This window comes from Brachybacterium phenoliresistens (assembly GCF_039530785.1).
In the GTDB taxonomy this organism is placed as follows: Bacteria; Actinomycetota; Actinomycetes; order Actinomycetales; family Dermabacteraceae; genus Brachybacterium; species Brachybacterium phenoliresistens.
In genome coordinates, this window is sequence record NZ_BAAAOW010000003.1 from 277,394 (window position 1) to 332,055 (window position 54,662).

General features: G+C 74.1%; 54 protein-coding genes (1 of these 54 cut by a window edge). 18 read left to right on the forward strand and 36 right to left on the reverse strand.

Annotation, left to right across the window (positions count from 1 at the left end; all coding sequences use genetic code 11):
• A protein-coding gene (sucC, locus tag ABD234_RS08865; protein ID WP_038371269.1) for an ADP-forming succinate--CoA ligase subunit beta crosses the window boundary here: on the reverse strand, positions 1-338 show its start. 832 nt of this gene lie to the left of the window's left edge; only the first 338 of its 1,170 coding nucleotides appear in the window; it begins with the start codon at positions 336-338; its stop codon lies off the left edge, out of view.
• 210 nt (positions 339-548) lie between these two features.
• On the opposite strand from sucC, the gene ABD234_RS08870 reads away from it, so the two are divergent.
• The 3 genes from ABD234_RS08870 to ABD234_RS08880 are packed head-to-tail and all read left to right on the forward strand — an operon-like array spanning position 549 to position 1,748.
• Positions 549-812 (forward strand): hypothetical protein, encoded by a 264-nt coding sequence (locus ABD234_RS08870; RefSeq protein WP_038371268.1) that lies wholly within the window; start codon positions 549-551, stop codon positions 810-812.
• Positions 813-835: 23 nt separating this feature from the next.
• Positions 836-1,330, forward strand: a complete 495-nt coding sequence (locus tag ABD234_RS08875; protein ID WP_051486595.1) for a hypothetical protein — start codon at positions 836-838, stop codon at positions 1,328-1,330.
• On the forward strand, positions 1,323-1,748 hold the full coding sequence (locus tag ABD234_RS08880) for a VOC family protein (RefSeq protein WP_038371266.1): 426 nt from the start codon (positions 1,323-1,325) through the stop codon (positions 1,746-1,748). Before ABD234_RS08875 ends, ABD234_RS08880 begins: the two co-directional genes overlap by 8 nt.
• Here the strand turns inward: ABD234_RS08880 and ABD234_RS08885 are convergent.
• Complete coding sequence (locus ABD234_RS08885; RefSeq protein WP_038371264.1) at positions 1,735-4,557, reverse strand: UvrD-helicase domain-containing protein; 2,823 nt, start codon at positions 4,555-4,557, stop codon at positions 1,735-1,737. The two genes, ABD234_RS08880 and ABD234_RS08885, sit on opposite strands and share 14 nt — an antisense overlap.
• 136 nt (positions 4,558-4,693) lie before the next feature.
• Positions 4,694-5,038 (reverse strand): hypothetical protein, encoded by a 345-nt coding sequence (locus tag ABD234_RS08890; RefSeq protein ID WP_038371261.1) that lies wholly within the window; start codon positions 5,036-5,038, stop codon positions 4,694-4,696.
• A gap of 69 nt (positions 5,039-5,107) precedes the next feature.
• Between ABD234_RS08890 and ABD234_RS08895 the strand changes: the two genes are divergently transcribed.
• Positions 5,108-6,211, forward strand: coding sequence for a lysylphosphatidylglycerol synthase domain-containing protein (locus ABD234_RS08895; protein ID WP_344355344.1), 1,104 nt, complete (start codon positions 5,108-5,110; stop codon positions 6,209-6,211).
• Here the strand turns inward: ABD234_RS08895 and ABD234_RS08900 are convergent.
• From ABD234_RS08900 to ABD234_RS08910, 3 genes are read right to left on the reverse strand one after another with little or no spacing between them, the layout of a single operon-like run.
• Positions 6,193-6,645 (reverse strand): hypothetical protein, encoded by a 453-nt coding sequence (locus tag ABD234_RS08900; protein WP_344355346.1) that lies wholly within the window; start codon positions 6,643-6,645, stop codon positions 6,193-6,195. The two genes, ABD234_RS08895 and ABD234_RS08900, sit on opposite strands and share 19 nt — an antisense overlap.
• A gap of 58 nt (positions 6,646-6,703) precedes the next feature.
• Complete coding sequence (locus tag ABD234_RS08905) at positions 6,704-7,747, reverse strand: alpha/beta hydrolase (protein WP_344355349.1); 1,044 nt, start codon at positions 7,745-7,747, stop codon at positions 6,704-6,706.
• A gap of 10 nt (positions 7,748-7,757) precedes the next feature.
• Entirely contained in the window at positions 7,758-7,982 is a 225-nt protein-coding gene (locus ABD234_RS08910) for a BldC family transcriptional regulator (RefSeq protein WP_051486592.1), read from the reverse strand.
• A gap of 272 nt (positions 7,983-8,254) precedes the next feature.
• Between ABD234_RS08910 and ABD234_RS08915 the strand changes: the two genes are divergently transcribed.
• Positions 8,255-8,452, forward strand: a complete 198-nt coding sequence (locus ABD234_RS08915; RefSeq protein ID WP_038371258.1) for a DUF3073 domain-containing protein — start codon at positions 8,255-8,257, stop codon at positions 8,450-8,452.
• 126 nt (positions 8,453-8,578) lie between these two features.
• Here the strand turns inward: ABD234_RS08915 and purM are convergent, their stop codons facing one another.
• The 7 genes from purM to ABD234_RS08950 all read right to left on the reverse strand — a co-directional run bounded on the left by purM (position 8,579) and on the right by ABD234_RS08950 (position 15,002).
• Positions 8,579-9,724 (reverse strand): phosphoribosylformylglycinamidine cyclo-ligase, encoded by a 1,146-nt coding sequence (gene purM, locus ABD234_RS08920; protein WP_038371256.1) that lies wholly within the window; start codon positions 9,722-9,724, stop codon positions 8,579-8,581.
• Entirely contained in the window at positions 9,721-11,247 is a 1,527-nt protein-coding gene (purF, locus tag ABD234_RS08925) for an amidophosphoribosyltransferase (RefSeq protein WP_051486591.1), read from the reverse strand. Before purF ends, purM begins: the two co-directional genes overlap by 4 nt.
• Positions 11,248-11,329: 82 nt before the next feature.
• A complete protein-coding gene (locus ABD234_RS08930) occupies positions 11,330-11,848 on the reverse strand; it encodes a hypothetical protein (RefSeq protein WP_051486590.1) in 519 nt (172 codons plus the stop codon).
• Positions 11,845-12,630: a copper homeostasis protein CutC gene (locus ABD234_RS08935; RefSeq protein ID WP_038371255.1), complete on the reverse strand. Its 786-nt coding sequence runs from the start codon at positions 12,628-12,630 to the stop codon at positions 11,845-11,847. The genes ABD234_RS08930 and ABD234_RS08935 overlap by 4 nt, the downstream gene beginning before the upstream one ends.
• The gene (locus ABD234_RS08940; protein WP_051486589.1) at positions 12,627-13,094 is read right to left on the reverse strand and encodes a sterol carrier family protein; all 468 of its coding nucleotides are present in this window, start codon (positions 13,092-13,094) and stop codon (positions 12,627-12,629) included. Before ABD234_RS08940 ends, ABD234_RS08935 begins: the two co-directional genes overlap by 4 nt.
• 2 nt (positions 13,095-13,096) lie before the next feature.
• Positions 13,097-14,392: an adenylosuccinate synthase gene (locus ABD234_RS08945; protein WP_038371254.1), complete on the reverse strand. Its 1,296-nt coding sequence runs from the start codon at positions 14,390-14,392 to the stop codon at positions 13,097-13,099.
• 181 nt (positions 14,393-14,573) lie between these two features.
• Complete coding sequence (locus ABD234_RS08950; protein ID WP_038371253.1) at positions 14,574-15,002, reverse strand: DUF3151 domain-containing protein; 429 nt, start codon at positions 15,000-15,002, stop codon at positions 14,574-14,576.
• Between the two features lie 64 nt (positions 15,003-15,066).
• On the opposite strand from ABD234_RS08950, the gene ABD234_RS08955 reads away from it, so the two are divergent.
• The 3 genes from ABD234_RS08955 (at position 15,067) to ABD234_RS08965 (ending at position 18,398) form a co-directional block, all read left to right on the forward strand.
• A complete protein-coding gene (locus ABD234_RS08955; RefSeq protein ID WP_038371251.1) occupies positions 15,067-16,986 on the forward strand; it encodes a phosphotransferase in 1,920 nt (639 codons plus the stop codon).
• A gap of 24 nt (positions 16,987-17,010) precedes the next feature.
• A complete protein-coding gene (gene dtd / locus ABD234_RS08960; RefSeq protein ID WP_038371250.1) occupies positions 17,011-17,442 on the forward strand; it encodes a D-aminoacyl-tRNA deacylase in 432 nt (143 codons plus the stop codon).
• 212 nt (positions 17,443-17,654) lie between these two features.
• Positions 17,655-18,398, forward strand: a complete 744-nt coding sequence (locus tag ABD234_RS08965; RefSeq protein ID WP_038371248.1) for a phosphoglyceromutase — start codon at positions 17,655-17,657, stop codon at positions 18,396-18,398.
• A gap of 144 nt (positions 18,399-18,542) precedes the next feature.
• Here ABD234_RS08965 and ABD234_RS08970 read toward each other — a convergent pair whose 3' ends face one another.
• The 3 genes from ABD234_RS08970 to ABD234_RS08980 all read right to left on the reverse strand — a co-directional run bounded on the left by ABD234_RS08970 (position 18,543) and on the right by ABD234_RS08980 (position 21,970).
• Entirely contained in the window at positions 18,543-19,016 is a 474-nt protein-coding gene (locus ABD234_RS08970) for a DUF6653 family protein (protein ID WP_198025364.1), read from the reverse strand.
• Positions 19,017-19,018: 2 nt separating this feature from the next.
• Positions 19,019-20,650, reverse strand: a complete 1,632-nt coding sequence (locus tag ABD234_RS08975) for a helicase HerA-like domain-containing protein (RefSeq protein WP_051486588.1) — start codon at positions 20,648-20,650, stop codon at positions 19,019-19,021.
• Positions 20,651-20,851: 201 nt separating this feature from the next.
• On the reverse strand, positions 20,852-21,970 hold the full coding sequence (locus tag ABD234_RS08980; protein WP_051486587.1) for a LacI family DNA-binding transcriptional regulator: 1,119 nt from the start codon (positions 21,968-21,970) through the stop codon (positions 20,852-20,854).
• Positions 21,971-22,147: 177 nt separating this feature from the next.
• Between ABD234_RS08980 and ABD234_RS08985 the strand changes: the two genes are divergently transcribed.
• Genes ABD234_RS08985 through ABD234_RS09000 form a run of 4 tightly spaced genes read left to right on the forward strand, consistent with a single transcriptional unit; the run spans position 22,148 to position 26,387 of the window.
• A complete protein-coding gene (locus ABD234_RS08985) occupies positions 22,148-23,368 on the forward strand; it encodes a Gfo/Idh/MocA family protein (protein ID WP_084148306.1) in 1,221 nt (406 codons plus the stop codon).
• Complete coding sequence (locus ABD234_RS08990) at positions 23,365-24,150, forward strand: cupin domain-containing protein (RefSeq protein WP_038371246.1); 786 nt, start codon at positions 23,365-23,367, stop codon at positions 24,148-24,150. Before ABD234_RS08985 ends, ABD234_RS08990 begins: the two co-directional genes overlap by 4 nt.
• On the forward strand, positions 24,147-25,298 hold the full coding sequence (locus ABD234_RS08995; RefSeq protein WP_084148305.1) for a Gfo/Idh/MocA family protein: 1,152 nt from the start codon (positions 24,147-24,149) through the stop codon (positions 25,296-25,298). The genes ABD234_RS08990 and ABD234_RS08995 overlap by 4 nt, the downstream gene beginning before the upstream one ends.
• A gap of 9 nt (positions 25,299-25,307) precedes the next feature.
• Positions 25,308-26,387 (forward strand): acyltransferase domain-containing protein, encoded by a 1,080-nt coding sequence (locus ABD234_RS09000; RefSeq protein ID WP_038371244.1) that lies wholly within the window; start codon positions 25,308-25,310, stop codon positions 26,385-26,387.
• A 76-nt stretch (positions 26,388-26,463) separates the two neighbouring features.
• Here ABD234_RS09000 and ABD234_RS09005 read toward each other — a convergent pair whose 3' ends face one another.
• Positions 26,464-27,090: a TetR/AcrR family transcriptional regulator gene (locus ABD234_RS09005; RefSeq protein ID WP_051486586.1), complete on the reverse strand. Its 627-nt coding sequence runs from the start codon at positions 27,088-27,090 to the stop codon at positions 26,464-26,466.
• 166 nt (positions 27,091-27,256) lie between these two features.
• Between ABD234_RS09005 and ABD234_RS09010 the strand changes: the two genes are divergently transcribed.
• The 3 genes from ABD234_RS09010 (at position 27,257) to ABD234_RS09020 (ending at position 31,464) form a co-directional block, all read left to right on the forward strand.
• Positions 27,257-29,053 (forward strand): MDR family MFS transporter, encoded by a 1,797-nt coding sequence (locus tag ABD234_RS09010; protein ID WP_084148304.1) that lies wholly within the window; start codon positions 27,257-27,259, stop codon positions 29,051-29,053.
• Positions 29,054-29,211: 158 nt separating this feature from the next.
• Positions 29,212-30,306 carry a GNAT family N-acetyltransferase gene (locus tag ABD234_RS09015; protein WP_344355380.1) on the forward strand — a complete coding sequence of 365 codons (1,095 nt, stop codon included), beginning with the start codon at positions 29,212-29,214 and terminating at the stop codon, positions 30,304-30,306.
• 420 nt (positions 30,307-30,726) lie between these two features.
• Positions 30,727-31,464: an SDR family NAD(P)-dependent oxidoreductase gene (locus ABD234_RS09020; RefSeq protein WP_038371241.1), complete on the forward strand. Its 738-nt coding sequence runs from the start codon at positions 30,727-30,729 to the stop codon at positions 31,462-31,464.
• A 193-nt stretch (positions 31,465-31,657) separates the two neighbouring features.
• Here the strand turns inward: ABD234_RS09020 and guaA are convergent, their stop codons facing one another.
• The 3 genes from guaA to ABD234_RS09035 form a co-directional block, all read right to left on the reverse strand.
• Positions 31,658-33,268 carry a glutamine-hydrolyzing GMP synthase gene (guaA, locus tag ABD234_RS09025; protein ID WP_051486585.1) on the reverse strand — a complete coding sequence of 537 codons (1,611 nt, stop codon included), beginning with the start codon at positions 33,266-33,268 and terminating at the stop codon, positions 31,658-31,660.
• 412 nt (positions 33,269-33,680) lie between these two features.
• Positions 33,681-34,094 carry a DUF3817 domain-containing protein gene (locus tag ABD234_RS09030; RefSeq protein WP_038371237.1) on the reverse strand — a complete coding sequence of 138 codons (414 nt, stop codon included), beginning with the start codon at positions 34,092-34,094 and terminating at the stop codon, positions 33,681-33,683.
• The gene (locus ABD234_RS09035; RefSeq protein ID WP_051486616.1) at positions 34,063-35,007 is read right to left on the reverse strand and encodes an SURF1 family protein; all 945 of its coding nucleotides are present in this window, start codon (positions 35,005-35,007) and stop codon (positions 34,063-34,065) included. Before ABD234_RS09035 ends, ABD234_RS09030 begins: the two co-directional genes overlap by 32 nt.
• 202 nt (positions 35,008-35,209) lie before the next feature.
• Between ABD234_RS09035 and pta the strand changes: the two genes are divergently transcribed.
• Genes pta through ABD234_RS09050 form a run of 3 tightly spaced genes read left to right on the forward strand, consistent with a single transcriptional unit; the run spans position 35,210 to position 39,400 of the window.
• Positions 35,210-37,297, forward strand: coding sequence for a phosphate acetyltransferase (gene pta, locus ABD234_RS09040; RefSeq protein WP_232226213.1), 2,088 nt, complete (start codon positions 35,210-35,212; stop codon positions 37,295-37,297).
• A gap of 51 nt (positions 37,298-37,348) precedes the next feature.
• Positions 37,349-38,587 (forward strand): acetate kinase, encoded by a 1,239-nt coding sequence (locus ABD234_RS09045; protein ID WP_038371235.1) that lies wholly within the window; start codon positions 37,349-37,351, stop codon positions 38,585-38,587.
• Between the two features lie 51 nt (positions 38,588-38,638).
• Complete coding sequence (locus ABD234_RS09050) at positions 38,639-39,400, forward strand: hypothetical protein (protein WP_051486584.1); 762 nt, start codon at positions 38,639-38,641, stop codon at positions 39,398-39,400.
• Between the two features lie 12 nt (positions 39,401-39,412).
• Here the strand turns inward: ABD234_RS09050 and ABD234_RS09055 are convergent, their stop codons facing one another.
• The 16 genes from ABD234_RS09055 to ABD234_RS09130 form a co-directional block, all read right to left on the reverse strand.
• Positions 39,413-40,051, reverse strand: a complete 639-nt coding sequence (locus tag ABD234_RS09055) for a biliverdin-producing heme oxygenase (RefSeq protein WP_038371234.1) — start codon at positions 40,049-40,051, stop codon at positions 39,413-39,415.
• A gap of 117 nt (positions 40,052-40,168) precedes the next feature.
• Complete coding sequence (locus tag ABD234_RS09060) at positions 40,169-40,795, reverse strand: hypothetical protein (protein WP_038371233.1); 627 nt, start codon at positions 40,793-40,795, stop codon at positions 40,169-40,171.
• Entirely contained in the window at positions 40,792-41,844 is a 1,053-nt protein-coding gene (locus ABD234_RS09065) for a hypothetical protein (protein ID WP_038371231.1), read from the reverse strand. Before ABD234_RS09065 ends, ABD234_RS09060 begins: the two co-directional genes overlap by 4 nt.
• Positions 41,845-41,851: 7 nt before the next feature.
• The gene (locus tag ABD234_RS09070; RefSeq protein ID WP_198025363.1) at positions 41,852-42,961 is read right to left on the reverse strand and encodes a GuaB3 family IMP dehydrogenase-related protein; all 1,110 of its coding nucleotides are present in this window, start codon (positions 42,959-42,961) and stop codon (positions 41,852-41,854) included.
• A 7-nt stretch (positions 42,962-42,968) separates the two neighbouring features.
• Complete coding sequence (locus tag ABD234_RS09075; RefSeq protein WP_038371228.1) at positions 42,969-43,715, reverse strand: exonuclease domain-containing protein; 747 nt, start codon at positions 43,713-43,715, stop codon at positions 42,969-42,971.
• A 254-nt stretch (positions 43,716-43,969) separates the two neighbouring features.
• Positions 43,970-45,472 carry an IMP dehydrogenase gene (gene guaB, locus ABD234_RS09080; RefSeq protein WP_038371227.1) on the reverse strand — a complete coding sequence of 501 codons (1,503 nt, stop codon included), beginning with the start codon at positions 45,470-45,472 and terminating at the stop codon, positions 43,970-43,972.
• A 162-nt stretch (positions 45,473-45,634) separates the two neighbouring features.
• Complete coding sequence (locus ABD234_RS09085) at positions 45,635-46,414, reverse strand: hypothetical protein (RefSeq protein WP_084148302.1); 780 nt, start codon at positions 46,412-46,414, stop codon at positions 45,635-45,637.
• A 7-nt stretch (positions 46,415-46,421) separates the two neighbouring features.
• Complete coding sequence (locus ABD234_RS09090) at positions 46,422-47,540, reverse strand: pseudouridine synthase (RefSeq protein WP_232226212.1); 1,119 nt, start codon at positions 47,538-47,540, stop codon at positions 46,422-46,424.
• On the reverse strand, positions 47,537-48,232 hold the full coding sequence (locus tag ABD234_RS09095; RefSeq protein WP_038371225.1) for a hypothetical protein: 696 nt from the start codon (positions 48,230-48,232) through the stop codon (positions 47,537-47,539). Before ABD234_RS09095 ends, ABD234_RS09090 begins: the two co-directional genes overlap by 4 nt.
• Positions 48,233-48,407: 175 nt before the next feature.
• On the reverse strand, positions 48,408-49,994 hold the full coding sequence (gene groL / locus ABD234_RS09100; protein WP_038371223.1) for a chaperonin GroEL: 1,587 nt from the start codon (positions 49,992-49,994) through the stop codon (positions 48,408-48,410).
• Positions 49,995-49,998: 4 nt separating this feature from the next.
• The gene (groES, locus tag ABD234_RS09105) at positions 49,999-50,295 is read right to left on the reverse strand and encodes a co-chaperone GroES (protein WP_038371222.1); all 297 of its coding nucleotides are present in this window, start codon (positions 50,293-50,295) and stop codon (positions 49,999-50,001) included.
• Positions 50,296-50,472: 177 nt separating this feature from the next.
• A complete protein-coding gene (locus ABD234_RS09110) occupies positions 50,473-51,363 on the reverse strand; it encodes a metallophosphoesterase (protein ID WP_038371221.1) in 891 nt (296 codons plus the stop codon).
• 262 nt (positions 51,364-51,625) lie between these two features.
• Complete coding sequence (locus ABD234_RS09115; RefSeq protein ID WP_344355392.1) at positions 51,626-52,228, reverse strand: molybdenum cofactor biosynthesis protein MoaE; 603 nt, start codon at positions 52,226-52,228, stop codon at positions 51,626-51,628.
• The gene (locus ABD234_RS09120; protein WP_084148300.1) at positions 52,225-52,770 is read right to left on the reverse strand and encodes a MogA/MoaB family molybdenum cofactor biosynthesis protein; all 546 of its coding nucleotides are present in this window, start codon (positions 52,768-52,770) and stop codon (positions 52,225-52,227) included. Before ABD234_RS09120 ends, ABD234_RS09115 begins: the two co-directional genes overlap by 4 nt.
• Positions 52,767-53,291, reverse strand: coding sequence for a cyclic pyranopterin monophosphate synthase MoaC (moaC, locus tag ABD234_RS09125; RefSeq protein WP_051486583.1), 525 nt, complete (start codon positions 53,289-53,291; stop codon positions 52,767-52,769). Before moaC ends, ABD234_RS09120 begins: the two co-directional genes overlap by 4 nt.
• A complete protein-coding gene (locus tag ABD234_RS09130) occupies positions 53,288-54,535 on the reverse strand; it encodes a molybdopterin molybdotransferase MoeA (RefSeq protein WP_038371220.1) in 1,248 nt (415 codons plus the stop codon). The genes moaC and ABD234_RS09130 overlap by 4 nt, the downstream gene beginning before the upstream one ends.
• Between the last annotated feature and the right edge of the window lie 127 nt (positions 54,536-54,662).

Below are 54,662 nucleotides of genomic sequence, written 5' to 3' on the forward strand. Positions count from 1 at the left end.
TTGCGGTTCGCCCGGTCCAGCAGCAGCGAGAAGTAGTACTCCTCGGCGATGTCGGCACCGGCCGCGATCATCACGCGGTGCACGGTGTGCCCCTTGATGTCCATGCCGAGGATCTCGGCGGCCTTCGCCTCCGCCTCCTCGGGGGACTTGGCGATCTTCACGCCGCCGGCCTTGCCGCGGCCGCCGGTCTTCACCTGGGCCTTGACCACCACGACGGGGGTGCCCAGCTGCTGCGCCGCAGCCTTGGCAGTTGCAGGATCCTCCGCGACGACTCCTCCGAGCACGGGCACTCCGTGCTTCTCGAAGAGATCACGGGCCTGGTATTCGAACAGGTCCACGGGATTCTCGTCCTCTCGCTGTCGACAGCGGACGGCGGGCCGTCATCGGCCGGGGAGCCGTCCCTGGGAACATCTCCACCTTAGTCGCGGCCGGCCGATGGTACGGACACGGCGGTGTGATCCGGCACCCCGTTCACCCTGTGGTCGTCTCGCGGGCACGGTCTCGTCGCCCGTCGGGCCCCGCCCAGCGGACCCGGCTACCATGCCGGGGTGCCCCGACAACCCCGCAGCTTCGTCCAGCGCATCCGCGACCAGCTCGGTGCCAGCCTTGTGATGCTGCTCGTGCTGTTCATCCTGCTGCGCGTCGTCGGCGTCCGCTCCACCGTGGCGAGCTTCGTGCTCTCCCTGGTGATCACGGTCGGCCTGAACGTGGCGCTGTCCTACTACCACGAGCACCGGGCGTCCCGTCCCTCGCCTCCGCCGCGCGGCGGGGGCGACATCCGCTGGCGCGACGACGATGACCCCCGACGCTGAGCGACGCCCTCGAGGAGGAGAGCATGGCTGACTGGAGGACCTACGCGAAGGCCGCCCGGAACACGGCGCGCAAGCAGGCCCCGGACCTCGCCCGGCAGGCGCAGGAGTCCACCCGGCGCAGCTCGCAGCGCGCCGGCGCCTATGCGCGGGCCGCGGGGAAGGCGCTGGACGAGGGCACCCGGGATTCGCGGCGCCGCGCCCGCCGGGATGCGGCCGCCTACGCCACCGTCGCCGGGCGCAGGATCCGCGAGGCGAACCTCGGGCGCCGGCTGCTCGCGGCGTTCCGCGACGCGGTGCTCATGGGTCTGTCGATCCTCATCATCTGGTTCGTCGTCACCCGCACCGGCGTGCAGATCCCGATCCAGGTCGTGCTGGTGCTGGTCCTGGGGATCATGGCGCTGCGCTTCGGCTGGGTGCTGCTGGAGTCCCTGCGCTCCGAGGACGAGGACCCGGACGACGAGGACCCGGACGGGGACGACCTGGACGGGGACGACGCCCCGCGGCGCCGCGATGTCTGAGCAGCCGCCGGCCGGGCTGCATCACCTGGAGCTGTGGACCCATGACCTCGGACCGGCCGAGGCGTCCTTCGGATGGCTGCTGACCCGCCTGGGCTGGACCGCCGAACGGGTCGAGGGCTGGGACCGGGGGCGGATCTGGCGGCATGCCTCGGGCCCCTACATCGTGCTGGAGCAGTCCGGGGACGGCCGCGGCACGCGGCACGACCGCCTCTCCCCCGGCCTGAACCATCTGGCGCTGACCTGCCCCGACGGCGAAGCCCTGGACGCCCTGCGCGACCAGGCCCCCGCGCACGGCTGGACCGAGCTGTTCGCGGACGCCTACCCGCACGCCGGCGGAGCGGACCACACCGCCTGGTACGCCGAGAACGCGGAGGGCTTCGAGGTCGAGGTCGTCGCCCCGCCGCTCAGAGCTTCGTGATCGGGGCGTAGCGCAGCAGCAGGCGCTTGCGCCCGTGCGGGGCCTTGAACTCCACCTCGACCTGCGTCTTCTCGTCCAGCCCCGAGACCTCGGTGACCGTGCCCATGCCGAAGGAGTCGTGGGTGACCCGGTCCCCCACGGCGAGGGAGGGCAGCTTGGCCGTGGGCGTCGGGGTGCGGCCCGAGCCGAAGGACGGGCGGCTGACGTCGCGCCGCCCGCCGCCCACGCCGACCCCGGTGACGGAGGGTCCGCGGCGCCCGCCGCCGTAGCCGCCCGAGCCGCCGTACCCGCCGGAGCTGCCGTAGCCGCCCGAGCCGGAGAACCCGGCGCCCGAGAGGGTCGAGCCGGCGCGCGCCACGTCCAGGGTCTCCTCGGGGATCTCGTCGAGGAAGCGGCTGCCCGGGAAGAACTGCGGGGCGCCCCAGGTCGCGCGCATCTGGGCGCGGGTGATGTACAGCTTCTCGCGGGCGCGCGTGATGCCGACGTAGGCGAGGCGGCGCTCCTCCTCGAGCTGCTCGGGGTCGGTGAGGGTGCGCTGGTGCGGGAAGGTGCCGTCCTCCAGGCCGGTGAGGAAGACGACGGGGAACTCGAGGCCCTTGGCGGTGTGCAGCGTCATCAGGGTGACGAACTGGTCCTCCTGGCCCGGGAGCTGGTCCGCGTCCGCGACGAGGGAGACCTTCTCCAGGAACTGGTCGATGAGGGTCGCCTCCGGGTCGTCCCCGGCGAGCAGGGCCGCATCGGGCGCGACGTCCTCGCCGGGAGCCGCATCCGCCCCGGCGCCGGGCGCCGCATCGGCGCCGGCGGCGCCCTCGGGCCCGGCGGTCGCGTCCTCGCCCTCGAGGTCCTCGAACTCGCTGCCGGCGGCGGCGACGGCCTCCATCTGCGCCTCGAACTCGGCGGCGACGCTGACCAGCTCGGCGAGGTTCTCCAGCCGGGACTCGTCCTGCGGGTCGTCGCTCTTCTGCAGCTCCTCGTAGTAGCCGGACTTCTGCAGGATCGCCTCGAGCACCTCGGCCGGCCCCTCGCCCCGCTCGAGCAGCTCGCCGAGCTCCTCGAGCATGGCCACGAACCGGCGCACGGCGCTGAGGGAGCGGGTCGCGATGCCCGGGGCCTCCTCCGCGCGGCGCAGAGCCTCCGCGAACCCGATCCGCTCCTGCTCGGCCAGCAGGGCGATCGCGGCCTCCGCCCGGTCGCCGATGCCGCGCTTGGGGACGTTGAGGATACGGCGCAGGTTGATCTCGTCGGCCGGGTTGGTGAGGACGCGCAGGTAGGCGATGGCGTCCTTGATCTCGCGGCGCTCGTAGAAGCGGGTCCCGCCGATGACCCGGTAGGGCAGGCCGACGCGGATCAGCTGGTCCTCGAGCGCGCGGGACTGGGCGTTGGCGCGGTAGAAGATCGCCACGTCGGAGGCCTTGCGGCCGGCATCGACGAGGGCGTCGATCTGGCGGCCGATGTACCGCGCCTCGCTCTGCTCGTCGTCCGCGACGTACAGCGTGATCTTCTCGCCGGCGCCGTGGTCGGTCCACAGGTTCTTCTTGCGCCGCCCCTGGTTCTCCTCGATGACGGCGTTGGCCGCGGTGAGGATGTTCTGCGTGGAGCGGTAGTTCTGCTCGAGCACGATGGTGCGGGCCGAGGGGAAGTCCTCCTCGAACTCGACGATGTTGCGGATCGTCGCGCCCCGGAAGGCGTAGATCGACTGGTCGGAGTCGCCCACGACGGTGAGGTCGGCGTGCGGGTCGTCCCCCACCAGCTCGCGCACCAGGGCGTACTGCGCGGGGTTGGTGTCCTGGTACTCGTCGACCATCACGTGGCGGAAGCGGCGGCGGTAGCCCTCGCGGATCGCGGGGTTCTCGCGCAGGAGGTTCACGGTGAGGCCGATGATGTCGTCGAAGTCGACGGCGTTGGCCTGGCGCAGGCGCTCGGTGTACGCGGTGTACACCTGGGCGATCGAGCGGTCCCAGGGGTTCTTGGACGCCTCGGCCTGATCGGCCCAGTCGATCGGGTCGACGAGGTCGTTCTTCAGGGTGGAGATGCGGCTGGCGATGCCCCGCGGCGGGTTCTTCTTGACGTCGAGGCCGAAATCCTTGGCGATGTTCGTGATCAGCCGCAGGGAGTCCGCGGAGTCGTAGATCGTGAAGGAGCTCTTCAGGCCGGCGGCCTGGGCGTCGCGGCGCAGGATCCGCACGCAGGCGGAGTGGAAGGTCGACACCCACATGCTGCGCGCGACGGGGCCCACCAGCTCGGCCACGCGCTCCTTCATCTCGGCGGCGGCCTTGTTGGTGAAGGTGATCGCGAGGATCTCCCCGGGCAGGGACTGCCCCGAGCGCAGCAGGTGCGCGATGCGACGGGTGAGAACGCGGGTCTTGCCCGAGCCGGCGCCGGCGACGATGAGCAGCGGGCTGCCGCGGTGCTCGACGGCCTCGCGCTGCGGCGGGTTCAGGCCCTCGACCAGCTCGGCGAGGCCGGCCCCGACCTCCTCCGGCGCGGCCCAGGGACGACGCGCAGCGCCCGCGGGGCCGTGCGGCCCCGGGCCCGTCGCGCCGTGCGCCGGGGCCCACTGCGGGTCCCGGTCCTCCGGCGGCGGCGGGACGTCCTCCGGATCCGGCGGGGCCTGGTCGTCGTCCGGCGGGGGCGGGAGCTCGTCCTCGCGCGGCGGGGCGTCGGCGTCCCTCGGCGGGGCGTCCTCGTACGGCGGGGCGGCATCGGGCGCCGCGGGGGCGTCGGCGTCCGACGCGCTCGCGGGAACCGCCCGCACCCCTTCCAGGCGTCGGAAGGCATCGGGCAGCGAGAAATCGTCGAACAGAGTCATGGCTCCCCCAGGATAGGCGCGCGCCCGGACGCACGAGCGCCCCGCGCCGTCGCTGTGGACGACCGGCGCGGGGCGGCGGGGGGCCGGGGCCGCTGGTCCTGGGGGCGCCGCGGGCCCGGCCGGGCCCGCGGGCGGCTCAGGCGCCGATGTGGAACACGGCGATGATCACGTTGATCACGATCCCGGCGGGGATCGCGAACCACACGGCGGCCGGGGTCTGCGGCCCCTGGCGCCGCGCCACGAAGGCGCTGATCGCCACGATCAGGGCGAACACGAGCTTGAGGGTGTACCAGAGGTGGCCGCCGCCCCCGGTCGCCATGCCGATCGCCATCAGCACGACGCCGAACGCGAGCGCACCGGCGGCGGCATGGAACATGCCGGGGTTCGGCTCCTTGGTGCGCGCGGCGGCGACCCAGGTGCCCAGCGCGACGGCCCAGCAGAGGAGGTGGAGGACGACGAGGATCCCGATAAGAGCTGACATGGTGTCAGCATACTCGGGGGCCGCCGCTCCGGCCCGGACGTCGCTCCCCCGCGTGCGAGAATCACAGCCATGGCCGAACTCGACCTCCCCGAGGACCTCGTCGCGGATCTCGAGCGTCGGCCGCGGGCAGGCCGGCGCCGCGTGATCACCGCCGCGGCCTCCGCCGTCCTCCTGGTCCTCGTCCTGGCCCTGGGGCTCCCCTGGCTCGCCGGCGCCTCCTGGCCGCAGATCCTCGCCGAGCTCGGGCGCCTGCCCGCCGGGGTGATCGCGGCCGCGATCGGCCTGGGGCTGCTGGCCCTGGTCCTGGAGACCCTGTCGCTGCGCGCCGTGGTCCCCGGCAGCCGCACCGCCCGCCTGCTCCCGGCGTACGCGGCGACCTCCGCGATGAGCATCGCGATCCCGGGCGGCGCCCTGCTGGGGACCGGCATGCTGGGCTGGCTGCTGCGGCGGGGCGGGCTGGGCGTGAGCACGATCGTCCTCGGACTGCTCGCCTTCTCCCTCGGCGACCTCGCCGTCACCGCCTTGCTGGTCCCCGGGGCGGGGCTGGTCGCCTACGTCGTGGCGGGCGCACAGCTGGACCTGCCGGGGACCTGGGCGGCCGCGCTGGTCGCCGCGGCCGGAGGCGTCCTGTCCCTCGCCGCGGTCGCCGTCGTCCTCTCGCGGCCGCTGGTGGCGGCCGTGGCCGAGCGCCTGTCCCCGCTGGTGCCCGCGGCCGCCGCGGCCGTGGACGTGCGCGACGCGCTGCTGGTGCTGCTGCGCCGCCGCGGCGCGGCGCTGCTGGCGGGCCAGATCGGCGCGCGCCTGGCGCACCTGCTCGTGCTGCTGCTGGCGCTGCGGGCCGTGGACGCGGATCTCTCCGTCGCTGCGGCGGTCGCGGTCTTCGCGCTGGGCCGGGTGGTGGCGATGGTGCCGCTGACCCCGGGCGGCGCCGGGGTGACCGAAGCGGTCGGCGCCGCCTCGCTGATCGCGCTGGGGGTCCCGGGGGCCGATGCGGCCGCGGCGGCCCTGGTGCTCATGGTCTCCACGGTGATCGTCCCGGTCGCGGCCGGAGCCCTGGCCGCAGCAGCCGGCGCCCTGCGGTCGGGCGGGCCGGGCTCGCAGGGGCCGCGCCCGGAGGGGCCTGGCAGGCAGGGGCCGCGCTCGGAGGGGCCGGCTCAGTCCTCGTCCTCGTAGCCCGGTGTGGCCGCGCCGAGGGTCTCGGAGGGGTGCGGCGGGACCGCCCGGCCGCGCGGGCTCAAGGGGTAGCCGCCGATGCTCGCCCCGAGGTCGTGCCCGCGGAAGGCGATCACCTGGCGCACCTGCTCGACCTGCTCGCGGGCCCGGTCGCCGCGCCCCAGGAAGCCCGCCCCCGCATAGCCGCCCATCCGGCGGCCGCTGGCACGCTCCGCGGCGGCGGCCTCCGCCTCGAGGCGGTCGTGGTCGGCGCGCAGCGCGCGGACCAGGGCGCCGATGCCCGGGTAGACCTCCTCGACCCAGGTCTCGTGCACCACTCCGCCCTCGAGGGCGGACATCCCCCGGGCCAGGCGCAGGCGCAGCAGGGTCAGCCGGTCCGCGGCGCGGCGGTGCGCCGCGGCGAGCCGGTGCAGGTCATCGGGCGCTGCGGCCACGGTCCACCTCCCCGTCGATGCGCGGCGGGAGCACCTGGCCCCGACGCGGCGTGCACGCTCACGGGCGTCCCGGCGGGACGTCCCGAGTCATCGTAGGACCGATGTCCGGGAGTTCCCTCAGCCAGTCCTCGACGCTCTCCAGGGCCCGCCTGCGCACCGCCGGGGCGGAGAGGAAGACGTCGTGGCGCGCCCCGTCGACGGGCTCGATGCGCACCGACGGCCCCAGCTGGCGGGCGGCCGCAGCGATGGTCCGCACGTTCAGCACGATGTCGGCCTCGGCCATGTCGGAGCGGAAGCGCAGCCCGAACACCGAGCGGGACGAGTGGAGCACGAGGGTGGGGACGGCGAGGGGCCCGCCGCGGCGCAGTCGCGCCTGCCCCTCGAGCACGGCGCTCAGCGTGCAGGCCGGGAAGTCGTGGCCGCCCGGCGGCTTCCAGCGCAGCGAGTAGGGCGTCTCGCCGCCGAACAGGGCATGGGTGGTGCGGGTGTAGTGCGTCGATCCGCGGGGCAGCACCCGTGCCGTCGGCGCCCGTTGCGCCAGGGCGCGCAGCGCGGGGCGGATCGCCTCCCGGGCGGCGGCGCCGGCGTGGAACTCCAGCCACGGGGAGTTCAGCACCAGCGCGCGCACCGTCCCCGGGCGGCGCTGCGCCCACAGCGCGGCCGTGAGGCCGCCGGTGGAGTGGGCGAGCAGGACCGGGGGACGGTCCCGGCCGATCAGGTCCAGCATCGCCGCGATCTCGGCGTCGTACTCGGACAGGTCCCGCACCGCGGTGGGGGTCTGCCCGGGCAGGAGGCTGCGCCCGTGCTTGCGCAGGTCCACTCCCCACACGTCGAAGCCTCGTGCATACAGATGCAGCATGAGGCGGCGGTCCAGCACGTAGTCGGACCAGCCGTGGATCAGCAGCACCGGGATGCGACGGCGCTGCGCGGCCTGCGCCGCGCCGCGCGAGGCGGCAGGTCCGGGCAGGCAGCGCACCGCCACCGCCCGCAGCGGGCCCTCCTCGTCCTCGCCGAGGTCCAGCGTCCGGCAGCGGAAGCCCGCGCCCAGGACGTCCCGGCGCCACCCGGCATCGCTCGTCCTGCGACGGGCGGCGCGCGTCACGGAGAGGGGCTCAGAGGCTCTCTGCCTGCAGGTTCTCCTGCAGGAGCTTCTCCACCTCGTCGCGGCGGTAGCGTCGATGACCGCCGAGGGTGCGCAGCGAGGACAGCTTCCCGGACTGGGCCCAGCGGGTCACCGTCTTGGGATCGACGCGGAAGAGCTTCGCGACCTCGGCCGGCGTCATGAGACTGCCGATCGACGCCGTCGCAACATCGTGGTTCTCCGCGGATGCAGCCATCGGGGGTGTCCCCTCCTCGTTCTCGGGGCGCGGCCACGCCCGCCCATCGTCACAGTCATGTCGTGAACAGCAAGCCTACGCCCTCGGATACCGCTTTCGGAGCTCTCGTCGCCTCGACGCCCCTCCCTGTCCGGCATCGGCGCCGACGTGAGCGCGACCTCACGCCGTTCGGGTTACCGCCCCACGGCGCGTTCGTTGTAAGGTTGGGTTCCGAAATCACTGCCATCTTCCGGGCCGCCTCGCCCGCACCCGACGCACAGGGGGTCAGATCCATGGGTCGTGGCCGACAGAAAGCCAAGCAGACTAAGGTGGCTCGGGACCTCAAGTACTACAGCCCGCCCACCGACCTCACCGCGCTCCAGCGCGAGCTGCAGTCGAAGGCCTCCGCGAACGAGGAGCAGGGCGACTGGGACGACGAGGGGACCGACGAGTGGGCGGATGATTCGCCCGCATCGGCGCGGCGACGCTGACGCCCCCACCCCGCGGGCTCCGCACCATCCGGAGCCCGGGAACCGCGGAACCGACCGCGGCATCGAGCACAGCATGACGAAGGCGGCCCCCCGGGGCCGCCTTCGTCGTGTGCGCGGCGGGTCCGATCACGCGCCCCAGCCCGGATGCGTGCCGGTCATGAGGACGGCGCCCCCGTCCACGCCCTTGGTCCCGGAGACGAGGACGTCGGAGGTGCTGGGACGCGGGGCCGCCAGCGCATCCTGCGGATGGATCCGTCCGATCGCCCGCGAGGGCAGGCCCGCGGACTCGAGCTGCGCGAGGACGGCATCGGCCGCATCGGCGGAGACCACGGCCACCATGCCCAGGCCCATGTTCAGGGTCGCCTCGAGATCGGCCAGCGGGACCGAGCCCCAGGTCGAGACGCGCTCGAAGATGGCTCCCGGCGTCCAGGTGGCGCGGTCCACGGCCGCGCCCAGCCCCGCGGGGACCACGCGGGCCAGGTTCGCGGCGAGCCCGCCGCCGGTGACATGGCAGAGGGCGTGCACGCCCTCCCCCGCCGGCGATTCCAGCAGGTCCAGCAGGTCGCGGGTGTAGATGCGGGTGGGCTCGAGGGCCTCCTCGCCGAGGGTGCGCCCGAGCTCCTCCACATGCGTGTCCCAGCCCAGGCCCGCCGCGTCGATCACGGCGCGCACGAGCGAGTAGCCGTTGGAGTGCAGGCCCGAGGAGTCCATCCCGATGATCACGTCGCCGGCCTCGACCCGCTCCGGCCCCAGGACCTTGGAGGCCTCCACCACGCCCACGGCCGCACCGGCCACGTCGTAGTCCTCGGGGGCCATCAGGCCGGGGTGCTCCGCGGTCTCCCCGCCGACCAGGGCGCAGCCGGCCAGGCGGCAGCCCTCGGCGATGCCGCGGACGATGTCGGCGATGCGCTCGGGCACGACCTTCCCGCAGGCGATGTAGTCGGTCATGGCCAGCGGCTTCGCGCCGAGCACGACGATGTCGTCGACGACCATCGCCACCAGGTCCTGGCCGATGGTGTCGTGGATGTCCAGGGCGCGCGCGATCGCGATCTTGGTGCCGACGCCGTCGGTGCTCGAGGCGAGCAGCGGACGCTCGTAGTCCTTGAGGGCGGAGACGTCCAGCAGGCCGGCGAAGGCGCCGACCCCGCCGAGGACCTCGGGGCCGTGGGTGGCGGCGACCGCCTCCTTCATGAGCTCGACGGCCTTGTCCCCGGCGTGGGTATCGACCCCGGCGGCGGCGTAGGTGATCGGCTGGGGGGACGCTGCGCTCACGCGGGGACCTCGTTCTTCTCGGGGGAGGCGGGATGCGGGCCGGCGCCCGGTGCGCCGGCCTTCTTCTGCTCGAGCACGCTCTTGCCGAGCGCGCGGGGATCGGGGAGCGGCACCGGATACTGCCCGGTGAAGCAGGCCGAGCACAGCTCGCCCGCCGGCTGCTCGGTGGACTCGACCATCCCGTCGAAGGAGATGTAGCCCAGCGAGTCCGCGCCGATGGAGCGGGCGATCTCGTCGGTGTCCAGGCCGTTGGCGATGAGCTCGGCCCGGCTGGCGAAGTCGATGCCGTAGTAGCAGGGCCAGCGCACCGGCGGGGAGGAGATGCGCACATGCACCTCGGCGGCCCCGGCCTCGCGCAGCATGCGCACCACGGCGCGCTGCGTGTTGCCGCGGACGATCGAGTCGTCGATGACCACCAGGCGCTTGCCGGCGATGATCTCCTTGAGCGGGTTCAGCTTCAGCCGGATGCCCAGCTGGCGGATGGTCTGGCTGGGCTGGATGAAGGTGCGCCCGACGTAGGCGTTCTTCACCATGCCCTGGCCGTAGGGGATGCCGGACTCCTGGGCGTAGCCGATGGCGGCAGGGGTGCCGGACTCCGGGGTCGGGATCACGAGATCCGCCTCGACGGGATGCTCGCGCGCCAGCTGGCGCCCCATCTCCACCCGGGAGGCGTTCACGCTGCGACCGGCGATGCGCGTGTCCGGCCGGGCGAGGTACACGTACTCGAACACGCAGCCCTTGGGGCGCGGCTCGAGGACCTGGCTGCTGCGCAGGCCCTGCTCGTCGATGACGATGAGCTCGCCGGGGGCGACCTCGCGCACGAAGCTGGCGCCGCAGATGTCCAGCGCCGCGGTCTCCGAGGCGACCACCCAGCCGCGGTCCAGGCGGCCCAGGACCAGCGGACGGATGCCCTGGGGGTCGCGCGCCGCGTACAGGGTCGTCTCGTCCATGATCGTGAAGCAGTAGGCGCCGCGCAGATGCGGCATGAGATCGGCGATCGCCCGGGCGAGGTCTCCCTCGACGTCCAGCAGCGCCGTCACCAGGGCGGTGTCCGTCGTGTTGCCGCGGGCGATCTCGCCCTTGGGGGCGCGGGCGCCGCCGCGGCGGGCCTCGAGCATGTCCACGAGCTCGCGGGTGTTGACGAGGTTGCCGTTGTGGGCGAGGGCGACGGTGCCCTCCGGGCGGGGGCCCAGCGTCGGCTGGGCGTTGGACCAGATGGACCCGCCGGTCGTCGAGTAGCGGGCGTGGCCGATGGCGATGTGACCCTGCAGGGTGCTCAGGGAGGTCTCGTCGAAGACCTGGGAGACCAGGCCCATGTCCTTGTACACGAGGATCTGCTCGCCGTCGCTGGTGGCGATCCCCGCGGACTCCTGCCCGCGGTGCTGCAGGGCGTACAGGCCGTAGTAGGTCAGCTTGGCGACGTCCTCCCCCGGGGCGAAGACGCCGAAGACGCCGCACGAGTCCTGGGGGCCCTTCTCGCCGGGGAGCAGGTCATGGGTGAGTCGTCCGTCGCCGCGTGCCACCGAATCATCATGCCACAGCCCCGATGCCCCCGAACCGTCGGGGTCACGCACCGCACAGCCCTGCGGGCTGCGGGGCGAGCGCTCAGCGGCGCCGGTCGGTGCGGCGGTGGCGGAGGGCGTCGACCAGGGCGGCGAGCGCGGCCAGCGGCAGCCCGAAGAACACGGCGCCGGTCACGGCGAAGTACACCATCCCGGCGAGGTAGCGGACCTCGACGACATAGGCCACGACGGCCCCGGCCAGGGCCGCCAGCAGCATGCAGCCCAGGACCCAGAACCCCAGGCTCGGCATGCGCCGCCGCCGGACCAGGATGACGGTGCCCTCCGGGGTGGAGGAGTCCTCGGCATCGGCGGCGTCAGCCGCGGGGCCGTCCTCCTCCGCGGACTCCGCGCCGCGAGGGCCGTCGGCCTCGGGGGCGTCGGCCGCAGGGGCATCGGCCTCGGCGGCATCGGCCTCTGGGGCGTCGACCGCGGGGCCGTCGGCCGCGGGGGCCTCGCCCGGAGCATCGGCCGGGACCGGGTGGTCCGGGGACTCGGCGGCGTCGGGAGCGGGCGCCGGGGTGCTCCCGGGCTGCGGGGAGGCGGGGTCGCTCGGGTGGGTCACAGTGCTCCTGCTGCGTCTACGGCCGCCTGGGCGATGGCGGCGTCGGTACGGGTGGGGGCGGCGGCATCCGGGGTGCGGCTGCGGGCCGAGGTGTGCACGGCGTCCACGCGGGCCCGCCGGGCGAGGTCGGGGATGTCGACGGGGCGCACCCCGCCGCCGGCCATGATCTCCACGATGCCCTCGCCGGCCTGCACCATGCGGGCGAGGTCCTCGGCGCCGTCGAGCGCACGGGCCGCGCCCCCGGAGGTGAGCACGCGGTGGAAGCCCAGCCGCAGCGCGGTGCGCACGGCCTCGGCGCGCTCCTCGGCCCCGGGCAGGGCGTCCACGGCGCGGTGGAGGGTGAGGTCCAGGCCGCGCAGGGAGCGGGAGGCGGCGCCGAGGGCGGCGTCCCGGATCTGCTCGAGGGCGGGCACGTCGAGCGCGCCCTCGGCGGTGAGCACGCCGATCACGACGCCGTCGCAGCCGGCCTCGACCATCGCCGCCGCCTGCTGCCCCATGCGCCGCACGGCCTCGCCGTCGGCGACGAACTCCTCGGGACGGCCCAGGAAGTCCCCGGTGCTGGCCTCGGGGCGCACCAGGGCGTGGACGCGGAAGTGCGGCTTCGCCTCGCGCTCGGCGACCAGCGCCGCGGCACGGGCGACGGCCTCGGCGGCGAGCTCGGGCCGCGGGGTGACGCCGCCGTGGTCGAGGTCCTCGGCCAGCTCGATGCGGTCCGCTCCCGCGCGGGCGGCGATCTCGAGGCCCGCGAGGTCCTCCACGGTGATCTCGACGGCCAGGCTCATCGGCCCTCCTCCAGGGGTGCGGTCCGCTCGGCGGCGGCAGAGGCGTCGGGCCCGGGCGCTGCGGCGCGGGCCGCGGCGACCAGCCGCCGGGGCCCGGGCAGCGGCAGCAGGGCCGAGATGTCGCTGCGCTCCCCGCTGGCGTGCAGGGCGCCGCGGGCGACGGCCTCGGCGAAGGTCAGGTCCCCGGCGGCCAGGGCCAGCCAGGTCAGCGGGTCGGTCTCCACGACCGCCGGCGGCGTGCCGCGGGTATGCCGGGTGCCGGCGATCGCCTGCACGGCGGCATAGGGCGGCACGCGCAGCTCGACGGCGCCGCCGGGGTTCTCCTCGGCGAGCAGCTCGAGGGTGTGGCGGACGGCGGGGGCGAGCACGCGCCGACCGCCCGCCGCGGCGGCGTCGGGGTCGCGCGCCCACAGCTCGAGGGCGGCGCGGCCCTGCTCGGGATCGGTGCGCCGGGCGGGGGACACGGTCAGGCGGACTGCGGGAGCAGGTCGTGCACGGCGACGGTGGCCTCGCGGTCCGGTCCCACGCCGATCGCGCTGATGCGGCAGCCGGCGAGCTCCTCGAGCCGCGCGACGTAGCGCCGCGCGTTCTCGGGCAGGTCCTCCAGGGTGCGGCAGGAGGAGATGTCCTCCGTCCAGCCCGGCAGCGTCTCGAGCACCGGCACGGCGTGGTGGAACTCCGTCTGGGTCATCGGCATCTCGCGGTGGATCACGCCGTCGACGTCGTACGCGGTGCAGATCGGCACCTCGTCCAGGCCCGTGAGCACGTCCAGCTTGGTCAGCACGATGTCGGTGAAGCCGTTGATCCGCACGGCGTGGCGGATCATCAGCGCGTCGTACCAGCCGCAGCGGCGCGGGCGGCCCGTGTTCACGCCGACCTCGTGGCCGGTGGTCTGCAGGAACTCGCCCCACTTGTCGAACAGCTCGGTCGGGAACGGGCCGGCGCCCACGCGGGTGGTGTACGCCTTGACGATCCCGATCACCCGGTCGATGCGGGTGGGGCCGATGCCCGTGCCCGTGCAGGCGCCGCCCGCCGTCGGGTTGGAGCTGGTCACGAAGGGGTAGGTGCCGTGGTCGACGTCGAGGTAGGTGGCCTGGCCGCCCTCCATGAGCACGACCTCGTCGCGGTCCAGGGCGGCGTTGAGCAGCTCCGTGGTGTCCACGACCATCGGCCGCAGCCGCTCGGCGTAGGCGAGCAGGGTCTGCGTGATCTCCTCGACCTCGACGCCGCGGCGGTTGTACAGCTTGACCAGCAGCTCGTTCTTCTGGCGCAGGGCGCCTTCGACCTTCTGGCGCAGGATCGAGGCGTCGAAGAGGTCCTGCACGCGGATCCCGAGCCGGCCGATCTTGTCCATGTACGCCGGGCCGATGCCGCGACCGGTGGTTCCGATGGCGCGCTTGCCCAGGAAGCGCTCGGTGACCTTGTCGAGGGTCTGGTGGTACGGCGCGACGATGTGGGCGTTGGCGCTGATCCGCAGGCGGGAGGTGTCCACGCCGCGCGACTCGAGCACGCCGATCTCCTCGAAGAGGGCCTCGAGGTTGACCACGACGCCGTTGCCGATCACGGGCGTCACCTGCGGGGAGAGGATGCCGGCGGGGAGGAGCTTGAGCTCGAACTTCTCGCCCTTGACGACCACGGTGTGCCCGGCGTTGTTGCCGCCGTTGGGCTTGACGACGTAGTCGACCCTCTCCCCCAGCAGGTCGGTGGCCTTGCCCTTCCCCTCGTCGCCCCACTGGGCTCCGACGATCACGACGGCGGGCATGGCGGCTCCTCAGGGATGCGGGGTCGATCGCACGCCGACGACGGGAGCTGTGCCCGTCCGGGCGCCGACGGGTCTCGGGGGAGACCGGCGCGATCCTACCAAGCGCGCTTCCGCGCCGTGCCCAGCTGCGCACGGCGCGAGGCGCGCATCACCGGTGCGGGATCGGTCGACCGGCGAGGGATCAGTCGACCAGCGAGGGGTCGGCCTCCCGGAGGAAGGCGCGCACGCGCTCGGCCTCCTCCTCGTCGCCGATGCGCCGGGAGGTCTCCCCCAGCAGCGCGAGGGCCCGCAGGAACCCGCGGTTGGGCGCATGGGAGGCGGGGATCGGCCCCTGGCCGCGCCATCCGGCCCGGCGCAGGGCGTCCAGGCCGCGGTGGTAGCCGGTACGCGCATAGGCGTAGGCGGCGATCACGTCGTCGTCGGCGAGCGCGTCGCGCGCGAGCTCCGCCCACACCAGCGAGGAGTGCGGGAAGCGGGCGGCGAGGTCGCGGGGGTCGCCATCGGCCTCGAGGGCGGCGGCCACCTCGGTGTCGGGGTGGTCCTCCGGGAGCAGGGTCGGGGGGACGCCGAGCAGGTTCGACGCGTCCAGGGAGGGGGTGCTGTCAGCCATGCCTGCATGGTACGGGTGCATCATCCGCCTCGCCGGTACGGTCGAACCCTGGTAGAAACGTCGCATGTCTGTTTCACGGGACGGCTCCGAGCTGCTGACGGGGCCAGACGCCGGCGGCCTGCTGAACTCCGCTGTCAGCAATGCCGGGGGCGTGCTGCGCTCGTGGGAGCTGGACCACGTCGACCACCGGCCCGGCCGGTCGACGAAGGCCCTGTACCGCACGACCGTCTCCTGGCCGGAGCTCGACGGCCCCTCCGCGCCCGCACGGGAGGAGCTGTTCGGCGCCAGCGCGCACATCGGCGAGGCCGAACGGCACGTCGCCGGGGCGGAGCATTCCCTGGTCATGACGGACGGGGACATCAATGTGCGGGTCTGGCGCTACCCTCACGACCCCTGGCTGCCGATGCTGCCGCGGGTGTGCTACCCCGACGTGCTCGGCACGACGCTCGCCGAGCTGGGCGTGCCCACGGGGATGGACGCCGCCGCCCCGGTCCCGATCGAGGTCGTCTCCTATCGCCCTGGCCGTCGGGCGGTGCTGCGCGCCCGCCTCGCCGACCGCGCCGTCTTCCTCAAGGTGATGCAGCCGCACAAGAGCGGGGAGATCGTCGATCGCCATCAGCGGCTGCTCGCCGCCGGCGTTCCCGTGCCCCAGGTCACAGCCCACCACCAGGGGCTGGTGGTGATGGAGGAGCTGCCGGGCCGCCCGCTCGCCCACGCCGTCGTCGAGGAGGGCGCCCGGGCCGTCCGCGCCGAGGACCTGGTCGCGACCCTGGACCGCCTGCCCGCCTCGATGTACACGCTCCCCCTGCGGGCGCCGTGGACCGATTCGGCCGATTTCTACGCGGGCGTGGTCAGCTCCTCCGTGCCGGCGCTCGCCCCGCGGATCGAGACGCTCGTGCGGGGGATCCGCGACGGCCTCGCCGCGGTGGGCCGCCGCCTGGACATGCGCCCGCACGACGTGGTCCACGGCGACTTCTACGAGGCCCAGCTGTTCGTGCAGGGCGGCGAGGTCGTCGGCGTGCTCGACATCGACACCGTCGGCCCGGGGCGCCGCGCCGACGACCTCGCCTGCCTGCTCGCCCACCTCAGCGTGCTCGCCGACTACGGCAGCACCGGCCGGATCTCCGCCCCCGCCCAGGCGCATGTCGAGGAGGCGATCCGCGTCTGGCACGAGGTGTTCGCCCGGCGCGTGGACGCCACCGAGCTCGCCCTGCGCGCGGCCGGCGTGGTGCTGTCCCTGGCCACCGGCCCGCATCGGCAGCAGGAGAACGCGTGGGAGGCCGCCACCGAGGCGATCATCCGCGTCGCGGAGCGCTGGGTGGAGACGGCCCGCGAGGCCGAGCGCCGCCTGCAGCGCGCCCAGCGCGAGGCCCAGGAGGCCCGCGAGGCGCAGGCCGCGCGGGAGGCGCGCCAGGCCCAGCTCCAGGCCGAGGCGGAGCGAGCCCGGGCGGAGCAGGCCCGGGCGACGCCCCCGCAGACCGGGGCGCCGCAGGCGCCTCACGGGCCCCCGGTGCAGCAGGGGACCCCGGCGCCGCACGGGCCCCCGGCTCCCCCGGCTCCTCACGCGCCGGCGGCCTCGCAGCCGCTCGAGGGCCCGCCCGCCGCGCAGCCCCGTCAGGCCCCGCCGGGGCAGGACGCCCAGGACCCGGGCACCCCCTGGGGGCACACGGTGCCGGCGCGCCCGGTGGACCCCATCGTCCCGCCGGCGCCGACGCGCGCCGCCGCCCTGCGGCCCGAGGACACCGCCCCGCGCAGCGCCTCGCAGCAGTCCGCCCCCGTCTACCAGCCCCCGGAGCAGCAGGTCGCCTCCGGGATCCATGCGCCGCTGGCGCCCTCGTCCCCGGTCCCCTCGACCGGCGGCCAGCAGAGGGGGCCCTCGGCGGCGCCCGCGGGAGCTCCCCCGACGCACGAGAGCTCCGCCTCGCCCGATGCCGGCGACGAGAGCCCCACCCAGGAGCGCCCGATCAGCTCGATCCCGCGCTGACCGCGGCCCGATAGCATCGGCCCCATGCGTGCAGTCCTCCAGCGAGTCAGCCATGCCCAGGTCGAGGTCGAGGTCGAGGGCGAGGTGGTGGGCCGGACCGAGGGCGAGGGGATCCTCGCGCTGATCGGCGTCACCCACGAGGACGGGCCCGAGCAGGTCGCCACCATCGCCCGGAAGATCTGCGAGCTGCGGATCCTGGAGGGCGAGCGCTCGGTGCTCGATGCGGGCGCGAGCGTCCTGGTGGTCTCGCAGTTCACGCTCTACGCCGATGTCCGCAAGGGCCGTCGCCCCTCCTGGAACGGCGCCGCCCCGGGGCCTGTCGCCGAGCCGCTGGTCGAGCAGGTCGTCGCCGCGATCCGCGAGCGCGGCGTCCCGGTCCAGCAGGGCCGCTTCGGCGCCCACATGCAGGTCTCGCTCACCAACGACGGCCCGGTCACCATCCTGCTCGAGGCCTGACGGCCCGGACCCGGCCGGACGACGAGCCTCCGACCCCTCGACGCCGAGGCCCCGGAGAGCGCCGGCCCCCGTCCGGACCTCGCTCCCGGGAACACCGGGCGGGACGCACGGTCGAGGCCAGGCAGGCGGGAGGACGTCTCACGGCCGGGCGGGCTGCCCTCGCGGAGCGGACCGAGGTGCAGGTACGGGGCGCGCCCCGTACCCTGGGACCCATGACCTACACACTCGTGCTGCTCCGCCACGGCGAGAGCGACTGGAACGCGAAGAACCTGTTCACCGGCTGGGTGGACGTGCAGCTGACGGAGAAGGGCCGCAAGGAGGCCGCCGCCGGCGGCGTGCTGCTCAAGGAGGCCGGGATCCTCCCCGACGTCGTGCACACCTCGCTGCAGCGCCGCGCCATCACCACGGCGAACCTGGCGCTGGACGCCGCGGATCGGCACTGGATCCCGGTGCACCGCGACTGGCGTCTGAACGAGCGCCACTACGGGGCTCTGCAGGGCATGAACAAGGCGGAGATCCGCGAGAAGTACGGCGAGGAGCAGTTCATGGCCTGGCGCCGCTCCTACGACACCCCGCCGCCGGAGATCGAGTTCGGCACGGAGTTCAGCCAGGACCAGGATCCCCGCTACGCGGACCTCGGCGAGCAGCTGCCGAAGTCGGAGTGCCTCAAGGACGTCGTCGAGCGCTTCCTGCCGTACTGGGAGGAGGGCATCAAGCCCGACCTGGCCAGCGGCAAGACGGTGCTGATCGCCGCGCACGGCAACTCCCTGCGCGCGCTGGTGAAGTACCTCGACGACATCTCCGACGAGGAGATCTCGGGCCTGAACATCCCCACCGGCCAGCCGCTCGTCTACGAGCTCGACGAGAACTTCCAGCCGGTCACCGCCGGCGGCCGCTACCTCGACCCGGTCGCCGCGAAGGCCGCCGCCGAGGCCGTCGCCAACCAGGGCAAGTGAGGTCGCGCCCGGGCACGCGAGCCCGGGCGACCGCAGCGAGCGGGCCCCGTGCCCGGCGACCGCGTCCAGGTCGCCGGGCACGGGGCCCGCTCGCATCCCGTGACGGTCCGCCGACCGTCACCCGTCATCGTCACCGGAGGCGAGTCATCCCGCCGTGCCAGGAGGGGCCGCGGCGGTCCCGGCATCGTCCGCGGCGCGCGCCCGGTCCTCGATCGCGGCGTAGCGCGACCAGCAGTACATCGTCAGCGCCATCGCCCCGGCCGTCCCGAGCACGGCCGGCAGCGGCCTGCGCCACCAGGCCCCGGCCGCAGCGGTCGCCAGCAGCGCGGAGTTCGCGGCGTTGACGGCGCCCATCCCGGGGTCGAGGCTGTGATCGGTCAGCCAGCGCTCCTCGCCGAGCATGGCGCGGGTGGCGAAGGCCTGATCATCGGCCGGGGGCGGGGTCATCACGGGGTTGAGGGCGAACCAGGCTCCGACGGCGAGCGCCGCGCGGCCCGAGCGCGTCCACAGGGGCGCCAGCAGCAGCGGGGTGGTCGCCCACCGACTCCAGGCGCTGAGCGGATGGCAGTGCCGGGAGAAGACGAACCGGGTCAGGGGCGGAGAGGCCGGGGGTGCCATGGTCAGCGCCTCCTGCGGCGGGTGCCGAACAGGGACCGGGTGATCTCGCGGCCCACGACGGTGCCCGCCGAGCGCAGGAACGACCTCACCGCCGGATTGTCGAACAGGCCCTTGTCGTCCTTCGCCGAGGACCGCCGGGCGGGGGCGTCCTTCTCGGCGGGCTGCTCCGACGGGGCCTGCGCGTCGGCCTCCTCCGCGGCGGCACCGGCGGCTTCGGCGTCGCGCCGGGCGAGGATCTCGTAGGCGGACTCGCGGTCCACGGCCTCGCCGTACTCGGCCTGCAGCGCGGAGGCGTCCACGATCTTCTGCATGGCCTCGGCGGGCGCCGGGTTCATGGAGGACTCGGGGGCCCGCACCGCGGTCACCGCCACCGGGGTGGGGGCGCCGTCCTCGCTCATCACGGTCACGATCGCCTCCCCGGTGCCGAGCGCCGGGATCACCTCGACGAGGTCGTACTCGCTGCTGGGGAAGGTCGAGGCGGTCGCCTTGAGCGCCTTGGCGTCATCGGGCGTGTAGGCGCGCAGGGCGTGCTGGATGCGGTTGCCGAGCTGGGCGAGGACGTCGCCGGGGACGTCCTTGGGGGTCTGGGTGATGAAGAAGATGCCCACGCCCTTGGAGCGGATCAGCCGGACGGTCTGGATCACCTGGTCGAGGAACGCCTTCGAGGCCCCCTGGAACAGCAGGTGCGCCTCGTCGAAGAAGAACACGAGCCTGGGCTTGTCGGCGTCGCCGACCTCGGGGAGGTCCTGGTACAGATCCGCCAGCAGCCACATCATGAACGTCGAGAACAGCTGGGGCCGGGTCGCGACCCCCGGCAGCTCGAGGCAGGAGATGATCCCGCTGCCGTCCTCGGCGGTGCGCAGGAGATGCTGGGTGTCGAAGGCGGGCTCGCCGAAGAAGACGTCCGCGCCGGAGGCCTCGAAGGCGGTCAGGCTGCGCAGGATCACGCCGGCGGTCGCCGCGGAGATCCCGCCGATGCCCTTGAGCTCGCCCTTGCCCTCGTCGGAGGTGAGGAACTGGATCAGGGCGCGCAGGTCCTTGAGGTCCAGCAGGCCGAGGCCGTGCGAGTCGGCGTAGTGGAAGATCAGCCCCAGCGAGCTCTCCTGGGTCTCGTTGAGCTCGAGGACCTTGGACATCAGCACGGGCCCGAAGTCGCTGACGGTGGTGCGGATCGGCACCCCGGTCCCCTGGCCGCCCAGGCTGTAGAACTCGGTCCTCCCGGCCCGGGACACCCACTCCTGGCCGCGCGCCGCGGCACGCGCGGTGAGCTTCTCGGACGCCTCCCCCGGCACGGCGATGCCGGAGAGGTCGCCCTTCATGTCGGCGACGAAGACGCTGGTCCCGGCCGCAGCGGCCTGCTCGGCGACGACCTGGAGGGTCTTGGTCTTGCCGGTGCCCGTCGCGCCGGCGATCAGGCCGTGGCGGTTGAGCATGGACAGGGCGAGGTTCACCGGCGCCGCGGCGACGGGCTCCTCGCCCTCGACGAGCGCGCCCAGGTGGATGCGGGCGCCCTCGAAGGCGTAGGCCGCGGTGATCGCGGCGGCGTGCTCGGACAGTCCGGCCGATGCGGGGGCCTCGGTCGCAGGCCCGGGGACGGGAGCCTCCTCCGGCTGGGCCTGGGCGTTCTGGGTCATCGGGTCTCCTCGCATGGATCCGGCCGGCTGGTGCCGACGTCGGTGTGCGGAACACCACGATCGTAACCATGCCGCCGCTGGTCGCGGACGGTCCGCGGCCGATGAGCCAGTCCGGACGAGCGCGGACGGGGCCGCAGGGACGAGGACGGGCGGGCCGAGGCGATGAGGACGGACGGGCCGAGGCGACCGGGGGCGCGGCCCTCAGCGGCCTCGGGCGGGCGGACCGACGGACTCCCGCCAGACCACCGTCTGCAGCGGCCCGTCCTGGGTCGAGGGCGCTGCGGAGGGCACTGCACCCTCGTCCGGACGATCGGGGCCGGACCCGGTCCCGAGCCCAGCATCAGCATCGGCATCGGCATCGGCATCGGCATCGGCATCGGCATCGGCCGCAGGGTCCGCGCGGCGGCGCACGGCCTCGATGAGGCGCCGCATCGAGACCCTGCCCAGCAGCTCGCGGTCCTCCTGGACGGTGGTGAGCGAGGGGACGAGGTAGGCGCTGGTGTCGCGGTCGTCCCATCCGGTGATGCTCATGTCCCCCGGGATCGACCAGCCGCGCAGCACCGCGGCGCGGATCGCCCCGGTCGCGATCACGTCGTTGCCGGCGATCACGGCCAGCGGCGGGGCCGAGTCGGGCAGGGACTCGATCGCCGCGAAGCCCGAGGCGGCGTCCCACCGGCTGGGGAGGACGCCGAGGTCCTCGACCCCGTGCCGCGCGATCTGCGCCAGGTAGGTCTCGCGGCGGGCCACCGCCGAGGGGAAGTCCATCGGCCCCGCGATGTGCAGGAAGCGGCGATGCCCCAGGCGCACCAGATGGTCCATCATCTCGGCCACCGGCCCGGCGTCGGTGAGCACGCCCGTGGCGTGCAGGCTCTCGTCGAACTCGGCCAGGACCAGCAGCACCGGCCCGTCCTCGGGGACGGCGGGCGCCTCCGGACCCGGCGGGGTGAACGCGAGCACCCCCTCGTAGTCCCCCGAGCCCACCAGCTCCTCGAGGCGGGCGCGGCGCTGGGCCGGGTCCGCGGGCAGGCCCACGACCTCCAGCACATAGCCGTGCTCCTGCGCCGTCGCGGTCGCCCCGCGCAGCACTCCCCCGGGGCTGTACCCGGCGTCCGGGATGATCACGGCCAGCCGGCCGCTGCGGCGGGTGCGCATGGAGCGCGCGGCACGGTTGGGGCGGTAGTTCAGCTCCGCAGCGGCCTGCAGCACCTTCTCGCGGGTGGCGGCGGAGATCCCGCGGCGCCCGGTGAGCACGAACGAGACAGTCGACTGCGAGACCCCGGCGCGCTGGGCGACGTCCCGGCTCGTCGGCCTCCTGATCATCGATCGCTCCCTTCGCCCTCCACCGGCCCTCGGCGGTCCGTCCCGAGCTCGGGACCCCGGAGCGGGTCTTGACGGGCTGTGGCGGCCGCCATACTATCCCGAGCTACTACGTATTAACGATCGCGGACCCCCAGCGCCGACCCCGGTGCGGCCGCCTCGGGACGGGACAGGACCAGCATGCTGAGGATCGGGATCATCGGAACCGGCGGGATCGCCCAGGCGCACATCCGCGCCTACCTCGCCTTCGGGCAGCTGTGCGAGATCGTCGCGGTAGCGGACGTCGTCCCCGGCAAGGCCGCGGAGCGCGCCGCGGAGTTCACCCTGGAGGCCGCGACCGCCTTCGAGGACCCCGCGCGGATGCTCGCCCAGGCGGATCTGGACCTCGTGAGCATCGCGACGCCGCCCTCGACCCATGCCCCGCTCGCGATCGCCGCGCTCGATGCGGGAGTGCACGTGCTGGTCGAGAAGCCGATGGCGCCCTCCCTCGAGGAGTGCGACGCGATGATCGCCGCGCAGGAGCGCTCGGGCCGCCGGCTGTGCGTGGTCGCCCAGAACCGCTTCCGCGACGACCTCGCCACCCTCAAGGAGGTCGTCGACTCCGGGCTGCTCGGCTCGATCTCCCATGTGCGGGTGGACTCCGCCTGGTGGCGCGGTCTGTCCTACTACGACCTGTGGTGGCGCGGCACGTGGGAGAAGGAGGGCGGCGGCTGCACCCTCAACCACGCCATCCACCACATCGACCTGCTGCTGTGGCTGCTGGGCCGCCCGCAGGAGATCACCGCGATGCTCGCCAACGCCCAGCACGACAACAGCGAGGTCGAGGACCTCTCGGTGGCGGTGCTCCGCTACGGGCGCGGCCTCGCCCAGCTGACCAGCTCCGTGGTCCACCACGGCCAGGAGCAGGAGATCGTCGTCCAGGGCGAGCACGCCCGCATCTCGCAGCCGTGGAAGGTCCTCGCGGAGACCTCGGCCCCCAGCGGCTTCCCCGAGCCCGGCGGGGACGCCGCCGTGCGCCGGCGCATCGAGGAGCTCGCGGCCGCGCACGTGCCGCTGGCCCACACCGGCCACGAGGGACAGATCGGGGACCTGCTGGAGGCCCTCCTCGAGGGGCGCGCTCCCCGGGTCGATGCGGCCGATGGGCGCAGCGCCGTGGAGATCGTCACCGCCATCTATGCGGCGGGCATCGAGAAGCAGGTCGTGGACCTGCCGCTGGCAGCCTCGGACCCGTACTACCGCGCCGGCCAGCTCGTCGCCCGCGCCCCGCGGTACGGCGCCGCGCAGACCGCGTCGGGGCAGGCCGCGCCCGGAGAGAACGCGCCGGATCAGCCCGCCGCGGGGCAGACCGCGCCCGGGCAGGCCGCAGAGCAGGCACCGGATCCGGCGCCTGCGGGCGCATGAGCGCGCCCTCCTTCCCAGGCGGCACGGCCCTGTCCCATCTGGACATCTACGACGATGCCGCGCCCGACGGACGCTGCGGCGGGGCGCCGCACGTGCACCTCGTCTCCACCGAGGCGTACGTCATCACCGCAGGCCGCGGGGAGCTCCAGACCCTCGACGCGGAGGGCGCCCGCTCGACGCCGCTGGCCCCCGGGGACGTCCTGTGGTTCACCCCCGGCACCGTGCACCGCGCCGTCAACCACGGCGGCCTCGAGATCATGATCCTCATGTCCGCCGCCGGGCTGCCCGAGGGCGGGGACGCCGTGCTCACCTTCCCGCCCGAGCATCTCGCCGACCGCAGCGCCTACGCCGCGGCCGCCGCGCTCGGCGAGGGGCCGGACCGGGCCGAGCGCGCCGCCCGCCGGCGCGACCTCGCGGTGACGGGCATGCAGCGCCTGCGCACCGCCCTCGAGGCCGGGGACCGGGGACCGCTCGAGGAGTTCCTCGCCGCCGCAGCGGCGCTGGTCCGCGACCGCGCCGAGGACTGGGCGCGGATCGTGCGCGAGCACCCCCTGGCCCATGCCCAGCAGGCTCTCGCGATCACCGAGGCCCTGGGCCGCGGCGAGACCGCGCACCTGACGCAGGCGCGGATGCACCGCGCCGCCCCGCCCGCCGCCGAGCGCGCCTTCGGCATGTGCGGGCGGATCCGCGCCTACGACCTCACCGACCCGTCCGACCACGCCGAGCGCCCCCAGATCCCCGAGACCACTGAGACCCCCGAGACCCCCGAGGACCATCGATGACCCCGCACCCCTACACGTTCGATCCTCTCCCTCGGCCGGCGGTGGGCCCCGGCGAGTTCGCCGTGGCCGCCATCGGCCTGGACCACGGCCACATCCACGGCATGGTCCAGGGCCTGGTGGAGGCCGGGGCGGAGCTCGCCTGGGTCCACGACAGCGACCCGGACCGTGCGGCGGCCCTCGCCGCGCAGCATCCCGGCGCCCGCGTCGCGACCCGCGAGGAGGAGATCCTCGAGGACCCCTCGGTGCGGCTGGTCGCCAGCGCGGCGATCGCCTCCGAGCGCGCACCCCTCGGCCTGCGCGCGATCGCCGCGGGCAAGCATGCCTTCGTCGACAAGGCGCCGATGACGACCGTCGCGCAGCTCGAGGCGGTCCGGGAGGCGACCGCGCGCACCGGCCTGCTGTACGCCGTCTACTACGGCGAGCGCGTGCACTCCGAGGCGGCGATCCTCGCCGGCCAGCTCATCGAGCGCGGCGCCATCGGCCGCGTGCTGCAGGTGGTGTGCTTCGGCCCGCACCGGGTGGGCGGGAGGCGCCCGGACTGGTTCTACGACCCCGCGCAGTACGGCGGGATCCTGTGCGACATCGGCAGCCACAACTTCGAGCAGATGCTCCACTACACCGGGGCGCGCGGCGGGCGGATCGCGAGCGCGACCATCGCCAACCATGCGCATCCGGACACCCCCGGGCTGCAGGACTTCGGGGACGCGCACGTGGTGCTGGACAACGGCGCCACGGGCTATGTGCGCGTGGACTGGTTCACCCCGGAGGGCCTGGACGTCTTCGGCGACGGCCGCACCCTGATCCTGGGCACCGACGGATACCTCGAGATCCGCAAGTACGTGGACATCACCACCGAGAACGGCGGCGGACAGGTGCTGCTGGTCGACCACGAGGGGCAGCACCGCTTCGACGCCCGCGGGATGACCGGCTTCCCGTACTTCGGCCGCCTGATCCGGGACTGCCTGGACGGCACGCAGACCGCCATGACGCAGGAGCATGCCCTGGCCGCGGCGGAGCTCTCCCTCGCCGCCCAGGCACAGGCCGTGGACCTGGGCGCCGGGGTCCCCGCCGGCGAGGTGCCCGGCCCGCCGGCCCCCGGAGCCGCGGAGGCAGGAGCGGAGGTCCCACGGGAGGTCGCCGCGCCCTAGCATGGGGCCATGCCGTCCGATGCCGCCGTCACGCCCGCCCCGCCGCGCGAGGTCCGCGCCGATTCCGATCTCCCCCTCGACGCCTACCGGGTGATGCTCACCGCCCCCTCCCGGGCGGAGCTGCTGACGCTGCTCGGGATCACCGGGCAGGACGCCGAGGACCTCGCACCCCTGGCCGATGCCGCGGCCCGCGACGACGAGATCCTCGCCGAGGTCGCCCGCACCGCGAACGCCCTGCGCGAGGCCGCCGGGCTGGAGGTCCCGGCCGTGGATCTCGCGGCCCGCAAGGCCGAGCACGACGCGCTGCAACAGCGTCTCGCCCCCGGGGAGGGCCTGATCCCGATCCTCGCCTTCCTCCTGTCGACCGACACCGTCCGCTCCTGGCACGCCGCGCGGGGCCTGGATCGCGAGCAGTCCTGGCACGTGCTGGCGGACCTGGGCCAGCAGATGCGGGTCCACCGCCGGGGCACCGGTCGCCTGGGTCTGCATCAGCTGAACTGGGTCACCGGGAACTGGGCGGGCCGCCTCGTGCATCTGGGGCGGCTCCAGTTCGACCTCTCCCGCCGTCGGGTGGCCCGGCTCGAGCAGGGCGCGGACCGGCCGTCGGACGCACAGGACACCACGGGGTCATCGGAGGCGAGCCCCGCATCGGCCGCCGAGGCGGAGCCGATGCGCTGGGTCGTCGGCACCCACATCCCGGCGACGGGGCCGCTGGACCCGGCCGAGGTCGAGGCCTCCTTCGCGGCGGCGACCGCGTACTTCACCGCGCACTACGCGGACCTGGGCGCGGGGCGCGGGCCGGACGAGCCGGCCTTCGGCCACGAGTTCACCTGCGACTCGTGGCTGATCAGCGACGAGTTCGCGCAGATCCTGGGCCCCGACGCGAACCTCGCGCGCTTCGCGGCGCTGTGGGAGCGGATCGGCACCATCCCCGGGGACGGGGACGGTGCGCTGTTCTTCGTCTTCGGGCTGCGTCCCCCGGTGGACCCGGCGGATCTGCCCCGCCGCACCCGGCTCGAGCGGGCCGTGGCGGACCGCCTCGCGGACGGCCGCGGCTGGACCAGCGGCAAGGGCCGGCTCCTGCGCTGAGCCGCCGCGGCGGCGGCACGCCGCCCGGGTCCCGCCCGCGCCGACGGCCCGGCGGGACCCCTGCGTCCTTCGGCCCTCAGATGTCCGCGCGCCCCGAGTCGTAGAGCTCCACGACCTCGTCGAAGGCGGCCGTCAGCTCGATGCCGCGGGCCATCGCGACCGCGAAGGCGCTGCGGGTCAGGGCGAAGGCGAGCTGCACGATGACGAACGCCCGCTCGCGGGCGTCCTCCCCCTCGAGGAAGCCGGTGAGGATGTCGACCATCTCGTTCTGGATGGTGTGGAGGTTCCCGGTCGAGATCGAGTGCAGCTTCGGCTCGCGCGCCATGACCTCCTTCTTGAGGTCGCGCAGCTCCGGATCGGAGGGCACCGCCGCGAGGGTGTCGCGCATGACCTGGCGCAGGGCCTCGCGGTGCGGGAGCTCCTCGAGGGCCGGCACCAGGCGCGTGACCACCGAGTCCGACTGGCCGGTGAGGATCCCCAGGATCGCGGACTCCTTGGTGGACCAGTGGTTGAAGAAGGTGCGCGTGGACACGCCCGCGCGCCGCGCGATCATCTCCGCGGTCACGTTCGCATAGCCGTGCTCGACGACGAGCTCGAGGGCGGCGCGATGCATCGCCTCGCGCGTCTGCTTCTTCTTGAGCTCCCGCAGCCCCGGGGCGGCCGGCGCCGCGCGCGCTGTCGTCGTCTCTTCCGCATCGATCACGGGACCATCGTAGTCCGGGACGTCACAGAAACTGCACTCACTGAAATAGTGCAGTCAATGCAACAGTTCTGTAGCATGAGGAGGTCGAAGCCCACCGGCGCGCTGCGGCCATCGGGCGAGCCCGCCTCGCCCTCCAATCCGTCCACCATCGCCCCCGAGGAGCTCCGTGAGCACCAGTCCGTCCCAGGCGCCGACCGCAGGCGCCGCCGCCCCCGCACCCTTCACCGGGCTCGACCGTGAGGGCAAGCTCGTCTTCGTCGGCCTCATGCTCGGCATGTTCGTCGCCTCCCTCTCCCAGACCATCGTCGGCCCGGCCATGCCGCGCATCGTCGCCGAGCTCGGCGGCGTCGAGCACTACAGCTGGATCGCCACCGCCGCCATGCTCGTCTCCGCCGTCGCGGTGCCGATCGTCGGCAAGCTCTCGGACCTCTACGGCCGCCGCTGGTTCTACCTCGGGGGCCTGGCCGTGTTCATGATCGGCTCGATCCTCGCCGGCCTCGCCCAGGGCTTCTGGTTCCTCGTCTTCGCGCGCGCCGTGCAGGGCCTGGGCATGGGCACCCTCATGCCGCTGTCCCAGACGATCATCGGCGACATCATCCCGCCCCGGCAGCGCGGCAAGTACCAGGGCATCATGGGCGCCGTCTTCGGCGTGACCAGCGTCGTGGGCCCGCTCATCGGCGGCACCGTCACCGACAACCTCGGCTGGCGCTGGCTGTTCTACCTCACCCTGCCCATCGGCGTGGCCGCCTTCGTCTTCATCCTGCGCTTCCTGCACCTGAAGACCGCCAACCAGCAGGGCAAGGTCGACTACCTCGGCATGCTCACCCTGACGCCCGGCCTCGTGATCGGCCTGCTGGCCACCACCTGGGGCGGCAACTCCTACGCCTGGGACTCCCCGGTGATCATCGGCATGTACGTCGTCGCCGCGCTGTTCATCGCCGCGTTCGTCGTGGTCGAGACCCGCGTGTCCGAGCCGCTGCTGCCCCTGCACCTGCTGCTGCGCCCCATCGTCGCCCTCTCCGTCGCGGCGTCCTTCGCGATCGCCGTGGCCATGTTCGGCGCCATCATCTACATCCCGGTCTACGCCCAGGGCGTGCTGGGGGTCTCCGCCACCAACTCCGGCGCGATCCTCATCCCGCTGTCGGTGGCGATGATCCTCACCTCCATCGTGGTGGGCCTGCTCATCACGCGTCTGGGCACCTACAAGGTCTTCCTCATCGCCGGCGGCCTGGTGCTGGTGACCGGCTACTGGCTGCTCTCCCGCCTCCAGTACGGAGACACCCAGTGGCACCTGACCCTGGCCATGATCGTGATCGGCCTGGGGCTGGGGCTGTCGATGCAGGTCTACACGCTGGTCGTGCAGAACGTGGTGGCCCAGCGGGAGCTCGGCGTGGCCACCGCCGCCATCCAGTTCTTCCGCAACCTCGGATCGACGATCGGCACCGCGGTGCTGGGCACCGTGATGACCGCGCAGATGTCCAGCGCGATCGAGAAGCAGATCCAGTCCCTCCCGGCCGACGACCTCGCCGCCATGGCGCAGATGTCCTCCGGCGGCGCCCTGGACGCCTCCTCCCTCGAGGCCGCGGTGCTGGACCCGGCCGCCCTCGAGAAGCTGCCCTCCTTCCTCGTCGACCCGATCCGCATGGGGATGGGCGAGGCCATGCACCACGTCTTCCTCACGGCCCTGCCCTTCGTGATCGCCGCGCTCGTGCTGTCGCTGTTCATCAAGCAGGTGCCGCTGCGCGACACCCTGCACAGCGCCGACGAGCCCGCCACCGCCCCGGGGGCCGATGCGGCCGCCGAGCTCGCGGGCACCGGCACCGAGACGCCCGAGGCCCACGAGGCCGCCGATGCGCACGAGGCCTCCGATGCCGAACGCGCCGGCGCGACCGCCGTGTCGAGCTCCGCGACCGCGGGCCCCACGCACCGGGCCGAGAGCCCGGAGGCGCCCCCGCAGCGCTGAGACGCCGCCCCTCGGCACGCCGAGGGCCGCCGGGACGCCCCGAGGACGGACGGGGCGTCCCGTCCCGGCCGGCGCATCGACTCCCCACCCGGGGGGTCCGATGCGCCGGCCGTACTCGTTCCCGGACCCTGCGCCCCGGGACGTGGCACGATGGCTCCGTGCCCCTCACCGACCATTTCCCGCCGACCATGCCGCCCGGACTCTCCGAGCGGCTCACCACCCGCCTCCCGCTGGAGTCGGACGTGGAGCCCCTGTGCGATCTGGTCACCGCGGACCTGCACCGCCATACCCCCGACGCCTCGGCCCAGCGCCCCGGGCTGCGGTCGCGTCTGGTGGGCCTGAAGTCCTGGTCCCGCCGGCAGGTGGTGGTGGTCCCGGTCCGGGCCGACGGCCGCCCCACCACCGACCGCCCGCCCATCGGCTGGATCTCCCTCGAGGACCGCGCCGCCGGTCGCACCAACGTGCAGTGGGTGATCGCCGCCGGTGCACCGCAGCGCGAGGAGCTGGCCGGGGCCCTGCTGGACTGGGCCCAGGAGGTCGGCGGGTCCTTCGCCCGCCACCGCGGACTGCCCTCCACCCAGCTCTCGGCCGATGCCGCCGAGGCCGACCGGGACCGCGGCCGCATCCTCGCCGCGAACGGCTACTCGATGGTGCGCACCTGGCTGCACATGCGCCGGCCTGTCCACCCGGGCGAGGTCACCGGCCTCCCCGCGCCCCGCGAGGGCGTGCGCGTGCGCCGCGTCCACCGCCACCCCTCCGGGCTCCCCGTCGCCCAGGACGTCCGCACCGTGCACCGCATGCTCGAGGACTCCTTCCAGGACCACTTCAACTCCTACCGGGAGTCCTTCGCCGAGTTCGTCCAGCGCCTCATCGAGAACCCCGAGAAAGCGGACTGGGACCACTGGTGGATCGCGGAGATCGAACGCGACGGCCGCCGCCTGCCCGCCGGCGGCCTGGTCGCCGCCGCGGTCCCGGCGCGCGCGGACCGCGGCGAGGGCACCTATCTCGAGTACCTCGGCGTGCACCGCTCCGCCCGCGGGCACGGCATCGCCAAGGCGCTGCTGCACGCCGCGATCGCCGATGCCGCCGAGCGCGGCCGCACCCACATCGACCTCGAGGTCGACGCCGACTCCCCCACCCGCGCCGACGGCATGTACACCTCCATGGGCTGGGAGACCTTCGCCCGCACCCAGTCCTGGCACGCCTCCGCCGAGGCCCACCCCTCCCGCCTGCTCGAGCCCCCGGAGAAGTGACCCGGGCGCCGGACACTCCAGCGCCCGGAGCCTCCGCACACGTGCCGCCTCCCTCGCCCCACCTCGCGCCGGGACGCGCCGTGACCTCCCGCTCGCCCCACCACGCGCCGCGACCTCCCGCTCGCCCCGCCACGCGCCGTGGAGGTCATTCCCCGTCGCTTGAAGGAGCGTTCAAGCGACGGAGAATGACCTCCCGGCGGAGGCGGGTCGGGCCGGATCGGGCCGGGCCGGGTCGGGCCGGGCCGCGCGAGCGCGGGGCCGACGGCCCTGATCGCGGGCCCCGGACCGCAGCTGCGGACGATCATCGCCCCCTGAGGGCCGCCCGCCATCACCCCGGCTGAGTTGTCCGATTCCCGCTGGTCCTGCCGGTCCTGGCCCCGGATGCTGGAGGCACAGCATCCCCCAGCCTGGAGGTCGGACATGTCCACCGCACTCATCACCGGTTCCACCCGCGGCATCGGCCGCGCCCTGGCCCAACTGCTCCTCACCGAGGGCGAGGACGTCATCGTCACCGGCCGCGACGCCGCCGGGGTCGACGCCGCCGTCCGCGAGCTCGGCAGCTCGCCCGGGGACGGGCGCGGCCGCGTGACCGGCCTGGTGCTGGACGTGACCGACGAGGACAGCGTCGCCGCGGCCGCGAGCGCCGTCGCCGCGTCGGCCGGCCACCTCGACGTGCTCGTGAACAACGCCGGCATCCTGCCGGAGGCGACCGATGCCGACCCGGCGGCCGCCGTGGACCCCGCGATGGTGCGCCGCACCTTCGCCACGAACGTCCTCGGGGCCGCGGCGATGATCGACGCCTTCCTGCCCCTGCTGCGGGAGGCCCCGGGCGGGCGCATCGTCAACGTCTCCTCGCGCATGGGCTCGCTGCAGGACCAGCTGGATCCGGCCTCGCCGTACTTCGGCACGGTGATCCCGGCCTACCAGGCGTCCAAGGCCGCGCTGAACAGCCTGACCGTCGGCCTGTCGAAGACGCTCTCGGAATCCGGGATCGGCGTCGTCGCGGTGTGCCCCGGGTTCGTGCGCACCGACCTGACGCCGATGAGCCGCGCCCAGGCGCCGCTCGAGCCCGAGGACGCCGCCCGCGTACTGCTGCGGGCGATCCGCGCCGAGGACACCGGCACCTTCACCGACGCCGAAGGCCCCGTCCCCTGGTGACGCCGCCGCCGGCCTCGCGTGGAGGCCGGGATCGCCCGCGCGATGTGCAGCAGCCGCGCCCACGCGTCCTTCGAACAGACGCGGAAGGGCCTGTGGGGGCCGCTCGCCGGGTCATCGCCCGGTGACCGGCCCTCACAGGCCCTTCCGTGCCCGCGCAGCGCGCGGGGAGGCGACGATCAGCGCCGCCCGGGGATCACTCCCACTCGATGGTGCCCGGGGGCTTGCTCGTGACGTCGAGGGTGACGCGGTTGATCTCGCGGACCTCGTTGGTGATGCGGGTGGAGATGCGGCCCAGGACCTCGTAGGGCACCTTGGCCCAGTCCGCGGTCATGGCGTCGTCGCTGGTGACGGGGCGCAGCACGACGGGGTGGCCGTAGGTGCGGCCGTCGCCCTGCACGCCCACGGAGCGGACCTCGGCCAGCAGCACCACGGGGCACTGCCAGATCTCGCGGTCCAGACCGGCGGCGGTGAGCTCCTCGCGGGCGATCGCATCGGCCGCGCGGAGGATGTCCAGGCGGTCCTTGGTGACCTCGCCGATGATGCGGATGCCCAGCCCGGGGCCGGGGAACGGCTGGCGCCAGACGATCTCGTCGGGCAGGCCCAGCTCGTGGCCGACGGCGCGGACCTCGTCCTTGAACAGGGTGCGCAGCGGCTCGACCAGCTCGAAGGAGAGGTCCTCGGGCAGGCCGCCGACGTTGTGGTGGCTCTTGATGTTGGCCGCGCCCTCGCCGCCGCCGGACTCGACCACGTCGGGGTACAGGGTGCCCTGGACCAGGAACGCCTTCGCCTCGGCATGGCCCTCGGCGTCGATGACGCCGCTGGCGCGGAGGATGTCGGCCTGCGCCTGTTCGAAGGTGCGGATGAACTCGCGGCCGATGATCTTGCGCTTCTGCTCCGGATCGGTGACGCCGGCCAGCGCGGTGAGGAACTGCTCCTCGGCATCGACGACGACGAGCTTGGCACCGCCGGTCGACTCGCCGAAGGCCTTCTCGATCTGCGCGGACTCGTCCTGGCGCATGAGGCCGTGGTCGACGTACACGCAGGTGAGACGGTCGCCGATGGCGCGCTGCACGAGCGCGGCGGCGACGGCGGAGTCCACGCCGCCGGAGAGGCCGCAGATCGCGGTGCCCTCGCCGATCTGCTCGCGGATGCGGGTGACCTGCTCGTCGATGACGTTGCCGGTGGTCCACGACGGCTCGATGCCGGCGCCGCGGTACAGGAAGTTGCGCAGCACCTCCTGGCCGCGGTCGGAGTGGCCGACCTCGGGGTGCCACTGCACGCCGTAGATGCGGCGCTCGGGATCCTCGAAGGCGGCGACGGGGCTCGCGGAGGAGGTCGCGATGACGCGGAAGCCGGCGGGCGCCTCGGTGACGCAGTCGCCGTGGCTCATCCACACGTTCTGCTCGAGGTCCTGGCCGTCCAGCAGCACGGAGGCGCTGTCCAGGGCCGACAGGCGCGTCGCGCCGTACTCGCGCACACCGGTCTCCGCGGCGGTGCCGCCGAGGGCGGCGGCGATGGACTGGAATCCGTAGCACAGGCCCAGGACCGGGACGCCGGCCTCGAGGAGTGCGGGGTCCAGGCGGGGGGCGCCCGGCTCGTACACGGAGGAGGGGCCGCCGGAGAGGATGATCGCCAGCGGCTTGCGCGCGAGGATCTCCTGGACGGGCATCGTGTGCGGCACGACCTCGGAGTAGACGTCGGCCTCGCGGACCCGGCGCGCGATCAGCTGCGCGTACTGGGCCCCGAAGTCGACGACGAGGACCGGGTCGGCGTCGGTGTTCTCGGCTGTGCTCACGCCCACCATCCTAGGGCCGACACGCCCGTCGAGCCCCGCGGGGCGACGTGAGATGGGCGGTACCCGACGGGGTGCTGTCCCGGGCCGGCACGGCGGCGGCGGCCGGCAGCCGGCGCCCGGCTCACCGGGTCGCGGCATCGGCGGATCGCCGGGCGGGACGGTGGCGTCGTCGCCGGGCCCGGATGCCTGCGCGGGGCACTCGAGAAATCGCGCCGTCCCCGGATGCCTTCGCGGGGCACTCCAGAAATTGCACGGTTCCGTACCACCTGAATCGATTCACATGGTACAGAACCGTGCAATTTCTCGAACGCCGCCAGGACCTCTCCCGCAGCACACGCCGACCGCACGAACCCTGGTCCCGCGGCCGCACGGTGGTCCCGCGGCCGCACGACGGCGCGGTCGGCGGGCCCGACGTCCCGGCTCAGCGCCGCGGGTGCTCCTCGTCCTGCAGCGTGGGGCGCTGGCGGAGGTCGCTCTCCATCTTCTGGTGGGTCCAGCGCTCGCCGAAGAAGGAGAGCACCGGCACCACGCCGAACAGCATGAGCAGCAGCATCCGCGGCAGGGACCACCGCATGCGCATCCACAGGTCGAAGGACAGGACCACGTAGACCATGTAGATCACGCCGTGGATGGGCGACCAGGTCTGCGAGATGGTCTCCCAGGTGTGGGAGGTCGAGGTGAACAGCCCCTCGCCGTGGTAGACGCCGTAGCGCATCACCATGATCGACACCAGCACCAGCAGGGCGATGCCCTCGGCGAAGGACGCGAAGCGGTAGCGGGCGAACGAGGCGCGGATCGCGACCTCATCGAGTGGTCGCGGAGTCGGGGTCGACACCAGTCACGTCCTTCGGGTCGTTCGGGTTCTGAGGGGTCGGGGCCAAGGCATCGGGGTCCGATGCGGCCGGGCCCGATGCGGCCGGATCCGATGCGGTCGGGGCCGATGCGGTCGGACCCGGGGCGGCCGGGCCGTCCGCGGGCTGCAGGCTCGCCTCGAGGCGGGCGCGCTCATCGGCCCGCTGGTCAAGATACGCGGTGCGCACGGAGCGCCACCACAGGTACAGGAAGAAGCCGCCGAACAGCACCCACTGGGCGGCGTAGCCGATGTTCTGCCAGTCCAGTCCGCGGGAGAAGGCGGACTGCGCGGCGGGCATCGGCGAGAGCCCATCGGCCGCGGAGGTCTGGGCGAGATAGCCGGAGTACATCGGCTCGCCCCACTCGTTGACCAGCAGCGGGGTCGCGATCTCCTGGGCGACGTGCCCGGAGACGCCGTCGGTGGCGGCCTCGCTCGCCTCGAGCAGCCCGGTCACCTCGATCTCCCCCGCCGGGACCGCCGGGGCGAGGGCCGGGTCGACCTCGCCGTCGGGACCGGTGGCATCGGCCGCGGGCATCCAGCCGCGCGCCACGGGCAGGCGGGCCTCGCCGCCGTCCGGCTGGACGACGTGCAGGGCGCTCACCACGATCACGGCCTCCTGGCCGTCGATGCGGCGCCCGGGCACGAGGATCTGCTCGGCGGGATCGAAGGTGCCGCGGGCCACCACCGGATCCCCGGCGCGCTCGTTGGTGACGGGCTCGCCCAGCAGCAGCGCGTCCTCGAGGGCCACGGCCGGATCGGTGGGCTCGGATCGGCTGGTGATCGCCCGATGCGCCCGGTCCCACTGCCAGGTGGCCAGCAGTCCGCACACCAGGGTCGCCGCGACCATCAGGGCGAGGAGCCCGAGGAAGCGGGGGCGCAGGGCGGTGCGGAGCATGGCCTGCATGGTACGGAGCCGCCCTGGGAGGGCGCGCCGCTCGTGTCCGATACCTCACCGGCCATCGGCGGTCCGCGGGGACCGGCCATCGGCCGCCCGCGGGCGCATCGCCGCCGCACGGAGCCGGCGGCCCGCCGCGGGATCCGTCCGACCTCTGCGGACTCCCCGGTTCTGCACGGATCGGACATCTATCCTGAATCGCGTGACCCAGTGCCAGAGTGTGTATGTCGCCAGCCCTGAGGGATTGACCGGGAAGTCCACCGTCGCGTTCGGACTCCTCGAGGCGCTCGCCGCGCGGTCGGACCGCGTGGGCGTCTTCAGACCGGTGTACAAGGCCGGCGCCGGGCGGGACGAGGCGGTCGAGCTGCTCATCGCCCATCCGGCCGTCAGCCAGGACTACGAGGAGGCGCTCGGCGTCGACTCCCAGGCGGCCCTGGCCGACCCGGAGGCCGCGCACGAGGCGATCCTGCGCCGCTACCACGCCCTGGCCGAGCGCTACGCCGTGCTGGTGGTGCTGGGCTCGGACTACGACTCCGTCGCCAACCCCACCGAGCTCGCCTTCAACGCGGAGGTCGCCGCGAACCTCGGCGCCCCCGTCGTCATCGTCGTCTCCGGCCTCGAGCGCCGCCCCGAGGAGATCGCCGGCCTCGCCGTGGTGTCCGTCGGCGAGTTCTCCTCCCACCACGCCGCCCCGATCGCCCTGATCGTCAACCGCTCCGCGGCCGACGCCCTCGAGGACATCCGCGGCGCCGTCTCCGCCAAGCTCGGCGAAGGCATGATCGTCGCGGCCGTGCCGGAGAACCCCGTGATCATGGCGCCGACGGTCGCCGCCATCCAGGAGGCCGTGGAGGGCACCCTGGTCCAGGGCAGCACCGAATGGCTGGGCCGCGTGTCCCTGGGCACGGTGGTCGCGGCGATGAGCCTGCCCAACGTGCTGCGGCGCCTCAGCGAGAACTGCACGGTCGTCGCCCCCGGGGACCGCTACGACCTGCTGCCGGGCCTGTTCATGGCCCAGCAGTCCGGCGCCCATCCGGCGCTGTCCTCGATCGTGCTCACCGGCGGCTACGAGATCCCCCAGGAGATCACCGACCTCGTCGAGGGGCTCGGCCAGGACCTGCCGGTGATCGCCACCGAGCACTCGACCTTCGACGCCGCCGTGAAGATCGCCGGCACCTCCAGCCGCCTGACCGCGGACAGCGCCCAGAAGGTCGATGCCGCCCGCCGCGCCGCCAGCGAGCACCTGCCGCTGGAGGCGCTGCTGGAGCGCATCGACGTCTCCCGCTCCGACGTGGTCACGCCGATGATGTTCGAGTTCGAGCTGCTGGCCCGCGCCCGCGGCGAGAAGAAGCGGATCGTGCTGCCCGAGGGCGACGAGCCGCGCATCCTCGCCGCCGCCGAGTCGATCCTCGCCCGCGGCGTCGCGGACCTCATCCTGCTGGGCGACGAGAACGCGATCCGGGCGAAGGCGGCGCTGCTGGGCCACGACATCTCCGAGGCGACGGTGGTCTCCCCGCAGGACCCGGAGCTGCTGGAGAAGTACGCCGCGGAGTACGCCCGCCTGCGCGCCAAGAAGGGCGTCACCCTGGAGCAGGCCCGCGAGCGCATCCAGGACGTCTCCTACTTCGGCACGATGATGGTGCAGATGGGCGAGGCCGACGGCATGGTCTCCGGCGCCGTGCACTCGACCGCCCACACCATCCGCCCCAGCTTCGAGATCATCAAGACCCGGCCCGACGCGAAGATCGTCTCCTCCGTGTTCCTCATGGCGCTGCAGGACCGGGTGCTGGTGTACGGGGACTGCGCCGTGAACCCCGACCCGAGCGCCGAGCAGCTGGCCGACATCGCCGCGCAGTCCGCGGCGACGGCCGTGCAGTTCGGGATCGAGCCGCGGGTGGCGATGCTGTCCTACTCGACCGGCTCCTCCGGCTCCGGGGCCGATGTGGACAAGGTCCGCGAGGCCACCGAGGCCGTGCGCGCCCACCATCCGGAGCTCAGCGTCGAGGGCCCCATCCAGTACGACGCCGCGGTGGACGCCTCGGTCGCCAAGACCAAGCTGCCCGACTCCGCGGTCGCCGGCCGGGCCACGGTCTTCGTGTTCCCGGACCTGAACACGGGCAACAACACCTACAAAGCGGTGCAGCGCTCCGCCGGCGCGATCGCCATCGGCCCCGTGCTGCAGGGCCTGAACAAGCCGGTCAACGACCTCTCGCGCGGCGCGCTGGTCGACGACATCATCAACACGGTGATCATCACCGCGATCCAGGCGCAGTCCCAGCCCGCCGGCGCCTGATCCGCCCGCCGCCTCGCCTCCCCCGCCCGCCTCCGACCCTCCGAGGAACCCATGCCCGCACCTGCAGCCGACGCCGCCCGCGTCCTCGTCATCAACTCCGGCTCCTCCTCCCTGAAGTTCCAGCTGGTCACGCCCGGGACCGGCGAGGTCCATGCCTCCGGGATCGTCGAGCGCATCGGCCAGAGCACCGGCCGCGCGAGCATCGAGACGGGCGGGGCCGAGGGCCGCGAGACGTCTGTCGAGACGGAGGTCCCCGACCATGTCGAGGCCATGCGCGTGGTCGAGCGGCTGTTCTCCGAGGTCGGCATCGCGCTGCAGGACGACCGCATCATCGCGGTCGGCCACCGCGTCGTCCAGGGCGGGGCGCGGTTCTCCGAGCCCACCCTGATCGACTCGTGGGTGCGCGAGCAGATCGAGGACCTCGGCGCCCTCGCCCCGCTGCACAACTACGCGGCCGTCGACGGGATCGACGGGGCCCGCGCCCTGCTGCCCCATGTCCCGCACGTGGCCGTGTTCGACACCGCCTTCTTCACCGGCCTGCCCGCCGCCAGCGCGACCTACGCCCTGAATCGCGAGATCGCCGCGGAGTATCGGATCCGCCGCTACGGCGCCCACGGCACCAGCCACCGCTACGTCTCCGAGACCGTGAGCGCCCTGCTGGCGGCCCGAGGCCGGGACGTCTCGGACCTGCGCCAGATCGTGCTGCACCTGGGCAACGGCGCCTCCGCCTCGGCGGTGCGCGGCGGCCGGCCCCTCGACACCTCCATGGGTCTGACCCCGCTGGAGGGACTGGTGATGGGCACGCGCACGGGAGACATCGACCCCTCGGTGTACGTCCATCTGCAGCGCCAGGGGAACCTCTCCCCCGCCGAGGTCGACACCATCCTCAACAAGCGCTCCGGGATGCAGGGGCTGTGCGGCATGAGCGACTTCCGCGACATCGAGGCCGCCGTCGAGGCGGGGGACGACCAGGCCGCCCTCGCCCTGGACGTCTACGTGCACCGGCTGCGCAAGTACATCGGCTCCTACGCCTTCGCGCTCGGCGGGATCGACGCGATCACCTTCACCGCCGGGATCGGGGAGAACGCCGCCCTGGTGCGGCGGCGCGCGCTCGAGGGGCTCGAGGCGTTCGGGATCGTCCTGGACGAGGACGCGAACGCCGTGCGGTCCAAGGAGGCGCGGCTCATCTCCGCCCCCGAGTCCGCCGTCGCGGTGCTGGTCGTGCCCACCGACGAGGAGCGTGCGATCGCCCGCCAGGCGGCCGAGGTCGCGGGGCGGCCCGCTTCCTGATATCTCTGTCGTACTGCCTCGCAGCGGGGCACCTGAGGGAGGGGACCCACCATGAGCTACGTCGACCCGTACAGCGGCGGCACGTCCGGCGGTACCCAGGGGCCCGGCCCGTACGGGTCGTCCCCGGCGCCCGGCGGGTCGGGCTACGGCTCGGCGCCCTCGGCCGGCCCGGACTACGGCGCCCCGTCCTACGGCTCCTCCGCCTCCAGCGCTCCGGGCGCCCCGAGCCAGTTCGTCCCGGCCGGCGCCGGCTACGGGTCCCCGGCAGGCAGCGGCTACGGAGCCCCGTCGGGCCCCGGGTACGGCGCACCGCGCAAGCGCAAGGGCATCAAGCGCACGATCTTCGGGGCGCTCGGCCTGATCGCGAACGCGATCGGCCTGGTGGTGATGCCGGTGCTCGCCGGCATCATCGCGGCGACGATCACGGTGGGGACCGGCGAGGGCGCCATCCCGCTGGGCCCCTCGGGCGGCACCTTCACCGCCGACACCATGAGCGTGCATTCGATCGCCGTCCCGGCGTCGGAGGCCGCGACCGCCGAATGCACCGCCACGGGCGCCAGCCTGGAGCGAGAGCTCAACACGTACACCGCCGGCGAGATCGACGGCGTCGACTACGTCGAGATCTACGACGTCCGCGCGGCGAGCGGCGAGGTCACGGTCGAATGCACGGGCGTCTCCGCGGTCGCCTACACCGAGATGGGGATGGCCGGCACCCTCATCGGCCTGGGGATCGGGTTCGTCATCCCGATCGGCCTCGGCCTCGTCTCGCTGGTCCTGCTGATCTGGGGGATCATCGCCCTGATCCGGTCCTGACCGGCCGGGGGCTCAGCGCTCGAGCGCGTCGAACAGCTCCGCCGCCAGGCGGTAGCCCTCCTTCGCCTCGGCCAGGAACGCGGCCTGCACGGCCGGATCCACGATGCCGTCCAGGCGCTCGCGGTAGGCGTCCTTGTACCGCTTCGGCGAGCCGAGCGCGGAGAAGTCCCACAGCCGGCCCTGCTCGGGCGGCACCCCGTAATGGCGCGCCACCAGGGCCCCGATCGCCTGCCCGCCGGAGAGGTCGCCGAGGTAGCGCAGATAGTGGTGCGCCAGCAGCGCGGGCACCGGGGCGCCGGCGAGGCGCCGCGCATACCGGGAGGTGACCTCGAGCGGCGGGTCGACCCGGGGCCGCGGCCCGAACCGTGCGGCAAGGTCCGCCCGGATCGCCTCGGCACGCGCCAGCCGCGGGTCGTGGAAGGCGGCGGCGAGGGGGTCCCGTGCGGCCGCCGCGGAGATCGCGTCCTCGAGCGCCTCGTAGATCGGCAGGTACTGGGCGACCAGCCGCCAGTAGTCGGCCTCGTCCCGGCGCCCGCCCAGCAGCGCGCCGATGAACCCGCTCTGCTCGGCGGCCTCGTGCTCGGCCCGCGTCTGCGTGCGCAGACGCTCGGAGAACGGCGCGTCCGGTGCGGGACCTGCGGTGCTGTGCATGGCTCCTCCTGCCGTGCGCCACCACGAGGGTGATGACGCGGTGTCAGAACCAGCATGCGCGCGATCCGCGCGCGGGGCAAGGCCCGAGGGGGCAGGAGCGTGGCAGGCGGGCGGCGGTCAGCGGTGGCGTCGTCGGGCGCGCTGCAGACCCCCGGCGCAGGCGCGCAGCCATGCCTCGTCGTCGCGGGCGAGGCGGCCGTCCCACGAGATGTCCAGGGCGCGGGCCATCTCGTGGCGCCGGCGCGCATCCATCGTCGTCACGGCATCCAGCGGGATCTCGCAGGCGCCCGCGGGGACCTCCCGGGGTCGATCCTCCGCCGCCCGGGGATCCTGCCCGGGGGACGCGGAGGGGAAGCCCGACGAGACCCGGATCCAGGGGGTCTCCGCCTCGCTCGCCTCGACCTCCTGTGCGGCGTGCTCGGCGGCCGAGCCGGAGCGCATGCTCGCCCTCCCCTCCCCGGCGTCCGGTCGGGACGGCAGATCGGGCCGCGACCCCTGGGCGGCGCTCCCGTCCGGCCGGAGCGCTGCGGCGAGCCGGGCGCCGGGCAGCCCCAGCGGCAGCCAGATGACCAGGAACAGCACCAGCACGAGGCTGAGGAACCCGGTGGAGGGCTGCAGCAGATGGGGAAGGATGTAGGGGATCATCCGGGGCTCGAGGACCCAGGGCACGAAGTCCAGCAGGATCGCGCCGGCCAGGACCACGGCGAGCAGCAGCGAGACCGCAGCACGTGCGATGCCGCTCATCGCTCCTCCCCCATCTCGTCCGCATCCGTGTCCGCGGTCTCGCCAGAGCCCGCTGCGGCCGCGTCGGCGGGCGGGCTCGCGGAGGAGGCGTAGCTCGAGGATTCGTAGAGCGTGGTCGAGGTGTACACCGAGCCGAGGGAGGCCGAGCCGGACGCCGTGCTCGCCCCGGACGCCGTGCTCGCCCCGGCCCCCGGGGACGGCGCGGCGTCGGGACCCTGCGGGGCATCGGCCGCAGCGGAGTCCGGGGCGGGAGTCGCCGCGAGAGCGGCGGCAGAGCCGAGGTCGAGGCCGGATTCAGTTGCAGGAGCGGCTTCCGGGGCAGGAGGAGTGTCCGAGGCAGGAGCGGAGTCCGCGGCACGGGAAGACCCCGGGGCGGGAGAAATGCCGGCGGCGGGCGCCGGACCGGGCTCCGGTGCGGGCTCGGGGACGTCTCCGGGCCCGCCGATGTCCGCTCCGCGCAGCAGCAGGATCTCCAGCAGCGCGCGGGCACCGCCGGGGGTCGCGTACTCGGGACGCCACGGCATCTGGTGCTGGGCGGCGAGGGCGCGCAGCTGCTCGGTCGTCCGATGCAGCACGGGGACGTCGCCGCCCGTCCCAGGGAGGTGCAGCCCGCGGGCGAGGCTCTCCGGCACGGGCGCGCTCTCCTGCGCGGAGAGGGCGCCTGGGCCGGCGCCGCCGCGCCGCCGCTCCCCGTCGCGGTCCCGCCGCCGCTCCTGGCGTCGCCGCTCCCGCAGCCGGCGCTGACGCCGGGTGGCCTCCGCGGTGGCCTCGGCGGCGCGGCCGCGCAGCCGCGCGAGGGGTATGGCGAACAGGAGCACGACCAGTACGACGATCAGGACGATGCTCCCCTGCCGGGACAGGATCCCGGCCAGCTCCCCGTTGAGCACGGTCTCCAGCCGACGACCCGCCTGCAGGAGGATCATCTCCGCGAGCGACCATCCGGAGCTCGTGGGCAGGTACAGCAGCGGGATGCTCACCGCCAGCGCCACCGATCCGAGGATCACGGTGGCGGTCCGGCCGGGGGCCGCGGCGCGGCGGGGGCGCGTCATCGCTGCCTCAGGTGGTGACGACGACCTCGACGCGCTGGAACTCCTTGAGGTCCAGGTAGCCCGTCGTGGCCATGGCGTGCCGCAGCGCCCCGACGAGGTTGGTGGTTCCCTCGGCGTTCAGGCCGGGCCCGTAGAGGATCTGCTCGAGCGGGGCGACCGTGCCAACCTCGACGCGGTGCCCGCGGGGCAGCACGGGATGGTGGGCCTCGCTGCCCCAGTGGTGGCCGGCGCCGGGGGCCTCCTCGGCGCGGGCGAGCGCCGCCCCGACCATGAGGCCGTCGGCGCCGCAGGCGATCGCCTTGACGAGGTCCCCGGAGCGGCCCAGGCCGCCGTCGGCGATGACGTGCACGTACCGGCCGCCGGACTCGTCCATGTAGTCCCGGCGCGCGGCCGCGACATCGGCCACCGCCGTGGCCAGCGGCACCTGGATGCCGAGGGTCTCGCGGGTGGTGTGGGAGGCGCCGCCGCCGAAGCCGACGAGCACGCCGGCCGCGCCGGTGCGCATGAGGTGCAGGGCCGCCGTGTAGGTCGCGCAGCCGCCGACGATGACGGGGACGTCCAGCTCGTAGATGAACCGCTTGAGGTTCAGCGGCTCGCGGTCGCTGGAGACGTGCTCCGCCGAGACCGTCGTCCCGCGGATGAAGAAGAGGTCCACGCCGGCGTCGACCACGGTGCGCCAGTGCTCCTGGGTGCGCTGCGGGGACAGGGCCCCGGCCGCCGTCACGCCGGCTTCCCGCAGCTCGCCGATGCGCGCGGTGATCAGCTCGGGCTGCACCGGCGCGGCGTAGGCGTCCCGCAGGACCTGCACGACCTCGCCCTCGGAGGCGTTCGCGATCCGCTCCAGCTGGGCGGTCGGGTCCTCGTGCCGGGTCCACAGGCCCTCGAGGTCCAGCACGCCCAGCCCGCCGTGGCGGCCCAGCTCGATCGCCGTGGCCGGGGACATGAGGGAGTCCATCGGCGCAGCGAAGATCGGGATGTCGAAGTGGTAGGCGTCCACCTGCCACGCGGTGGAGACGTCCTCCGGGTCGCGGGTGCGGCGGGAGGGGACCACTGCCACGTCGTCGAAGCTGTAGCTGCGTCGTCCCCGCTTGTTGCGGCCGATCTCGATCTCGCTCATCACCGGGTCAGTCTACCGGCGCGGGAACGGCGACGTCGGCGATCGGCCAGTCCAGCGGCACATCGGGCGTGCGACCCCGGCTGGAGAGGAACTTGTTGAAGTTCTCCGCCCAGTCGCGGTGCCAGGTCATCTGCTGCTGGTGCAGCTCCGCGAGAGGCATCGCGCCGAGGGCGTCGAACTTCGTCACCTGCGCGCGCAGCACGTCCAGGGTGGCGGAGACGTCGACGTCCGCCGTGTGCAGGCGGCCGTCCTGGTGGATGCCGTAGACCTCGAGGAGGTCGGTGAGGGTGCGCTTGCCCTTGCGGTAGCGGTCCAGGCCACGGTCCAGGACCAGCGGGTCGATCATCGGGGCGATCTGCCGGCCCAGACGCTCGGCGAGGGTCGGAAGGCCCAGCCGGCGCAGCTCGTTCTCGAGGATCGCCACGTCGAAGCTGCCGTTGAAGGCGACCAGCGGCACGTCCCGGGACAGGGCATCGGCCAGCATCCCGGCGACCTCGTCGAGCGCGGGGCCGGGGGCCGCGCCGTGCTCGCGGGCGTGCTCGGTGCTGATCCCGTGGATCCGTGCGGCCTGCTCCGGGATCGGGACCCCCGGGTCGATCAGCCAGGTGGCGACCGTTTCGTTCTCCCGCCCGGGGCCCACCGAATGGACCAGGGCCGCGGTGACGATCCGGTCCGTCGCGACGTCCGTCCCGGTCGTCTCGGTGTCGAAGCCCAGCAGGGGTGCGGAGGTCCAGGCCGGCGGTGCGATGCTCATGCCTCCAGGGTAGGTGCGATCACGGACAGGCCTGGTCCGTCATCCACAACGCGGGGGCCGGGGCCGCGCCGTCTCTCCCGCGACACGGGATCGCCTGTGCACGGACGGCGGCCTCAGAGCCTCGAGCCAGGCAATCGCCTGGCTCGCGGCTCTGAGACCGCCTTTCGTGTTCGCAGCCGGGATCGATCGGCGGCGGGCGGGAGCTCCGCTCGGGCCCGGGGCCCTGGCGGGTCAGCGGGCGGCGCCGGGGCCGGTCAGCGCGCGGAGTAGTTCGGGGCCTCGACGATCGCGGCGAGGTCGTGGGGGTGGGACTCCTTGAGGCCGGCCGCGGTGATGCGCACGAAACGGCCCTTCTCCTTGAGCTCCGGGACGGTGTGCGCGCCGACGTAGAACATCGACTGGGCGAGGCCGCCGACCATCTGGTGGACCACGCCGGCCAGCGGACCGCGGTAGGAGACGCGGCCCTCGATGCCCTCGGGGACGATCTTGTCGTCGCTGGAGACATCGGCCTGGAAGTAGCGGTCCTTGGAGAAGGACTTCTTGCCGCGCGAGGCCATCGCCCCCAGCGAGCCCATGCCGCGGTAGGACTTGAACTGCTTGCCGTTGACCAGCACGACCTCGCCCGGGGACTCCTCGGTCCCCGCGAGCAGCGAGCCGACCATGACGGTGTCCGCGCCGGCCACGAGGGCCTTGGCGATATCGCCGGAGTACTGCAGGCCGCCGTCGCCGATCAGCGGGACGCCCGCGGGGCCGCAGGCCTGGGCGGCCTCATGGATCGCGGTGATCTGCGGCACGCCGACGCCGGCGACCACGCGGGTGGTGCAGATCGAGCCGGGGCCGACGCCGACCTTCACGGCGTCCGCGCCCGCGTCCACCAGCGCCTGGGCACCGGCCCGGGTGGCGACGTTGCCGCCGATCACCTGGACGCCGCGGAAGTAGGAGTCGCCCTTGATGCGGGCGATCATCTCCAGGGCGAGGCGGGCATGGCCGTTGGCGGTGTCGACCACGAGCACGTCCACGCCCGCGTCGCGCAGGGCCCCGGCGCGGTCGATCGAATCGCCGAAGAATCCGACGCCCGCACCCACCAGCAGACGGCCCTGGCCGTCCTTGGAGGCGTCGGGGAACTGCTCGGACTTCACGAAGTCCTTCACCGTGATCAGGCCGGTGAGCTTGCCGTCGGCGTCCACCAGCGGCAGGCGCTCGCGCTTGTTGCGGCGCAGCAGGGCCGTGGCCTCCTCGGAGGAGACGTCCGACGGGGCGGTGAACAGCGGCTGGGAGGTCATCACGTCGCCCACGCGGGTGCTCGCCCACTCGGCGACGGGGATGAAGCGCAGGTCGCGGTTGGTGCAGATGCCCAGCAGCGTGCCCTCCGCGTCGACCACGGGGAGGCCGGAGACGCGGAACTGGCCGCAGACGGAGTCGAAGTCCTCGAGGGTGGCCTCGGGGCCGATGGTCACCGGGTTGGTGATGCGGCCCGTCTGGGTGCGCTTGACGAGGTCGACCTCATGGGCCTGGTCCTCGATGGAGAGGTTGCGGTGGAGGATGCCGATGCCGCCGTGGCGGGCCATGGCGATGGCCATGCGCGCCTCGGTGACGGTGTCCATGGCGGCGCTCGCGAGCGGCACGCGCAGGGAGATCTCCTTGGTGAGGCGACTGGTCGTGTCCGCCTCGGAGGGGATGACGTCGGTCTCTCCCGGCAGCAGGAGGACGTCGTCGTAGGTCAGGCCGATGAAACCGAACGGATCCGCACTCGTCATGCACCGATGCTACCCGCGGGGCGGCGCCCCGATCAGCCTCGGGGGACGTGGCACCGGACACCCCGGCGGCGCACCGGCGGGCGGGCGGGCTCCTCGGCCGATGGCGGGCACACCGGTCCGCCCCGGGAGCGGCCCCGGGCGCGCCGGCGCGCCGACGGCTGCTCAGCCGCCGCCCCCCGAGGGCGGCTCCTTGCCGCCGAGCACCCGGCGGGCGTGGTCGAAGTCGCGCTGGAAGGCCGCCTCGTCGTGCGCGTACTCCTCCCGCCAGGGCATGCCGATGCGCTGGGCCATCTCCTGGTGCGCGTCCGCGCGGCGGCGGCGCCGGGCCTCGGCCAGCAGCACGGGGCGGGGCGGGGCGGCACGCAGCCCGGCCGCGGACTGCAGGGCGCGCAGCCCGTCGAAGCCGGCGTCGTCCCAGCCGATGTTCGGGATCCGCCACTGCCGGGCGGCCTGGTCCTCGGGCCGCTCCGGGGCGCCGATGCCGATCAGCGCCTCGTACCCGCGCTCGGCCTCGCCCACGGCGTAGACGACCTCGGACACGGGCACCGGCTCCCCCGTGCGCAGCCCGCGCCGCAGGCGGACGGTGCCGGCGGCCTCGTCCAGCAGCACCACCCGATGGGTGGCGATCATCGGCACCAGCGCCCACAGCGCCAGCAGCGCCCACAGCAGCAGCCAGCCCAGCAGCATCTGCGCGGCCATCGGCTCGAGCAGCCTCACCAGGGGTCCGCCCGCGCCGGCGGCGACGCGGGCGTCGCGCCACTGCTCGAGGCCGGCCGCGACGAAGGGGGCCAGCAGCAGGGAGACCATCGGCAGGCCGATGAGCGCTCCGGGGAGGTATCGCGCGCGGATGCTCGGGCCCACCAGCACGAGGCCGTCGCGGGTGCGGCGCGGGGAGGGCGCGGCCTCCTCCAGGGCGCCCGGCGCGCCGTCCTCGTCCACCATCACGCCCTCAGGGTACGCGGCGGCCGCTGATCAGCTCGCGCGGGGCGCCCGTGATCGGGTCGCGGAACGCCAGGCGCAGGGCCAGCAGGTGCAGCACCGGGTCCTCGGGGCCGAGGGCCCGCACCTGCGGGTAGAGGTCGTCGCCCAGGATCGGGGCGCCGCGATGGGCCAGCTGCACGCGCAGCTGATGGGTGCGCCCGGTGCGCGGCATGAGGGCGAGGTCCCGCACCCCCGGCGCGGAGCCCAGCACCCGCACGTGCGTGAGGGCGTTGGGCTCGCCGGGCACGACCTGCGTCTGCAGCGCGCCGCGGCGCCGCACGAGCCGGTCGCGCAGGGTGAAGGCCTCCCCCGGCGCCCAGCTCGGCCCGTCCTGCGCGGGCGGTCCGTCCTGAGCGGCCGGTCCGTCTTGCGCGGGCGGCCCGTCCTGCGCGGGCGGCTCCTGGACGCGTGCGCGGTACTCCTTCTCGACCTCGCCGCGCGCGAAGAGGCTCTGGTAGGCGGCCCGCTCCTCGGGGCGGATGCCGAAGGCGAGCACGCCTGCGGTGCGTCGGTCCAGGCGGTGCAGCGGCGTGAGGGTCTCGATCCCGGTGAGGCGCCGCAGCCGCACCAGGGCGCTGGAGCGGATGTGCGCGCCGCGGGGCATGGTCGCCATGTCGTGGGGCTTGTCCAGGACCAGCAGGTGCTCGTCGTGCAGGAGGATCGGCAGCGCGACCTCGGGGACGTGCTCGGGGGCGAGCTCGCGGTGCAGCCACAGCTCGGTGCCGGGGGCGAGCTCCTCATCGGCCGCGACCGGGCGCCCGGAGCCCCGGACGATCTCCCCGCGGGCGAAGCGCAGCGCGAGGTCGGTGGCCGCCGGGTCGCGCAGGGCGGGCAGCCGCGCGGCGAGCGCGTCGAGGGCCCGTCCGCCGGCCTCGAGCCGCACCCGCAGGGGGTCCAGCCCCTCGCGCTGCGGCAGCGGCGGGGTGGGACGCCGCAGGCGGCGCCGGGCGGCGCGGCCCGGGCGGGCCCCCGGGGCGGGCTGGTCGGCACCGGATGCGGGGTGGTCGGCACCCGATGCGGGGTGGCCGGCGTCCGGGGCGCGCCCGGCGCCCGCGGCGGGCCCGCCGGGCCCGGAGCCCTCGCTCACAGGCCCCAGATGACGAAGGTCAGCACGTTGTGCGCGACGTAGAAGGCCGCCAGGCCCAGCAGCACGAGGTGGGGGTGGCGGTCGATGAAGGAAAGCGCATGGGGCTCCAGGGCGTGCAGCTCGCGGGGCGTGATGAGCTCGATGTCGCGCACCTCCACCCCGGCGGCGCGGGCCCGCTCGACCATGGCATGCTGGGCGCCGAAGCCGAAGAAGCGCCCGGAGACGTTGACCAGGCGCCGCCCTCCGCGGTCCAGCACGAAGACCCCGTCGTAGGGGGAGCCGGAGCGCTCGAGCATCTCCGCCGGGGAGGCCCCGCGGTCGATCTGCTGCACCGCGACGACGCGGCCCACCTCGGCCCAGGTCATGGTGATGCTGCGGCGGAACAGGCCGTGCACGTCCACGCCGACGTCGGTCAGCTGCAGCCAGGTGGTGACGATCCGCGCGACCATCACGATGCTCGCGGCCAGCACGAGCACCCACCCAAGCAGCGGCAGGGTGAACACGAGGTCGTGGAGCATCAGCGGGTGGTTCCACAGGCGCTGGCCCACGAAGCTGATGAGCACGAGGAACTCGAGGACGATGACGAACACGAAGGATGCGAGGACGGTGCCGATCACCGCGGGGGCGGGCGGCCCGAAGATCCGGGTGGACTGCGCGACGGGCGAGCTGTCACGGCGGCCTGGTCGGCTCACGGATCCCCTCCCCTCCTGTGTGGACTGCGACGACGTCATAGTAGGCCGCTCGCCCGTCCGGGAGGCGCCAGGCGCCGCCGGTCGGACGGGCGGGATGCACGCAGGGCGGGCGGCACGACCTCGGTCGTACCGCCCGCCCTGCGATCCGGGGATCGGATCCCCGGGGGCGCGAGGATCAGGCCTCCTCGTCGTCCTTCTTCTCGACGACGAGCGTCTCGGTCGTCAGGACCAGGGTCGCGATCGAGGCCGCGTTGCGCAGCGCCGACCGGGTGACCTTGACCGGATCGATGATGCCCGCGGCGACGAGGTCGACGTACTCGCCGGTCGCGGCGTCGAGGCCGTGGCCGACCTGCTCGCCCTTGACCTTCTCGACGACGACGAAGCCCTCGAGGCCGGCGTTCTCCGCGATCCAGCGCAGCGGCTGGGCCAGGGCCTTGGCCACGGCGCGGACGCCGACGGCCTCGTCACCGGTGAGCCCGAGGTCGCCCTCGAGGACGGAGGCCGCCTGGACGATGGCGCTGCCGCCACCGGCCACGATGCCCTCCTCGATGGCCGCACGAGTCGCGGAGACCGCGTCCTCGATGCGCATCTTCTTCTCCTTGAGCTCGACCTCCGTGTGGGCGCCCACCTTGATGACGGACACGCCGCCGGCGAGCTTGGCGAGGCGCTCCTGGAGCTTCTCGCGGTCCCAGTCGGAGTCGGTCGCGGCGATCTCGGAGCGGATCTGCGCGACCCGGTCCGAGACGGCCTCGTCGTCACCGGCGCCGCCCACGATGGTGGTGGTGTCCTTGGTGATGACGACGCGGCCGGCGTGGCCGAGCACATCGGTGCCGACGGTCTTCAGGTCCAGGCCGAGATCGGCCGTGACGACCTGGGCGCCGGTGAGCACCGCGATGTCCTGCAGCATGGCCTTGCGGCGGTCGCCGAAGGCGGGGGCCTTGACGGCCGCGCCCTTGAAGGTGCCGCGCAGCTTGTTCACGACGAGCGTGGACAGCGCCTCGCCGTCGACGTCCTCCGCGATGACGAACAGCGGCTTGCCGGACTCGACGACCTTCTCCAGCAGCGGCAGGATGTCCGCCACGGCGGAGATCTTGCCCTGGTTCAGCAGCACGTAGGCGTCCTCGAGCACGACCTCCTGGCGGTCCGCGTCGGTGACGAAGTGCGGGGAGATGTAGCCCTTGTCGAACTGCATGCCCTCGGTGAAGTCCAGCTCCATCGCCGTGGTGGAGGACTCCTCCACGGTGATGACGCCGTCCTTGCCGACCTTGTCGAAGGCCTCGGCGAGGAGCTCGCCGATCTCGCGGTCCTGGCTGGAGACGGACGCGACGTTCGCGATCTGCTCCTTGCCGTCGACCTCGATGGCGATCTCGCCGAGCTTGGCGGAGACGGCCTCGACGGCGGCCTCGAAGCCGCGCTTGAGGGCGGCCGGGGCGGCGCCGGAGGTGACGTTGCGCAGGCCCTCGTGCACGAGCGCCTGGGCCAGCACGGTGGCGGTGGTGGTGCCGTCACCGGCGACGTCGTTCGTCTTGGTGGCCACCTCCTTGGTCAGCTGGGCGCCGAGGTTCTCGAACGGATCCTCGAGCTCGATCTCCCGGGCGATGGTGACGCCGTCGTTGGTGATCGTGGGGGCGCCCCACTTCTTGTCCAGGACGACGTTGCGGCCCTTGGGGCCGAGCGTCACCTTGACGGTGTTCGCGAGGTGGTCGACGCCCCGCTCGAGGGCGCGGCGCGCCTCCTCGTCGTAGATGATCTCCTTCGCCATGGGCTCAGGCCTCGACGATCGCGAGGATGTCGCGGGAGCCCAGGATGAGGAACTCCTCGCCGCCGTACTTCAGCTCGGTGCCGCCGTACTTGGAGAAGACGACCTTGTCGCCGACCTTGACGTCCATCGGGACGCGCTGGCCCTTGTCGTCGAAGCGGCCCTCGCCCACGGCGACGACCTCGCCCTCCTGGGGCTTCTCCTTCGCGGTGTCCGGGATGACCAGGCCGGAGGCCGTGGTCTGCTCTGCCTCGAGCGGCTTGACGACGACACGATCCTCGAGGGGCTTGATGGAGACCGACATGCGGATCCACTCCTTCTTCGATGAATGACTCTGAGAGTTCCGGGTTCGGATCCCCGGAGCGGTCGTCGTCGCGGTGCCGACCGGGTGGGGACCCGTCTGGCAGCTCTGGCACTCGGGCCAGGTGACTGCCAACGGGGACAACTCTAGGACCGCCTTGGCACTCGCGCAAGACGAGTGCTAAACGTGTCGGCGCCCGGCGGCCTCGACGATGCCGCGCACCGCCTCCTCGTCGAAGTCGTAGACCGGCGCGAGCCGCTGCCCGGGGTCGCCGTCGGCCGGGAGGTCCCCCGCGTTCGGCCAGACGGAGGTGGTGATCCGCGGCGCCGACTGCGCGCTGCGCCCGTCGAACTCCACCAGGCTCGCCCCCGAGAGCGCGAGGGCGCGCTCGTGCTGATCCGCGCCCAGCGGGTCGACCACGTTCGTCACCCCCGGCGCCACGTGCACGGGCACCGAGCCCAGCCGGCCGTCGAGGGCGTGGTGGTAGTGGCCCGAGAGGATCACGCGCACGTCCGTGCCCTCGATCGCGGCGGAGAGCTCGTCCAGCCCGTCGAGGTCCAGGGCGCGCAGCAGGGGGGTGGCCGCCGCCAGCGGCGGGTGGTGCAGCACCAGCACGGTGCCGCGGCGGGCCGGCACCGCGAGGATCCGGCGCAGCCAGTCCAGCTGCACGGTGTCGAGATGGCCGTAGCCGGCGCCGGGGACGCTCGTGTCCAGCACCACCGCCCGCGCCCCGTCGCCGGTGGTGACCACCCGGTCCTGGTAGGGCGCGGCGTGGTCGCCGGGCCCGGCGACCTGCGCGTAGGCGGCGGGGACGTCATGGTTGCCCATGGCGACCACGAGCTTCGCCCCGAGCCGCGCGGCGAACGGGTCCAGCATCTCGTGCAGCAGGCGGTAGCTGGCGACGCTGCCGTCCTCGGAGGCGTCCCCCGAGTGCACCACGAGGTCCACGCCCCGCAGCCCGGAGAGGTTCTCGAGCACCGCCCGCAGCGCATCGGCGGTGGCGATGCGGTCGTAGTGCCGGGCGGCGGGATCGGCGAAGAGATGCGTGTCGGTCAGGTGCAGGATGCGCATGGCCCGACGCTAGCCCTCGCAGATGTCCCCCGGGTGAACCGCACCGCGGCGCGCCGGCCCGCACCGGCCACGGCACGTCGGCCCGCACCGGCCACGGCACGAGTGCCGGTTGGCGAACCAGAATGGGCCGATTTTGGCTCGCCAGCCGGCACTCGACAGCCGTCCGCGCGGGGGCAGGGCAGGGCGGCGCGATACGGGGGCGGCCAGGGCGGGGCAGGGCGGCGCGGGGGCGGGGCGGCGCGGTGCGGGCGGCGGTGCGGGGTCAGCCGCCGGCACCGACCCATTCGGCCTCGCCGTCGGCGAAGCGCTGGTGCTTCCAGATGGGGACGCGGCGCTTGACCTCGTCGACCAGCGCGTCGCAGGCGGAGAAGGCGAGCTTGCGGTGCGGCGCCGCGACCGCGCAGGCCAGGGCGGTGTCGCCAATGCGCAGCGGGCCGATGCGATGCGCGAGGGCGATGAGCACGTCCTCATGGCTCGCGGCCACGTCCCGCGCGGCCTCGGCGAGCGCCTGCTGCGCCAGGGGGTGGGCGCTGTAGTCCAGGGAGAGCACGGTGCGCCCGCCGTCATGGTCGCGGACCACCCCGTCGAAGGTGACCACGGCCCCGCAGCGCGGATCGGCGACGGCGCGGGCCATCTCCTCGACGGAGATCGGCTCCTCCCCCACGCTCGCGCGGCGCACGCGCGCGCCGGCCTCGCCGAGCGCCGGGTCGCCGGGGACACGCAGCTGCTGCGGGTCGGCGCCGAAGGGGGTGCGGCCGATGGCCTCCGGTGCACGCTCCGGTGCCACGGCGTCGGGGACCGCGGCGCTCGGGGTCGCGGTCTGCTCGGTCGGCCCGTCCGGCGCGGCGGAGCCGGGGCCGCTCATGCGTGGCCACCGCCGTCGCGCTGGTCCAGGAGGTGGTCCAGGATCGGGTCGAGCACGGCGATGCCGTCCTTCACCCCGCCGCGGGACCCGGGCAGGTTCACCACGACGGTCCGCCCGGCCATGCCGGCGAGGCCGCGGCTGAGCAGGGCGGCCGGGGAGTTCGCCAGGCCCCGCCGCCGCACCTCCTCGAGGATCCCCGGCAGCTCCCGGTCCAGGTGGGGAGCCGTCTGCTCGGGGGTGACGTCGCTCGGGGAGATGCCGGTGCCGCCGGAGGTGATGAGCACGTCCACGCCGTCCGCGATCGCCGCGCCGACGGCCCGCCCCACCTCGGGGCCGTCGGGCACGACGACGACGGGGCCGATGTCCAGGCCGCGGCCTGCGAGCCAGGCGTGCAGCAGGGGGCCGGTGCGGTCCTCGTAGGTGCCGTCGGCCGCACGGGTCGAGGCGATGACCACGCGCGCGCTGCCGAGCAGGAGCGCCGGGTTCTCCGGATCGGGGATGCGGCAGTCGGCGTCGCTGCGCCGGGCGGGGATCTCCCTCATCGCGGGCCCTCCTGCTCCTCGGGGCCTGCGGCTGCGGCCGGCGCATCGCCCCGGCTCCAGTCGCCGCTCTTCCCGCCGGACTTCTCCTCGACCCGGATCTGCTCGATCACGGCGAGGTGGTCGACGGCCTTGATCATGTCGAAGACGGTCAGCGCCGCGACGCTCACGGCGGTCAGCGCCTCCATCTCCACGCCGGTGACGCCGCGGGTCCGCACCCGGGCGCGGATCTCGACGACGTCGTCGTGGGGGTCGAGGTCCAGCTCCACCCCGGACAGCGGCAGCGGGTGGCACAGGGGGATGAGGTCCGGGGTGCGCTTGGCGCCCATGATCCCGGCGATGCGCGCCACGGGCAGGGCCTCGCCCTTGGGCAGGGTGCCCTCGGCGATGCGGTCGATGACGTCGGGGCGGGTACGCAGCACGGCCCGGGCCGTGGCGGCGCGGGAGGTGACGGCCTTGTCGGTCACGTCGACCATGCGGGCGGAGCCGTCCTCGCGCACATGGGAGAGGTCTGCGCCGGTCATGCGCCGGCGCCCGGGAGCAGCAGGGTCTCGAGCATGTCCCCATCGTTCACCATGTCGACGCCGGCCGGCACCCGCACCAGAGCATCGGACAGCGCCAGCGCCCCCAGCAGATGCGAGGAAGGGCCGCTGACCAGCCGCACCTCCCCCGACGGCAGCAGCCGGGCGCGCCGGTACTGCTCGAGGTCGCGCGGCGAGGGCGCGGGCTCGTCCAGGCGGACGGGCAGGCGCAGCGTCGTGCGCGGCGCGGCTCCGAGCGCGGGCCGGGCCACCAGCTCAAGGCTCAGCAGCGCGGAGACGGGGTTGCCCGGGAACGCCAGCCACGGCAGGCGGCGGCCGTCGGCCTCCACGGTGCCGATGCCCTGCGGGCCGCCGGGCTGCATCGCCACCTTCGGGAAGGCCAGCCGCACGCCGGGCAGCTCGGCGGCCTGGCGGACCACCTCGAACGCGCCCGCGCTGACACCGCCGCTGCTCACGACGAGATCGGCCCCGGTCGCGGCGGCCTGGCACTCGAGGGTGCGCAGCAGCTCGGCGGGATCGTCCACGACACGGGCGGCGCCGACCACCTCCGCGCCGGCGTCGACCAGGGCGGCGGCGAGGCCCGGACCGTTGGCGTCGAAGGCGCCGCCCTCCCGCAGCGCCGTGGAGGCATCCTGCACCTCGCTGCCGGTGGACAGGACCAGGGCGCGCATCGGCACGAGCACGCGCAGACGGTCGATCCCGCAGGCGGCGAGGTGGGCGATGCGTGCCGGGGTGAGCACGGTCCCCTCGCGCAGGATCAGGTCCCCGGCGCGGGTGTCGGAGGCGGCGCGGCGCACGAAGCGACCGGCCGCGGCGACGGCGGGACGCAGGTCGATCTCCTCGCCGGCGGGCGGGGCGCCCTCGAAGCTGCCGGGGCCGCTCTCCTCGACGGGGACGACGAGGTCCGCGCCGCGCGGGACGGGGGCGCCGGTCATGATCGGGGTCGCGGTGCCGGGGACGTGGTCGCGCACCCCGGCGCCGGCGGCGATCGCCGGGGCGAGCCGGAGGCGCGCCGCGGCGCCGTCGCCCGCGAGATCGGCCGCGGCGACGGCATAGCCGTCCATCTGGGAGTTGTCCGCCGCGGGGACGTCGGTGCGGGCCCGGACATCGGCCGCGGCCACCCGCCCGAGCAGCGCGCCCGTGACGGGCACGATCTCTCGCGTGCGATGGGCGGCGAGCAGGGCGATCGCGTCGTCGCGGTGATCGGCGAGCGGGATCCGGTCCATCGGCGTCCTTCCCTCGGGTGCGGGCGCCGAGCGACCTCGGCGCACCCCTCCAGTATCGGCCTCCGGCCCCCGGAGCGCGCCCCGCCGCCCCCGGCCGCGGGGACGCCCACGCCCCGCGGCACGACCC

What these genes read in the sequence shown, in the direction of transcription:
- groES (WP_038371222.1), bottom strand. Translation starts at nt 50,295, where the DNA reads ATGTCGGTCTCCATCAAGCCCCTCGAGGATCGTGTCGTCGTCAAGCCG.
- ABD234_RS09115 (WP_344355392.1), bottom strand. Translation starts at nt 52,228, where the DNA reads ATGAGCGGCCCCGGCTCCGCCGCGCCGGACGGGCCGACCGAGCAGACC.
- ABD234_RS08970 (WP_198025364.1), bottom strand. Translation starts at nt 19,016, where the DNA reads ATGGCACCCCCGGCCTCTCCGCCCCTGACCCGGTTCGTCTTCTCCCGG.
- guaB (WP_038371227.1), bottom strand. Translation starts at nt 45,472, where the DNA reads ATGACGAGTGCGGATCCGTTCGGTTTCATCGGCCTGACCTACGACGAC.
- ABD234_RS09000 (WP_038371244.1), top strand. Translation starts at nt 25,308, where the DNA reads ATGCCGTCCGATGCCGCCGTCACGCCCGCCCCGCCGCGCGAGGTCCGC.
- ABD234_RS08880 (WP_038371266.1), top strand. Translation starts at nt 1,323, where the DNA reads ATGTCTGAGCAGCCGCCGGCCGGGCTGCATCACCTGGAGCTGTGGACC.
- ABD234_RS09045 (WP_038371235.1), top strand. Translation starts at nt 37,349, where the DNA reads ATGCCCGCACCTGCAGCCGACGCCGCCCGCGTCCTCGTCATCAACTCC.
- ABD234_RS08890 (WP_038371261.1), bottom strand. Translation starts at nt 5,038, where the DNA reads ATGTCAGCTCTTATCGGGATCCTCGTCGTCCTCCACCTCCTCTGCTGG.
- ABD234_RS09070 (WP_198025363.1), bottom strand. Translation starts at nt 42,961, where the DNA reads ATGAGCGAGATCGAGATCGGCCGCAACAAGCGGGGACGACGCAGCTAC.
- ABD234_RS09060 (WP_038371233.1), bottom strand. Translation starts at nt 40,795, where the DNA reads ATGAGCGGCATCGCACGTGCTGCGGTCTCGCTGCTGCTCGCCGTGGTC.
- ABD234_RS09020 (WP_038371241.1), top strand. Translation starts at nt 30,727, where the DNA reads ATGTCCACCGCACTCATCACCGGTTCCACCCGCGGCATCGGCCGCGCC.
- ABD234_RS08990 (WP_038371246.1), top strand. Translation starts at nt 23,365, where the DNA reads ATGAGCGCGCCCTCCTTCCCAGGCGGCACGGCCCTGTCCCATCTGGAC.
- ABD234_RS08985 (WP_084148306.1), top strand. Translation starts at nt 22,148, where the DNA reads ATGCTGAGGATCGGGATCATCGGAACCGGCGGGATCGCCCAGGCGCAC.
- ABD234_RS08950 (WP_038371253.1), bottom strand. Translation starts at nt 15,002, where the DNA reads ATGGCTGACAGCACCCCCTCCCTGGACGCGTCGAACCTGCTCGGCGTC.
- ABD234_RS09110 (WP_038371221.1), bottom strand. Translation starts at nt 51,363, where the DNA reads ATGCGCATCCTGCACCTGACCGACACGCATCTCTTCGCCGATCCCGCC.
- ABD234_RS09075 (WP_038371228.1), bottom strand. Translation starts at nt 43,715, where the DNA reads ATGAGCATCGCACCGCCGGCCTGGACCTCCGCACCCCTGCTGGGCTTC.
- ABD234_RS08975 (WP_051486588.1), bottom strand. Translation starts at nt 20,650, where the DNA reads ATGACCCAGAACGCCCAGGCCCAGCCGGAGGAGGCTCCCGTCCCCGGG.
- ABD234_RS08965 (WP_038371248.1), top strand. Translation starts at nt 17,655, where the DNA reads ATGACCTACACACTCGTGCTGCTCCGCCACGGCGAGAGCGACTGGAAC.
- ABD234_RS09085 (WP_084148302.1), bottom strand. Translation starts at nt 46,414, where the DNA reads ATGGTGGACGAGGACGGCGCGCCGGGCGCCCTGGAGGAGGCCGCGCCC.
- ABD234_RS08955 (WP_038371251.1), top strand. Translation starts at nt 15,067, where the DNA reads ATGTCTGTTTCACGGGACGGCTCCGAGCTGCTGACGGGGCCAGACGCC.
- moaC (WP_051486583.1), bottom strand. Translation starts at nt 53,291, where the DNA reads ATGACCGGCGCAGACCTCTCCCATGTGCGCGAGGACGGCTCCGCCCGC.
- ABD234_RS08910 (WP_051486592.1), bottom strand. Translation starts at nt 7,982, where the DNA reads ATGGCTGCATCCGCGGAGAACCACGATGTTGCGACGGCGTCGATCGGC.
- groL (WP_038371223.1), bottom strand. Translation starts at nt 49,994, where the DNA reads ATGGCGAAGGAGATCATCTACGACGAGGAGGCGCGCCGCGCCCTCGAG.
- ABD234_RS09035 (WP_051486616.1), bottom strand. Translation starts at nt 35,007, where the DNA reads ATGCTCCGCACCGCCCTGCGCCCCCGCTTCCTCGGGCTCCTCGCCCTG.
- ABD234_RS09065 (WP_038371231.1), bottom strand. Translation starts at nt 41,844, where the DNA reads ATGACGCGCCCCCGCCGCGCCGCGGCCCCCGGCCGGACCGCCACCGTG.
- ABD234_RS09055 (WP_038371234.1), bottom strand. Translation starts at nt 40,051, where the DNA reads ATGCACAGCACCGCAGGTCCCGCACCGGACGCGCCGTTCTCCGAGCGT.
- ABD234_RS08915 (WP_038371258.1), top strand. Translation starts at nt 8,255, where the DNA reads ATGGGTCGTGGCCGACAGAAAGCCAAGCAGACTAAGGTGGCTCGGGAC.
- ABD234_RS08935 (WP_038371255.1), bottom strand. Translation starts at nt 12,630, where the DNA reads ATGAGCCTGGCCGTCGAGATCACCGTGGAGGACCTCGCGGGCCTCGAG.
- ABD234_RS09120 (WP_084148300.1), bottom strand. Translation starts at nt 52,770, where the DNA reads ATGAGGGAGATCCCCGCCCGGCGCAGCGACGCCGACTGCCGCATCCCC.
- ABD234_RS08885 (WP_038371264.1), bottom strand. Translation starts at nt 4,557, where the DNA reads ATGACTCTGTTCGACGATTTCTCGCTGCCCGATGCCTTCCGACGCCTG.
- ABD234_RS08995 (WP_084148305.1), top strand. Translation starts at nt 24,147, where the DNA reads ATGACCCCGCACCCCTACACGTTCGATCCTCTCCCTCGGCCGGCGGTG.
- ABD234_RS08980 (WP_051486587.1), bottom strand. Translation starts at nt 21,970, where the DNA reads ATGATCAGGAGGCCGACGAGCCGGGACGTCGCCCAGCGCGCCGGGGTC.
- dtd (WP_038371250.1), top strand. Translation starts at nt 17,011, where the DNA reads ATGCGTGCAGTCCTCCAGCGAGTCAGCCATGCCCAGGTCGAGGTCGAG.
- ABD234_RS09050 (WP_051486584.1), top strand. Translation starts at nt 38,639, where the DNA reads ATGAGCTACGTCGACCCGTACAGCGGCGGCACGTCCGGCGGTACCCAG.
- ABD234_RS09130 (WP_038371220.1), bottom strand. Translation starts at nt 54,535, where the DNA reads ATGGACCGGATCCCGCTCGCCGATCACCGCGACGACGCGATCGCCCTG.
- ABD234_RS08945 (WP_038371254.1), bottom strand. Translation starts at nt 14,392, where the DNA reads ATGCCCGCCGTCGTGATCGTCGGAGCCCAGTGGGGCGACGAGGGGAAG.
- ABD234_RS08895 (WP_344355344.1), top strand. Translation starts at nt 5,108, where the DNA reads ATGGCCGAACTCGACCTCCCCGAGGACCTCGTCGCGGATCTCGAGCGT.
- guaA (WP_051486585.1), bottom strand. Translation starts at nt 33,268, where the DNA reads ATGGTGGGCGTGAGCACAGCCGAGAACACCGACGCCGACCCGGTCCTC.
- ABD234_RS08875 (WP_051486595.1), top strand. Translation starts at nt 836, where the DNA reads ATGGCTGACTGGAGGACCTACGCGAAGGCCGCCCGGAACACGGCGCGC.